Source organism: Pseudomonas sp. GW821-FHT01A09 (genome assembly GCF_058986725.1).
The window spans coordinates 57672-115342 of record NZ_JBYSWB010000018.1; the positions used below are offsets into that span (position 1 = coordinate 57672).

46 protein-coding genes and 5 pseudogenes (2 of these 51 cut by a window edge) are annotated in these 57671 nt (G+C 62.7%); 26 read left to right on the plus strand and 25 right to left on the minus strand.

Going from position 1 to position 57671, the window contains the following annotated elements; all coding sequences use genetic code 11:
* The 7 genes from cpdA to AC3WJP_RS19640 all read left to right on the plus strand — a co-directional run.
* Positions 1-101 carry the 3' end of a 3',5'-cyclic-AMP phosphodiesterase gene (gene cpdA, locus AC3WJP_RS19610; protein WP_493720857.1) on the plus strand. 712 nt of this gene lie to the left of the window's left edge, so only the last 101 of its 813 coding nucleotides appear in the window; its start codon lies beyond the left edge, outside the window; its stop codon occupies positions 99-101.
* 169 nt (positions 102-270) lie between these two features.
* Positions 271-882, plus strand: a complete 612-nt coding sequence (locus AC3WJP_RS19615) for a YqiA/YcfP family alpha/beta fold hydrolase (protein WP_493720858.1) — start codon at positions 271-273, stop codon at positions 880-882.
* A 77-nt stretch (positions 883-959) separates the two neighbouring features.
* On the plus strand, positions 960-2864 hold the full coding sequence (gene parE, locus AC3WJP_RS19620) for a DNA topoisomerase IV subunit B (RefSeq protein ID WP_493720859.1): 1905 nt from the start codon (positions 960-962) through the stop codon (positions 2862-2864).
* The gene (locus tag AC3WJP_RS19625; RefSeq protein ID WP_493720860.1) at positions 2864-3865 is read left to right on the plus strand and encodes an esterase-like activity of phytase family protein; all 1002 of its coding nucleotides are present in this window, start codon (positions 2864-2866) and stop codon (positions 3863-3865) included. Before parE ends, AC3WJP_RS19625 begins: the two co-directional genes overlap by 1 nt.
* Entirely contained in the window at positions 3862-4386 is a 525-nt protein-coding gene (locus AC3WJP_RS19630; protein ID WP_493720861.1) for a retropepsin-like aspartic protease family protein, read from the plus strand. Before AC3WJP_RS19625 ends, AC3WJP_RS19630 begins: the two co-directional genes overlap by 4 nt.
* 7 nt (positions 4387-4393) lie before the next feature.
* Positions 4394-6658, plus strand: a complete 2265-nt coding sequence (gene parC / locus AC3WJP_RS19635) for a DNA topoisomerase IV subunit A (RefSeq protein ID WP_493720862.1) — start codon at positions 4394-4396, stop codon at positions 6656-6658.
* 175 nt (positions 6659-6833) lie between these two features.
* The gene (locus tag AC3WJP_RS19640) at positions 6834-7535 is read left to right on the plus strand and encodes a PqiC family protein (protein WP_493720863.1); all 702 of its coding nucleotides are present in this window, start codon (positions 6834-6836) and stop codon (positions 7533-7535) included.
* 132 nt (positions 7536-7667) lie between these two features.
* On the opposite strand, the gene AC3WJP_RS19645 is transcribed toward AC3WJP_RS19640, so the two are convergent.
* The gene (locus AC3WJP_RS19645) at positions 7668-9212 is read right to left on the minus strand and encodes an AhpA/YtjB family protein (RefSeq protein ID WP_493720864.1); all 1545 of its coding nucleotides are present in this window, start codon (positions 9210-9212) and stop codon (positions 7668-7670) included.
* A 285-nt stretch (positions 9213-9497) separates the two neighbouring features.
* Here AC3WJP_RS19645 and serB point away from each other — a divergent pair.
* Positions 9498-10268: pseudogene (serB, locus tag AC3WJP_RS19650) on the plus strand (phosphoserine phosphatase SerB); the annotation flags it as partial.
* A 125-nt stretch (positions 10269-10393) separates the two neighbouring features.
* Here serB and betA read toward each other — a convergent pair.
* The 6 genes from betA to AC3WJP_RS19680 form a co-directional block, all read right to left on the minus strand.
* Positions 10394-12106: a choline dehydrogenase gene (betA, locus tag AC3WJP_RS19655; RefSeq protein WP_493720865.1), complete on the minus strand. Its 1713-nt coding sequence runs from the start codon at positions 12104-12106 to the stop codon at positions 10394-10396.
* A gap of 166 nt (positions 12107-12272) precedes the next feature.
* Positions 12273-13745 carry a betaine-aldehyde dehydrogenase gene (betB, locus tag AC3WJP_RS19660; RefSeq protein WP_493720866.1) on the minus strand — a complete coding sequence of 491 codons (1473 nt, stop codon included), beginning with the start codon at positions 13743-13745 and terminating at the stop codon, positions 12273-12275.
* A gap of 95 nt (positions 13746-13840) precedes the next feature.
* Positions 13841-14443: a transcriptional regulator BetI gene (betI, locus tag AC3WJP_RS19665; protein WP_493720867.1), complete on the minus strand. Its 603-nt coding sequence runs from the start codon at positions 14441-14443 to the stop codon at positions 13841-13843.
* Between the two features lie 283 nt (positions 14444-14726).
* The gene (choV, locus tag AC3WJP_RS19670) at positions 14727-15908 is read right to left on the minus strand and encodes a choline ABC transporter ATP-binding protein (protein ID WP_493720868.1); all 1182 of its coding nucleotides are present in this window, start codon (positions 15906-15908) and stop codon (positions 14727-14729) included.
* Positions 15905-16750: a choline ABC transporter permease subunit gene (gene choW, locus AC3WJP_RS19675; RefSeq protein WP_493720869.1), complete on the minus strand. Its 846-nt coding sequence runs from the start codon at positions 16748-16750 to the stop codon at positions 15905-15907. The genes choV and choW overlap by 4 nt, the downstream gene beginning before the upstream one ends.
* A 68-nt stretch (positions 16751-16818) precedes the next feature.
* Complete coding sequence (locus tag AC3WJP_RS19680; RefSeq protein ID WP_493720870.1) at positions 16819-17766, minus strand: choline ABC transporter substrate-binding protein; 948 nt, start codon at positions 17764-17766, stop codon at positions 16819-16821.
* 443 nt (positions 17767-18209) lie between these two features.
* Here AC3WJP_RS19680 and AC3WJP_RS19685 point away from each other — a divergent pair, with 443 nt between their 5' ends.
* Together AC3WJP_RS19685 and gbdR are read left to right on the plus strand one after the other, a co-directional pair.
* Positions 18210-19586 carry an L-serine ammonia-lyase gene (locus tag AC3WJP_RS19685; protein ID WP_493720871.1) on the plus strand — a complete coding sequence of 459 codons (1377 nt, stop codon included), beginning with the start codon at positions 18210-18212 and terminating at the stop codon, positions 19584-19586.
* A 582-nt stretch (positions 19587-20168) separates the two neighbouring features.
* Positions 20169-21272, plus strand: a complete 1104-nt coding sequence (gene gbdR / locus AC3WJP_RS19690; RefSeq protein ID WP_493720872.1) for a choline metabolism transcriptional regulator GbdR — start codon at positions 20169-20171, stop codon at positions 21270-21272.
* 311 nt (positions 21273-21583) lie between these two features.
* Here the strand turns inward: gbdR and AC3WJP_RS19695 are convergent, their stop codons facing one another.
* The 7 genes and pseudogenes from AC3WJP_RS19695 to AC3WJP_RS19725 form a co-directional block, all read right to left on the minus strand.
* A complete protein-coding gene (locus AC3WJP_RS19695; RefSeq protein WP_493724036.1) occupies positions 21584-22459 on the minus strand; it encodes an RHS repeat-associated core domain-containing protein in 876 nt (291 codons plus the stop codon).
* A gap of 116 nt (positions 22460-22575) precedes the next feature.
* On the minus strand, positions 22576-22836 hold the full coding sequence (locus AC3WJP_RS19700) for a hypothetical protein (RefSeq protein ID WP_493724037.1): 261 nt from the start codon (positions 22834-22836) through the stop codon (positions 22576-22578).
* Between the two features lie 278 nt (positions 22837-23114).
* Positions 23115-23357: a hypothetical protein gene (locus AC3WJP_RS19705; RefSeq protein WP_493724038.1), complete on the minus strand. Its 243-nt coding sequence runs from the start codon at positions 23355-23357 to the stop codon at positions 23115-23117.
* Positions 23358-23758: 401 nt separating this feature from the next.
* A complete protein-coding gene (locus AC3WJP_RS19710; protein ID WP_493724039.1) occupies positions 23759-25192 on the minus strand; it encodes an efflux transporter outer membrane subunit in 1434 nt (477 codons plus the stop codon).
* Positions 25176-26342 carry an efflux RND transporter periplasmic adaptor subunit gene (locus tag AC3WJP_RS19715; RefSeq protein WP_493724040.1) on the minus strand — a complete coding sequence of 389 codons (1167 nt, stop codon included), beginning with the start codon at positions 26340-26342 and terminating at the stop codon, positions 25176-25178. The genes AC3WJP_RS19710 and AC3WJP_RS19715 overlap by 17 nt, the downstream gene beginning before the upstream one ends.
* A pseudogene (locus AC3WJP_RS19720) lies at positions 26332-28002 on the minus strand (efflux RND transporter permease subunit); the annotation flags it as partial. The pseudogene AC3WJP_RS19720 and the gene AC3WJP_RS19715, both read right to left, overlap by 11 nt.
* A gap of 126 nt (positions 28003-28128) precedes the next feature.
* Positions 28129-29679 (minus strand): annotated as a pseudogene (locus tag AC3WJP_RS19725) (efflux RND transporter permease subunit); the annotation flags it as partial.
* A gap of 188 nt (positions 29680-29867) precedes the next feature.
* Here AC3WJP_RS19725 and AC3WJP_RS19730 point away from each other — a divergent pair.
* Positions 29868-30278 carry a PA0061/PA0062 family lipoprotein gene (locus tag AC3WJP_RS19730; protein WP_493724041.1) on the plus strand — a complete coding sequence of 137 codons (411 nt, stop codon included), beginning with the start codon at positions 29868-29870 and terminating at the stop codon, positions 30276-30278.
* Between the two features lie 123 nt (positions 30279-30401).
* Here AC3WJP_RS19730 and AC3WJP_RS19735 read toward each other — a convergent pair whose 3' ends face one another.
* The 4 genes from AC3WJP_RS19735 to choX all read right to left on the minus strand — a co-directional run bounded on the left by AC3WJP_RS19735 (position 30402) and on the right by choX (position 33978).
* Positions 30402-30860, minus strand: a complete 459-nt coding sequence (locus tag AC3WJP_RS19735) for a thioesterase family protein (RefSeq protein WP_493724042.1) — start codon at positions 30858-30860, stop codon at positions 30402-30404.
* The gene (locus AC3WJP_RS19740) at positions 30857-31822 is read right to left on the minus strand and encodes an L-carnitine dehydrogenase (protein ID WP_493724043.1); all 966 of its coding nucleotides are present in this window, start codon (positions 31820-31822) and stop codon (positions 30857-30859) included. Before AC3WJP_RS19740 ends, AC3WJP_RS19735 begins: the two co-directional genes overlap by 4 nt.
* Positions 31823-31973: 151 nt before the next feature.
* Complete coding sequence (gene cdhC, locus AC3WJP_RS19745) at positions 31974-32858, minus strand: 3-dehydrocarnitine:acetyl-CoA trimethylamine transferase CdhC (protein WP_493724044.1); 885 nt, start codon at positions 32856-32858, stop codon at positions 31974-31976.
* Positions 32859-33030: 172 nt separating this feature from the next.
* Positions 33031-33978: a choline ABC transporter substrate-binding protein gene (choX, locus tag AC3WJP_RS19750; RefSeq protein WP_493724045.1), complete on the minus strand. Its 948-nt coding sequence runs from the start codon at positions 33976-33978 to the stop codon at positions 33031-33033.
* Positions 33979-34266: 288 nt separating this feature from the next.
* Between choX and AC3WJP_RS19755 the strand changes: the two genes are divergently transcribed.
* The gene (locus AC3WJP_RS19755; protein ID WP_493724046.1) at positions 34267-35247 is read left to right on the plus strand and encodes a GlxA family transcriptional regulator; all 981 of its coding nucleotides are present in this window, start codon (positions 34267-34269) and stop codon (positions 35245-35247) included.
* A gap of 11 nt (positions 35248-35258) precedes the next feature.
* On the opposite strand, the gene AC3WJP_RS19760 is transcribed toward AC3WJP_RS19755, so the two are convergent.
* Positions 35259-36074, minus strand: coding sequence for an RHS repeat-associated core domain-containing protein (locus tag AC3WJP_RS19760; protein ID WP_493724047.1), 816 nt, complete (start codon positions 36072-36074; stop codon positions 35259-35261).
* Positions 36075-36214: 140 nt separating this feature from the next.
* Here AC3WJP_RS19760 and AC3WJP_RS19765 point away from each other — a divergent pair.
* Positions 36215-36446 (plus strand): annotated as a pseudogene (locus AC3WJP_RS19765) (helix-turn-helix domain-containing protein); the annotation flags it as partial.
* A 91-nt stretch (positions 36447-36537) separates the two neighbouring features.
* Here AC3WJP_RS19765 and AC3WJP_RS19770 read toward each other — a convergent pair.
* Positions 36538-36954, minus strand: a complete 417-nt coding sequence (locus tag AC3WJP_RS19770; protein ID WP_493724048.1) for a DUF3010 family protein — start codon at positions 36952-36954, stop codon at positions 36538-36540.
* Complete coding sequence (locus tag AC3WJP_RS19775) at positions 36951-37385, minus strand: lysozyme inhibitor LprI family protein (RefSeq protein ID WP_493724049.1); 435 nt, start codon at positions 37383-37385, stop codon at positions 36951-36953. Before AC3WJP_RS19775 ends, AC3WJP_RS19770 begins: the two co-directional genes overlap by 4 nt.
* A 347-nt stretch (positions 37386-37732) precedes the next feature.
* On the opposite strand from AC3WJP_RS19775, the gene AC3WJP_RS19780 reads away from it, so the two are divergent.
* From AC3WJP_RS19780 to AC3WJP_RS19820, 9 genes and pseudogenes are all read left to right on the plus strand, one after another.
* A complete protein-coding gene (locus AC3WJP_RS19780; protein ID WP_493724050.1) occupies positions 37733-38710 on the plus strand; it encodes a dipeptidase in 978 nt (325 codons plus the stop codon).
* Between the two features lie 212 nt (positions 38711-38922).
* Positions 38923-39453, plus strand: a complete 531-nt coding sequence (locus tag AC3WJP_RS19785) for a DUF5943 domain-containing protein (RefSeq protein WP_493724051.1) — start codon at positions 38923-38925, stop codon at positions 39451-39453.
* Between the two features lie 15 nt (positions 39454-39468).
* Positions 39469-41529, plus strand: coding sequence for a dimethylglycine demethylation protein DgcA (gene dgcA / locus AC3WJP_RS19790; protein WP_493724052.1), 2061 nt, complete (start codon positions 39469-39471; stop codon positions 41527-41529).
* A gap of 148 nt (positions 41530-41677) precedes the next feature.
* Positions 41678-43624, plus strand: coding sequence for a dimethylglycine demethylation protein DgcB (gene dgcB / locus AC3WJP_RS19795; protein WP_493724053.1), 1947 nt, complete (start codon positions 41678-41680; stop codon positions 43622-43624).
* Entirely contained in the window at positions 43624-44844 is a 1221-nt protein-coding gene (etfA, locus tag AC3WJP_RS19800; protein ID WP_493724054.1) for an electron transfer flavoprotein subunit alpha, read from the plus strand. The genes dgcB and etfA overlap by 1 nt, the downstream gene beginning before the upstream one ends.
* Before the next feature lie 10 nt (positions 44845-44854).
* Positions 44855-45640: an electron transfer flavoprotein subunit beta gene (gene etfB / locus AC3WJP_RS19805; RefSeq protein ID WP_493724055.1), complete on the plus strand. Its 786-nt coding sequence runs from the start codon at positions 44855-44857 to the stop codon at positions 45638-45640.
* 312 nt (positions 45641-45952) lie between these two features.
* Positions 45953-46756 carry an RHS repeat-associated core domain-containing protein gene (locus AC3WJP_RS19810; RefSeq protein WP_493724056.1) on the plus strand — a complete coding sequence of 268 codons (804 nt, stop codon included), beginning with the start codon at positions 45953-45955 and terminating at the stop codon, positions 46754-46756.
* Positions 46757-46924: 168 nt separating this feature from the next.
* Positions 46925-47026: pseudogene (locus AC3WJP_RS19815) on the plus strand (electron transfer flavoprotein subunit beta); the annotation flags it as partial.
* Positions 47027-47144: 118 nt separating this feature from the next.
* Positions 47145-48017, plus strand: coding sequence for an RHS repeat-associated core domain-containing protein (locus AC3WJP_RS19820; protein WP_493724057.1), 873 nt, complete (start codon positions 47145-47147; stop codon positions 48015-48017).
* Here AC3WJP_RS19820 and AC3WJP_RS19825 read toward each other — a convergent pair.
* Both AC3WJP_RS19825 and AC3WJP_RS19830 read right to left on the minus strand, forming a co-directional pair.
* Positions 48007-50034, minus strand: coding sequence for an acyltransferase family protein (locus AC3WJP_RS19825; protein ID WP_493724058.1), 2028 nt, complete (start codon positions 50032-50034; stop codon positions 48007-48009). The genes AC3WJP_RS19820 and AC3WJP_RS19825 overlap by 11 nt on opposite strands.
* Before the next feature lie 314 nt (positions 50035-50348).
* Positions 50349-50639, minus strand: a complete 291-nt coding sequence (locus tag AC3WJP_RS19830) for a DUF3077 domain-containing protein (RefSeq protein ID WP_493724059.1) — start codon at positions 50637-50639, stop codon at positions 50349-50351.
* 791 nt (positions 50640-51430) lie between these two features.
* On the opposite strand from AC3WJP_RS19830, the gene AC3WJP_RS19835 reads away from it, so the two are divergent.
* The 3 genes from AC3WJP_RS19835 to AC3WJP_RS19845 all read left to right on the plus strand — a co-directional run bounded on the left by AC3WJP_RS19835 (position 51431) and on the right by AC3WJP_RS19845 (position 54108).
* Positions 51431-52213, plus strand: coding sequence for an RHS repeat-associated core domain-containing protein (locus AC3WJP_RS19835; RefSeq protein WP_493724060.1), 783 nt, complete (start codon positions 51431-51433; stop codon positions 52211-52213).
* 294 nt (positions 52214-52507) lie between these two features.
* Positions 52508-53302 (plus strand): RHS repeat-associated core domain-containing protein, encoded by a 795-nt coding sequence (locus AC3WJP_RS19840; RefSeq protein ID WP_493724061.1) that lies wholly within the window; start codon positions 52508-52510, stop codon positions 53300-53302.
* Positions 53299-54108: an RHS repeat-associated core domain-containing protein gene (locus AC3WJP_RS19845; protein WP_493724062.1), complete on the plus strand. Its 810-nt coding sequence runs from the start codon at positions 53299-53301 to the stop codon at positions 54106-54108. The genes AC3WJP_RS19840 and AC3WJP_RS19845 overlap by 4 nt, the downstream gene beginning before the upstream one ends.
* 132 nt (positions 54109-54240) lie before the next feature.
* Here the strand turns inward: AC3WJP_RS19845 and gbca are convergent, their stop codons facing one another.
* Positions 54241-55536 carry a glycine betaine monooxygenase oxygenase subunit gene (gene gbca, locus AC3WJP_RS19850; RefSeq protein ID WP_493724063.1) on the minus strand — a complete coding sequence of 432 codons (1296 nt, stop codon included), beginning with the start codon at positions 55534-55536 and terminating at the stop codon, positions 54241-54243.
* A gap of 285 nt (positions 55537-55821) precedes the next feature.
* On the opposite strand from gbca, the gene gbcB reads away from it, so the two are divergent.
* Positions 55822-56922, plus strand: a complete 1101-nt coding sequence (gene gbcB, locus AC3WJP_RS19855) for a glycine betaine monooxygenase reductase subunit (protein ID WP_493724064.1) — start codon at positions 55822-55824, stop codon at positions 56920-56922.
* Positions 56923-57183: 261 nt separating this feature from the next.
* Here gbcB and AC3WJP_RS19860 read toward each other — a convergent pair whose 3' ends face one another.
* A protein-coding gene (locus AC3WJP_RS19860; RefSeq protein ID WP_493724073.1) for a methyl-accepting chemotaxis protein crosses the window boundary here: on the minus strand, positions 57184-57671 show its 3' portion. The gene runs 385 nt beyond the window's last position; the window shows 488 of its 873 coding nt (coding positions 386-873); its start codon lies beyond the right edge, outside the window — the gene reads right to left on this strand; it ends in the stop codon at positions 57184-57186.

Sequence of the window (57671 nt, forward strand, 5' to 3'; positions counted from 1 at the left end):
ATCGCTGGCTGCGCTTGCAGCCTGATGGCACGATCGATACCGGTGTATCGCGCGTCGGCGGCTACGCCTTCAAACCGGACTTTTCCAGCGAAGGGTATTGATCACACCGGTCCCCTGTAGCGAGGGGGCTTGCCCCCGATCACGGTGGCTCAAGCATGGACATGTCCCGGGTCGCGCTCATCGGGGGCAAGCCCCCTCGCTACAGTGCTCCGGCGGCTTTTCGATTGCTGTAGACTGCCCACCTTTGCCACATGACCCAGGGGGCCTCGGGTGTCCGCTTCCATCCTTTATATCCATGGCCTCAACAGCTCGCCGGCATCGCTCAAGGCGCGTCAGCTGTCCGTCGCCCTGCAGCGCATGGGGCTGGCCGATCAGTTGCGGGTGCCGGAATTGCACCACCATCCGCGTCAGGCCATTGCCCAGTTGCAGGCCGACATCGATGCCCTCGGCGGCGCGCCACTACTGGTCGGCAGCTCCCTCGGCGGCTACTATGCAACCCACCTGGCCGAGCACCTGGGCCTCAGGGCCCTGCTGATCAACCCGGCGGTCAATCCCCACAAGCTGTTCAAAGGTGTTCTGGGCCCCCAGACCAACTACTACAACGGCCAGACCTGGGACCTGACCCTGGACCACATCGAGGCGCTCAAGGCACTGGAAGTCCCGCCGCCCCACAGCGCCGAGCGCTATCAGGTGTGGCTGCAAACGGGCGACGAGACCCTCGACTACCGCCACGCCGAGCGCTTCTATCAAGGCTGTGACCTGCGCATCGAAGCTGGTGGCGATCACGGCTTCCAGGGCTTCGCCGAGCACCTGCCCCAGCTGTTCGCGTACGCGGGCATTGCTGCAAAGGCCTGGGAAGGGATAGATTTCGCTGCGCCATGAGCCTTTGCACGGGCGCCAGGCGCACACCCAGGCATCCGGTTCCACTATTGTTCACCCCACTTTGACGACGAGACCCCATGGCCAATCCCAGCGCTAGCTCTTATAACGCAGACGCCATCGAAGTCCTCTCGGGCCTCGACCCGGTGCGCAAACGCCCGGGCATGTACACCGATACCAGCCGGCCGAACCACCTCGCCCAGGAGGTCATCGACAACAGCGTCGACGAAGCCATGGCCGGTCACGCCAAGAGCATCCAGGTCATCCTCCACGCCGACCACTCGCTGGAAGTCAGCGACGACGGCCGCGGCATGCCGGTGGACATCCACCCCGAAGAGGGCGTGTCCGGGGTCGAGCTGATCCTTACCAAGCTGCATGCGGGCGGCAAGTTCTCCAACAAGAACTACCAGTTCTCCGGTGGCCTGCACGGTGTGGGTATCTCGGTGGTCAACGCCCTGTCCAATCAGGTGCGGGTCAAGGTCAAACGCGACGGCAACGAATACCAGATGACCTTCGCCGACGGCTTCAAGGCCAGCGAGCTCGAGATCATCGGCACCGTCGGCAAGCGCAACACCGGCACCAGCGTGTATTTCGCCCCGGACCCGAAGTACTTCGACTCGCCCAAGTTCTCCATCAGCCGCCTCAAGCATGTGCTCAAGGCCAAGGCCGTGTTGTGCCCGGGGCTGCTGGTGAGCTTCGAGGACAAGAGCACCGGCGAGAAGGTCGAATGGCATTATGAAGACGGCCTGCGCTCGTACCTGATCGACGCCGTCAGCGACTTCATCCGCCTGCCCGAGGAGCCGTTCTGCGGCAGTCTGGCCGGCAACAAGGAAGCCGTCGACTGGGCACTGCTGTGGCTGCCCGAAGGCGGCGACGCGGTGCAGGAAAGCTACGTCAACCTGATCCCCACCGCCCAGGGCGGCACCCACGTCAATGGCCTGCGCCAGGGCCTGCTGGACGCCATGCGCGAGTTTTGCGAATACCGCAACCTGCTGCCGCGCGGCCTCAAGCTGGCCCCGGAAGACGTCTGGGAGCGCATCGCCTTCGTGCTCTCGACCAAGATGCAGGACGCGCAGTTCTCCGGGCAGACCAAGGAGCGCCTGTCGTCCCGCGAGGCCGCGGCCTTCGTCTCCGGCGTGGTCAAGGATGCCTTCAGCCTGTGGCTCAACGAGCACCCCGAGCTGGGCCTGCAACTGGCCGAACTGGCCATCAGCAATGCCGGTCGTCGCCTCAAGGCCAGCAAGAAGGTCGAGCGCAAGCGCATTACCCAAGGGCCGGCGCTACCCGGCAAGCTGGCCGATTGCGCTGGTCAGGATCCGGCCCGCTCCGAGCTGTTTCTGGTGGAAGGTGACTCCGCCGGCGGCTCCGCCAAGCAGGCGCGGGACAAGGAATTCCAGGCGATCCTGCCGCTGCGCGGGAAAATCCTCAATACCTGGGAGGTCGACGGCAGCGAAGTGCTGGCGAGCCAGGAAGTGCACAACATCGCCGTGGCCATCGGCGTCGACCCCGGCGCCGCGGACATCAGCCAGCTGCGCTACGGCAAGATCTGCATCCTCGCCGACGCCGACTCCGACGGTCTGCACATCGCCACCTTGCTGTGCGCGTTGTTCGTCCAGCACTTCCGTCCGCTGGTGGATGCCGGCCACGTCTACGTCGCCATGCCGCCGCTGTACCGCATCGACCTCGGCAAGGAGATCTACTACGCCCTCGACGAAGCCGAGCGCGATGGCATCCTCGATCGCCTGGTGGCCGAGAAAAAGCGCGGCAAGCCGCAGGTCACCCGCTTCAAAGGTCTCGGCGAAATGAACCCGCCGCAGCTGCGGGAAACCACCATGGACCCGAACACCCGGCGCCTGGTGCAGTTGACCCTGGAGGACTTCCCCAGGGCGTCCGAGATGATGGACATGCTGCTGGCGAAAAAACGCGCGGGCGACCGCAAGACCTGGCTGGAGACCAAGGGCAACCTGGCCGAGGTGCTGACCTGATGCGTGCGGCGTTGGCAGCCTGGTTGCTGATGACGCTGTGCTGGCTGGCGCCGAAGCTGGCAACCGCTGCCCCGGTGGAGGAATTGCGGCTGCTTGCCGAACACCCGGTCGAAGGCATGCGCGACGGCAATCTTTCGGGCCTGGCGATCTGTGGCGGCGAGCTTTATACCGAGTCGGATCGCGACGACGATCGTATCTACCGGCTCGATATCCGCCAGCCCGTATGGCAGGCCGAGGCGCAAGTGTTCGACGCGCCGACGCCACCGCCCAGCGGCCTGAGCTGGGGCATGAACGTGCGCACCTGGGCCGCTGGCCTGGTGCGTGGCGGCACCTATGATTTCGAGGGCATCAGCTGCGACGCCGCCGGTAACCGCTATCTGGTCAGCGAGGCGCGCGCGCAAGTGCTCAAGATCAGCCCCGTGGGCCAGGCCCAGTGGTTGAGCATAAGCCCGACGCTGGTGCGTGAAGCCCGCGCGGCGGGGCTGCTGGCGCATTTCAACGCGATATTCGAAGGCTTGGCGATCAATCCGGCGGGCGATCAGCTGTGGCTGGCGGCCGAACGGTCACGCCGCGGGCTGCTCAAGGCCAATTTGCACGGTGACGAGTGGACCTGCGACGGCGCCTGCGTGTTGCTCAGCGAAGACGGCGAGCAGGCCCGGCCGGCCGCCGCGATGCCCAGCGAGATGCCGCTGGTGATCGATTTCTCCGACCTGGCCTGGTTCCACGGCAAGCTCTACACCCTGGAGCGCAACGCCTATCGGATCTGCCGACGTGATCCACATACCGTGGCGGTGGAACGTTGCTGGTCGTTCGCCGACGCGGCCTTGACCCCGGCCCGGCGCTACGCCAAACCTTACGGGGTGGCCGAGGCGCTGGTGGTCGATGCCCAAGGCGCCTGGATCGGCAACGACAACAACAACTGGGCCCGTGGCGATGGCGATGTCCGGCCGATCGTCTGGCGCTTCGCCGCCCCGGCCGACGGCTGGGAGGCGAGCCCTTGAGTTCGGCGCCACCGGGGCGACGGGCCGGCCGCATTCTGCTGATGGTCGCCTGGATTGCCGGGTTGTTTCTGGCCACCCGCTACTTTGCCGGGCGCGAAGAGCACGAAGCCAATCCCAATACGCAGGTCAACTCGCAGCACGGCCAGGGTTATATCGAGGTGCAACTGGCGGGCAATCGCCAGGGGCATTTCGTCGCCAGCGGCCTGATCAACCAGGTGCCGGTGCAGTTCATGCTCGACACCGGCGCCACCGATGTGGCGATCCCTGCCAGCGTTGCCAGCCGCCTGACCTTGCAGCGCGGCATGCCGGTGCAGATCCACACCGCCAACGGCCGCAGCGAGGGCTATCGCACGCAACTCGATCAGGTGAAACTGGGCGATATCGTCCTGCGCGACGTGCGCGCGGTGGTCACCCCAGGCCTGGACGGCGACCAGGTGCTACTGGGCATGAGCGCCCTGAGACAACTTGAATTCACCCAGCGCGGTGGCAACATGCTGCTGCGCCAGACCACACAACGATGAGGCCCGCATGAGCGACTCCCTTGATCTCAGCCTGGACGGTGTAGAACGCCGGTCGCTGGCTGACTTCACCGAACAGGCCTACCTCAACTACTCCATGTACGTGATCATGGACCGCGCCCTGCCGCATATCGGCGATGGCCTCAAGCCGGTGCAAAGGCGCATCGTCTACGCCATGAGCGAGTTGGGGCTGGATGCCGATTCCAAGCACAAGAAATCCGCCCGTACCGTGGGTGACGTGCTCGGCAAGTTCCACCCCCACGGCGACTCGGCCTGCTACGAAGCCATGGTGTTGATGGCGCAGCCGTTCAGCTATCGCTACACCCTGGTCGACGGCCAGGGCAACTGGGGTGCGCCGGACGATCCCAAGTCGTTTGCCGCCATGCGCTACACCGAGGCGCGCTTGTCGCGTTACTCCGAAGTGCTGCTCAGCGAGCTGGGTCAGGGCACTGCCACCTGGGGCCCGAACTTTGACGGCACCCTGCAGGAACCACTGGTGTTGCCGGCGCGCCTGCCCAACATTCTGCTCAACGGCACCACCGGTATCGCCGTGGGCATGGCCACCGACGTGCCGCCGCACAACCTGCGCGAAGTCGCCGCCGCCTGCGTGCGCCTGCTCGATGAGCCCAAGGCTACAGTCGAGCAGCTGTGCGAGCACATCCAGGGCCCGGATTACCCGACCGAAGCGGAAATCATCACGCCGCGCGCCGACCTGCTGAAAATCTACGAGACCGGCCGTGGCTCGGTGCGCATGCGCGCCGTGTATCACGTCGAGGATGGCGACATCATCGTCACCGCGCTGCCGCATCAAGTCTCCGGCGCCAAGGTGCTCGAGCAGATCGCCGCGCTGATGCAGGCCAAGCCGTCCAAGCTGCCGCAAGTGGCCGACCTGCGCGACGAGTCCGACCACGAGAACCCGTGCCGCATCGTCATCATTCCGGTCAACAGCCGGGTCGACCACGAAGTGCTGATGCAGCACCTGTTCGCCAGCACCGATCTGGAGTCCAGCTACCGGGTCAACGTCAACATCATCGGCCTCGACGGCAAGCCGCAGCTCAAGAACCTGCGCGCGCTGCTGCTGGAGTGGCTGGAGTTCCGCGTCGAGACCGTGCGCCGGCGCTTGCGTTTCCGCCTCGACAAGGTCGAGAAGCGCCTGCACCTGTTGGACGGTTTGCTGATCGCTTACCTCAACCTCGACGAAGTGATTCACATCATTCGCACCGAGGAGCACCCGCGCGCCAAGCTCATCGAGCGCTTTGCCCTGAGCGAAGTGCAGGCCGACTACATCCTCGATACCCGCCTGCGGCAGTTGGCGCGTCTCGAAGAGATGAAGCTGCGCGCCGAGCAGGATGAACTGCGCAAGGAACAAGCCAAGTTGCAGGCCTTGCTGGGCAGCGAGGCCAAGCTCAAGAAGCTGGTGCGCACCGAGATCATCAAGGATGCCGAAACCTACGGCGACGATCGCCGTTCGCCGATCGTCGAGCGAGCCGAAGCCAAGGCGCTGTCGGAAAACGAACTGTTGCCCAACGAGAAAGTCACCGTGGTGCTTTCGGAAAAAGGTTGGGTGCGCTCGGCCAAGGGGCATGATATCGACGCCACTGGCCTGTCGTACAAGGCCGGCGATGGCTTCAAGGTCGCCGCTGCGGGGCGCTCCAACCAGTTTGCGGTGTTCATCGACACCACCGGGCGCAGCTATTCGGTGCCGGCGCACACCTTGCCGTCGGCCCGTGGCCAGGGCGAACCGCTGACGGGGCGCCTGACGCCGCCGCCGGGGGCGAGCTTCGAGTGCGTGCTGATGCCGGACGACGATGCACTGTATGTGGTGGCCTCCGACGCCGGTTATGGCTTTGTGGTCAAGGGTGAAGACCTGCAGGCCAAGAACAAGGCCGGCAAGGCGCTGCTGAGCCTGCCCAATGGGGCCAAGGTGATGGCACCGCGACCGGTGGTCGACCGCGAACAGGATTATCTGGCCGCTGTGACGACGGAAGGTCGCCTGCTGGTGTTCAAGGTCAGCGACCTGCCACAACTCGGTAAAGGCAAGGGCAATAAAATCATCGGCGTGCCGGGTGAGCGGGTAGCCAGTCGTGAAGAATACGTCACCGATCTGGCGGTGCTCGGCGCGGGCGCGACCCTTGTATTGCAGGCCGGCAAGCGTACTCTATCGCTCAAGGCTGACGATCTGGAACATTACAAGGGCGAACGTGGGCGGCGCGGCAACAAGCTGCCGCGCGGCTTTCAGCGGGTCGATGCACTGCTGGTCGAAACGGCCGACTGAGGCGAGGCGCTTGCGCCGATCGGCTCGGTTACCGTCCGATTGGCTGGAAGCGCTGGAGTCATGGCGCATATTCGCGGATGATATGGCCCCTTGAGGTGTCGGCGTGGCCGCGCACCCTGACGAATTTCGACAGTATCACTGCGGCAAGCCGTGTGGCGGCCGCCTGGATGGGATGATGAATTTTCTGCGCCTTCCACTCGCTTTACTGCTGGCCGGCATGCTTGGCCTGGCCGGTTGCAGCGTGCATCAGCCGGTGGCGTTGTATCAACTCGATAGCGGCAACCCGGGTCAGCCCAAGGCGACCAGCGGTATGTCGGTGCTGCTCGGGCCGGTGTCGGTGGCCGATTACCTGCAACGCGAGACTCTGCTTCAGCGTCACAAGGACGGTAGTCTGACGGCGGCCACCGACGGTCGCTGGGCGGGCAGTCTGGCTGCGGATATCGATCAGCTGCTGGTGCGCCAGCTGGCCTGGCGGCTCGACAGCCCCAAGGTGATGCTGGCGCCGAAGCCGGCCAATTTCAGTCCGGATGTGCAGGTGTTGCTGTCGATCACCCGTCTGGATTCGGGTGATGGTCAGCCGGCGGTGCTGGACGCGCAATGGCGGCTGCTCGATCGCCGTGGCCAGGTGCGTGACAGCCGTATCGTCCACCTCGAAGAGAAGCATGCCGACGACACGCCGGCGCAAGTGCGGGCCCAAGGTGTGCTGTTGCAGCGCCTGGCCGAGCAGTTGACCGCGGCGGTCAAGCCGTTGGCCAACCAGCCGGCACTGGCGCAGGAGCCGCGTAAAGCGGCGGTGGAGCCGGCCGCCAAGGAAGACAAGCCGAAGATGCCGCTGGCGGCGCCGATTCGTACCGATATGGAAATCTATCGGTTCTGAGCATGACGGTTGCCCATAAAAAACCCGCATTGAAGAATGCGGGTTTTTTTGTGGCCCTGAAAGTTTCGCGGGCCTTGTTCCTACAGCGCCGTACCACTGTGGGAGCAAGGCTTGCCCGCGAAGCTTTTGATGTCAGCTCTTGACCCGACGATCACTCATGCGCGCCAACTGCCGTTCAAGCATCGACGGATAGGGCTCCAGCAACCGCTCCACGCAAGACGCGCCTTCAGGGCTGGCGATCGGGCGAATCCGCGCGCGTTGCTTGATCAGGCTGTTGTCGTTGATGCTGCGCTCCACCAGCAGCAGGTTGCGGCTGTGCTGGGACAGCGCCAGGGCATCCTGGGCGGTGTCGGTCAGCAGCAGATCGATCTGGCTGATACCGAACAGGCCTTCACCCAGCACCAGGCCCAACTGCAATTGCAGGGTGATGCCGCTGTCCGCCACTTCGATCTGCAACTGGTGCCCCAGGGCGCGCAGCAGCTCACCGCAGCAGATGGCGTTGGTCAGGTAATCGTCACCGCTGTCGTCGCTGTGGAACAGCAGTAACGAACTACCATCGCTCAAGGTGTGCAGTTGCGCCTGATACAGCGACGCGGCCTGATCCAGGCAGTCGCGGTAGCGGTCCAGCAATTCAAGCAAGCGCGTGCGCGGCAGGCGCCGCAGTTGTTCCTGCGAGCCCAGTTGCACCGCCAGCACCGCACTGTGAGATGGCTGCGCGGATGTCACCGGCGCCGCTACGGTCTTGATTGCCGGCAGCGGAGGGTGGCCTTCAGTGAAGGACGGCTCGTGCAGATCGGCGAAGGCGTCGTCATCCTCGTCGTCCTCCACTGCGCTGATGCGCCGTGGTGCGGCCTTGGCGGCAGCGGGCACGGCGGCCATTTCGTCGAAACGCGGATCGCGCAGGTTGCGCAGTTGATAGGCGTCCTGCGGCTCGTCGTCTTCGTCCTCGTCAACGACTTCTTCTACATATTCTGGCTCGGCCGGCTCCGGAGCGTACTGCGCGTGCAGTTGCCGGGCGAGGTCGCCGATCTCGTCCTGGCGGGTGATGGCCGGGGTGTGCTCGTCGATATGGCGCAGCCACACGCGCAACTGCAGCAGCGGCGTCGACAGATTGCGCCCCAGGCGCAGGCTGAACGCCAAGGCCAGCGCCAGCAGGATGCCGGCGAGAATGCCCATGCTCTGCAAGCTGATCAGCATCGGCTGCATGAACTGCGACATGTCGAGGCTGACCCGCAAGGTGCCTTCGTTGACGTTCTGGAAGGTGATCTTGGTTTCGTACAGGCCGCCGGAGGCGTCCAGCAGGCCGGTTTTCGGGCGTTGCCCGGACTCCGCCACCAGCCGGTTGTCGGCGCTGAAGATGGCGGCATGGGCCACCAGCGGGTTTTTCGCCAGGTTGCTGAGCAGCACGTTGAGGCTGAGGATGTCGTTGGACACCAACAGCTCGGTGGCCGAGACCGCCGTCTGCTGCACCAGGCTGTTGCCCAGCGCGTCAGCCTGCTCGTGCATGGCCTGCTTGAACTGCAACCCCATCACGCAGGCATAGATGATCAGGGCCACGGCGACCAGGAAAACGTTATGGCTGGCGATGCGCAGGGCGATCGGTGCGCGGCGGTGACGCAGGGCCCGAAAGATCAGCAGGAAGAAGTTATCGTTTTTGACTGGCGTGGGCCGGTTCACTGAGCGCGGCTCTTTTGGCTGAGAAGTTGTTGCGCAGTATAACGAGCGACCCTTGGGCGGCAAAGCGCTGCCTGCACCCGATGGTCACTGAAAGTCGGTAGAATGCGATTTTTTACTCTCTGGGGGTGCGCCTTGAGCGAAAAGCAACAGATCATTACCCTGATGGGTCGCGAATTGCCATCGGCGGTAGTCGATCCTGTGGTCGAGTTGGCGCGGCAGGCAGGCTTGCGACTGCTGAATTCCCGGACGCTGTCGGCGCCCTTGCAGCAGGCGTCGGCATCGAGCAAGGCGTGCATCGAGCTGACGCTTGTCGGGGAGTTGGCCGATGAGGCCGCTTTGCGCGCGGCGTACCTGGCGTTGGCCGATGAGCTGAGCGTGGACATCGCCCTGCAGGAAGAGTCGGCCTATCGCTGCAAGCGCCGCCTGGCGGTGTTCGACATGGACTCGACGCTGATCGAGGCCGAGGTCATCGATGAACTGGCCAAGGCCCACGGCATCGGTGATCGCGTTTCGGAGATCACCGAGCGGGCGATGCGCGGCGAGCTGGATTTCAAGGCCAGCTTCCGCGAGCGTCTGGCGCTGCTCAAGGGTCTGGATATCAGCGTGCTGGACGCCATCGGCGCGCAACTGCGCCTGACCGAAGGCACCGAGCTGCTGTTCGCCGAGCTCAAGCGCCTGGGTTACAAGACTGCGATTCTGTCGGGCGGCTTCACCTATTTCGCCAAGCAGCTGCAGGCGAAGCTGGGCATCGATTATGTGTTTGCCAACGAGCTGGAAGTGGTGGACGGGCAATGTACCGGCGTGGCCGTGGAGCCGATCGTCGATGCGCAGCGCAAGGCGGATCTCTTGCAGGAACTGGCGGCGAAGGAGGGTTTGACCCTCGAGCAGACCGTGGCCGTGGGCGACGGTGCCAACGATCTGCCGATGCTGGCCCTGGCGGGCTTGGGCGTAGCGTTCCGCGCCAAACCGCTGGTGCGCCAGTCGGCCAGGCACGCCATCTCGACCCTGGGCCTGGATGGCTTACTCTACCTGCTAGGCCAGGCCGACCGCGGCTAACCTGTAGCGAGGGGGCTTGCCCCCGATCAGGTAAGCCAGTCATACAGATGTCGCCGACGGGTTTTTCGGGGGCAAGCCCCCTCGCTACAGGGTCCGTCGCAGGCCTTTTCGCCCCCCGATGACTTTCAAGCACTGGCCTGGGTAATCACCGCCACATCCCGCAGCGGCTTGCCGCGCACCGGTGCATCGCCGGCCACGTAGTAGGCCGCCGTACTGCGCGGCAGCGGCGCGCGGCCGCGGATCCGGTCGGCGATCTTCTCGGCGATCATGATGGTCGGGGCATTCAGGTTGCCAGTGGTGATGATCGGCATGATCGACGCATCCACCACGCGCAGCCCCTGCATCCCGTGCACACGCCCCTGATGATCGACCACCGCCATCTCGTCGGTGCCCATCTTGCACGAGCACGATGGATGGAAAGCCGTCTCGGCATGCTCGCGAATGAACTGGTCCAGCTGCTCATCCGTCTGCACTTCGACGCCCGGGCTGATCTCGCGACCGCGGTAGGCGTCCAGCGCTGGCTGCTGCATGATCTCGCGGGTCAGGCGGATGCCGTCACGGAATTCCTGCCAGTCCTGCTCGGTGGCCATGTAGTTGAAAAGAATGCTCGGGTATTCCCGCGGATTCTTTGATTTCACCTGCACGCGACCGCGGCTCGGCGAGCGCATCGAGCCCACGTGCGCCTGGAAGCCATGCTCCTTGACGCCGTTGCTGCCGTTGTAATTGATCGCCACCGGGAGGAAGTGATACTGGATATTCGGCCATTCGAACTCCGGCCGCGAACGGATGAAACCGCCGGCCTCGAACTGGTTGCTGGCGCCGATGCCGGTGCCGTTGAACATCCACTCGGCGCCGATGGCCGGCTGGTTGTGCAGCAGCAACGAGGGGTACAGCGACACCGGCTGCGTGCAGGCGTATTGCAGGTACATCTCGAGGTGATCCTGCAGGTTCTGGCCGACGCCGGGCAGGTCGTGCACCACCGGGATGTCCAGGGCTTCGAGCACGGCCGCCGGGCCGACGCCGGAGCGCTGCAGGATCTGCGGCGAGGCGATGGCGCCGCTGCACAGCAGCACTTCCTTGCGAGCACGGGCTTCGATGCGCTTGTCGCTGTCGCCTTCCAGATAAGCGACGCCCACGGCGCGCTTGCCTTCGAACAGAATACGGTCGGTCAGGGCATGGGTGACGATGGTCAGCGTCGAACGCTGCTTGGCGATGTCCAGATAACCGCGGGCAGTGCTGGCGCGACGGCCGTTGGGCGTCACGGTGCGGTCCATCGGCCCGAAGCCTTCCTGCTGGTAGCCGTTGAGGTCTTCGGTGCGCGGATAACCGGCCTGCACGCCGGCCTCGACCATGGCGTGGAACAGCGGGTTGTTGCCGGCCTTGGGCGTGGTCACGCTGACCGGGCCATCGCCGCCGTGGTAATCGTTGGGGCCGATGTCGCGGGTTTCGGCCTTCTTGAAGTACGGCAGGCAGTCCGGGTACGACCAGTCTTCGAGGCCTGGCAGTTTTGCCCAGCCGTCGTAGTCCATGGCGTTGCCGCGGATGTAGCACATGCCGTTGATCAAGGATGAGCCGCCCAGGCCCTTGCCGCGCCCGCACTCCATGCGACGGTTGTCCATGTGTGGCTCGGGGTCGGTTTCGTAGGCCCAGTTGTAGCGGCGGCCCTGCAGCGGGAAGGCGAGGGCGGCGGGCATCTGGGTGCGAAAGTCGAGGCGGTAGTCGGGGCCGCCGGCTTCGAGCAGCAGCACGGTGACGCCGGCGTCTTCGGTCAGGCGCGCGGCCAGGGTGTTACCGGCCGAGCCGGCGCCGATGATGATGTAATCGAATTCCTGGGACATGGGATGTTCCCTCTTGAAAAGTGTGCGAGTCGTGGCGAGGCAGGGGCTCGGCGCGGACCGTGTGGTGAGGGGGCTTGCTCCCGAGGGGCCGGCACAAACACACCGCGTACGGCAGGTCAGGCCTGTCGAGGGCAAGCCCCCTCGCTACACTGGTTGGTTACGGCGCTCAGAACACCGACGCGTAATCGCCCAGCTCAACCTGCACGGATTTGATTCGGGTGTACTGCGCCAGCGAGCTGATGCCATTCTCGCGGCCCACACCGGATTGCTTGTAGCCGCCCACCGGCATCTTCGCGTCGGACTCGCCCCAGGCGTTGATCCAGCAGATACCGGCTTCAAGCTGATGAATCACGCGGTGTGCGCGGTTCAGGTCCTTGGTCACCAGGCCGGCGGCCAGGCCGAACTCGGTGTCATTCGCGCGGCGGATCACTTCTTCCTCGCTCTCATAGCTGAGGATGCTCATCACCGGGCCGAAGATCTCCTCGCGCACGATGGTCATGTCGTCAGTGCAGTCAGTGAACACGGTCGGAGCCACGTAGGCGCCCTGAGCGAAGGCGCCGTCAGTCAAGCGATCGCCGCCATGCAGCAACCGCGCGCCTTGTTCCTTGCCCTTGGCGATGTAGCCGAGCACGCTTTCCATGTGGGCGAAGCTGACCAGCGGGCCGAAATTGGTGTTCTCGTCCTGCGGATCACCGATGCGAATGCGTTTGACGCGCTCGACGATCTTGGCTTCAAAGGCCGCTTGCAGGGCCTTGGGCACGAACACGCGGGTGCCGTTGGTGCACACCTGACCGGAGCTGTAGAAGTTGGCCATCATGGCGATGTCGGCGGCGCGGTCCAGGTCAGCGTCGTCGAAAACGATCAGCGGGCTCTTGCCGCCCAGCTCCATGGTCACTTCCTTGAGCGAGCTGCTCGAGGCGCTGGCCATGACCTTCTTGCCGGTGTCGGTGCCGCCGGTGAAGGAGATTTTCTCGATGCGCGGGTGCTCGGTCAGCCAGCCGCCGACTTCGCGGCCGCTGCCGGTCAACACGTTGAACACGCCGTCGGGCACGCCAGCGGCGGTGTAGATTTCCGCCAGCTTGAGGGTGGTCAGGGAGGTGACTTCGCTGGGCTTGAAGATCATCGCGTTGCCGGCGGCCAGGGCCGGAGCGGACTTCCACAGGGCGATCTGGATCGGGTAGTTCCAGGCGCCGATGCCGACGGTCACACCCAACGGCTCGCGGCGGGTATAGACGAACGAACTGTCGCGCAGCGGGATCTGCTCGCCTTCGATGGCGGGCACCAGGCCGGCGTAATACTCCAGCACGTCGGCACCGGTGACGATGTCGACATAGCGCGTTTCGGAGTACGCCTTGCCGGTGTCGAGGGTTTCTAGCTGGGCGAGTTCGTCGTTGCGTTCGCGGAGGATATCGACGGCGCGGCGCAGGATGCGCGAGCGCTCCATGGCGGTCATGGCGGCCCAGATTTTCTGGCCCTTTTCGGCGCTGACCACGGCGCGTTCGACGTCGGCCTGGGTGGCGCGCTGGACCTTGGCGAGGACTTCCCCGGTGGCCGGGTTGATGGCGTCGAAAGTGTCGCTGCCGCTGGCGTCGACGTAACCACCATCGATGTAGAGTTTTTGCAGTTCGAAACGGGCCATAAAATCCTCGCTAAAGCTGAGTGAGTGGCGCTATCCCCCCGGGCCGCGGCCCATTCCGGCAGCCAGGCTGCCGGGAGGTCCAGGAGGCAGGGTCGTCATGCGCCCGTGCCCACCTGTTTCGCCAATTGCGTATCCATGTATTCGAAGGCGATCTGCTGCGCCTGCTCGGTGTCGAAGGCATCCCCCGACAGCGCGCCGCGCAACCACAGACCGTCGATCAAAGCGGCCAGCCCGCGGGCGGCGCTGCGTGCGTCTTCAAGCACGAGCACGCGGCGGAACTGGCAGCACAGGTTGGAATACAGGCGGTGGTCGTTGATCCGCTGCAACCTGTGCAATGACGGTTGGTGCATGCTGGCGGCCCAGAAGGCCAGCCAGGTTTTCATTGCCGGGCCGTTGACCTGGCTGGCGTCGAAGTTGCCTTCGATGATCAGCTGCAGGTGCGCCCTGGGCGAGTCGTCGGCCAGCGCCTGACGGCGGGCGGCGACGTTTTCGATCAGTGCATTCATCAGGTACCGCATGGTCGCGGCGATCAGGCCGTTCTTGTCCTGAAAGTAGTGACTGATGATCCCGTTCGAGACCCCCGCAAGGCGGGCGATCAAGGCAATGCTGGCATCGGCCATGCCGACCTGATCGACGGCCTGAAGCGTGGCTTCGATCAATTGCTGGCGGCGTATGGGCTGCATACCGACCTTTGGCATCTGTAACTCTCCTTAAGCCTTGGGTCTTGCCGCAGACGTGATACGGCCGTCGAAACCAAGACCAGTGTATTTTATTTAGATTGAACGTTCAATCAATAAAAAATCGGGCGAAAAATCGAGGTGCTTTATATCACCTCGTCGCCGGGCTGGTCTGTGTTGCTGATGTGTTTCGATCCCTGTAGCGGGGGGGCTTGCCCCCGAAAAATAGTGCCAGCAACCCATGTGTGGCTGACGTATTGCAATCGGGGGCAAGCCCCCTCGCTACAGTGGGGCGGTGCCGCGTTCAACCGTGATTCTTGCCCAGCAACGCGTGATACAGCTCGCTGTCGCCGAGGATCCCGACCACCTGGTTATTGTCCTGCAGCACCAGCTTGTGGCCGGTCTGGTAACGGATCTGCAGCGCGTCGCGCATGCTGATGTCGGCGCTGACCACGGTGGGGCGGCGGTCCAGGCCGTCGAAACCCTGTCCGGTGGCCCAGTTCTGCGAATCCATGCTCGCGCCGCCCTGGCTGATGCCGGCGAAGCTGTTGTCAGTGCCCAGATTGATCCATGAGTCGCTGCCCGGATCGAGGCACACCTTGGCGCCGTTGATGCGGTTGCACTGGTCCAGCGTGCGCATCAGGCTGCGCCCGCACAGCACATTGAGCGGGTTGGTGTGGGCGACGAACGTGCGCACGTATTCGTCGGCGGGGTTGAGGACGATCTCTTCCGGCACGCTGTACTGCACGATGCGCCCGTCTTTCATGATGGCGATGCGCGAACCCAGCTTGAGGGCTTCATCGAGGTCGTGGCTGACGAACACGATGGTCTTTTGCAGCTTGTTCTGCAGTTCCAGCAGTTCGTCCTGCAGGCCCTGACGGATCAGCGGGTCGAGGGCCGAGAAGGGTTCGTCCATCAGCAGGATGTCGGCGTCCATGGCCAGCGCACGGGCCAGGCCGACGCGCTGCTGCATGCCGCCGGACAGTTCGTCGGGCTTCTTGTTGCGCCACTGCGCCAGGCCCACCAGCTCGAGTTTTTCATCGACCAGCTTGTTGCGTTCCTTCTCGGGGCGGCCCTGCATCTCGAGGCCGAAGCTGATGTTCTCGCGCACCGTCAGCCAAGGCATCAGGGCGAACTTCTGGAACACCATGGCGATGCGCTTGGTACGCATCAGCTTGAGTTCGGCGGGGGTGCAGTTGGCGATATTGATCTGCGAGCCTTCGTGCTCGACGAACAGCGAACCACGGCTCACGGTGTTGAGACCGTTGATGCAGCGCAGCAGGCTCGACTTGCCCGAGCCGGACAAGCCCATCAGCACGCAGATTTCGCCTTTTTCGATTTCGAGGCTGGCCTTCTCGACACCGACGATCTGGCCGGTCTTTTTCAGGATCTGGTCACGGGTCATGCCCTGATCGAGCAGCTTCAGGGCTTCGCGCGGGTCCTTGGAGAAGATGACGTCTACGTTGTCGAATTTGATGATGCTCATTGGTCGGCCCTCACCTTGGCGTCAGGTTGCTTGCAGATGCGGTCGAGCATGATCGCCAGTAATACGATCGCCAGACCAGCTTCGAAGCCCAGGGCGATATCAGCGGTGTTCAGAGCGTTGACCACGGGTTTGCCCAAGCCGTCGGCGCCGACGAGGGCGGCGACCACCACCATCGACAGCGACAGCATGATGCATTGAGTGATGCCGGCCGCGATGCTCGGCATGGCGTGGGGCAGTTCGATACGCGACAGCAACTGGCGGCGCGAGCAGCCGAAGGCCTTGCCGGCGTCGAGCAGTTCATGGGGCACGTCGAGGATGCCCAGGTAGGTCAAGCGGATCGGTGCGGCGATGGCGAACACCACCGTCGAAATCAGCCCCGGCACTACGCCCAGGCCGAACAGCGTCAGGGTAGGGATCAGGTACACGAAGGTCGGTACGGTCTGCATCAGATCGAGCACCGGCCGCATCACGGTGTAGAACATCGGTTTGTGCGCGGCGATGATGCCCAGCGGCACGCCGATGATGACGCACACGAGCGTGGCGAATACCACTTGAGACAAGGTCTCCATGGTCTCTTGCCAGTAGCCCAGGTTGAGAATCAGCAGGAAGGACGCGACCACGAAAACCGTCAGGCCCCATTTGCGCTGGATGAAATGCGCCAGTGCCGCGATCAATGCCGTGAGGACCAGCGGGTTGAACCACGTGAGGCCGTTGGTGAGGCCGTGGATCATGCCTTCGAGGGTGGAGGAAATGGCGTCGAAGGTGCTAGCGCCGTGGCGGGTCAACCAGTCGACGAAGGCCGCGATGTACTCGCCGAGTGGAAGTTTATGATCTGTCAGCATGGTAGTGAGTGTCCGCATGCAGGGGAATCGGAGCAGGATCGGGCGGGCGTGCCGCCCGATCGTTGCGATTACTTCGTGAGCTGGGCCTTGGCGGCCTCCAGGCCTGGTTTGCCATCAACGGTGGTCACGCCGGCAAGCCAGGTGTCGAGCACTTGCGGGTTGTTCTTCAGCCAGGCCTTGGCGGCCACGTCAGGCTTCATCTTGTCGTCGAGCACATTGCCCATCAGCGAGCTTTCCATGTTCAGGGTGAAGCTGAGGTTCTTCAGCAACTGCCCAACGTTGCTGCACTCCTGGGTGTAACCCTTGCGCACGTTGGTGTAGATGGTGGCCTGGCCGAAATTCGGACCGAAGTAGTCGTCGCCACCGGTCAGGTACTTCATCTTGAAGCGGGTGTTCATCGGGTGCGGTTCCCAGCCCAGGAACACCACTGCGGTATCGCGACGCTGGGCGCGTTCCACCTGGGAGAGCATCCCGGCTTCGCTCGACTCGACTACCTTGAACCCTGCATCTTTGAGGCCAAAAGCGTTTTTATCGATCATGCTCTGGATCAGGCGGTTGCCGTCGTTGCCAGGCTCGATGCCGTAGATCTTGCCGTCGAGCTCTTTCTTGAATTTGACGATGTCGGCGAAGTCATGCAGACCCTTGTCATACAGCGACTGCGGCACGGCCAGGGTGTACTTGGCGTTTTCGAGGTTGGCGCGCACGGTTTCGACGGTGCCGGCGTCACGATAAGGCTTGATGTCGTTTTCCATGGTCGGCATCCAGTTGCCCAAAAACACGTCCATGTTCTTGCCATCGGCCAGCGACTTGTAGGTCACGGGCACGGAAATCATGGTGGTCTTGGTCTTGTAGCCCAGGGACTGCAGCACGGCGCTGGTAACGGCGGTGGTGACGGTGATGTCGGTCCAGCCGACGTCCGAGAAATTGACCGTGGCGCATTGAGCAGGCTCTGCGGCTTGGGCCAGGACGGGTAGACACAGCATGGCGGCCAACAACAGCGATGGTGAACCTTTCATGGGTGAGCTCCTGAGGTGTTTTCTCGTCGACCCCTTTGGCGAGGGTCGCTTGTAGGTGATGCAGCTGACGGGCGTCGCCAGCGGTTTGCAAACGCTCTGGCCGGGTGCCTGGCAATCGGGTCTGGATGGATCATGCCCCCGTCGATAATCAAACGCCTACAGGGGGAGTCGTATCCAGTACAGAGCGAGTCGTATCCAGTATCGATGACGTCGCTTACAGATTTTCGGGCCCCGAAAATCAACCCAATGTGTCGGTTGGGGCCCTGAAAACGGCCTCTTGCGGGCACTGACGTTGATGGGCAAGCGTTTGTCGGTTGCAGACGCTGCGCCCCGTCGCAAAAGGCTGATGATGCCAGGCAATCGGCGGATTGCTTCTCCATCCTAGCAGCTCCGCCCCCCGGCACCCGGAGTTTGACGGGGCCCAGGCCCAGGAGTTCGCGGCAATGGCTATCAGTGTGTTCGACTTGTTCAAGATCGGTATCGGGCCTTCCAGCTCGCACACCGTCGGCCCCATGCGGGCCGCTGCCCTGTTCGTTCAGGGGCTGCGTGAGCGCGACGAGCTCAGCCAGGTGCGGCGCGTCGAGGTGCGCCTGTACGGGTCGCTGTCGGCCACCGGCATCGGTCATGGCAGCGACAACGCCGTGATGATGGGGCTGATGGGCGAGTGGCCGGATGCGATCGACCCGTCTTGCATCGGGTTGCGCATCGCCAGCCTGCGCGAGACCGACACGCTGATGCTCAACGGCCAGGTGCCGATCCCGTTCGTGTGGCAGCGCGACATGCGCCTGCTGGATGAAAACCTCCCATATCACCCCAACGCCATGACCCTGATCGCCGAAGGCGAGCTGGGCGAACTGCACCGCGACACTTACTATTCGGTGGGCGGCGGCTTTGTGGTGGATGCGGCGCAGGCGGCCAGCGGCGTGCTGGATGCCGACAACACCGTGCTGCCGTATGACTTCAACAGCGCCGTGGAGCTGCTGGAATTGTGCGAGCGCCATCAACTGCGGATTTCCGAATTGATGATGGCCAACGAGAAGGTCTGGCGCCACGAGGAGGAGATTCGCGCCGGGTTGATGAAGCTCTGGCACGCCATGCAGGATTGCGTCGAGCAGGGCCTGTTGCACGAGGGCATTCTGCCTGGAGGCCTGCATGTGCGGCGGCGTGCGGCCAAGCTGCACCGCAGCCTGCTGGAGCTGAACAAGCCCAACGTGATCGGCTCGACCCTGAGCGCCATGGAGTGGGTCAACCTGTTCGCCCTGGCGGTCAACGAAGAGAACGCCGCCGGCGGGCGCATGGTCACCGCGCCCACCAACGGCGCGGCGGGGATCATCCCGGCGGTGCTGCACTACTACATGAAGTTCAGCGACGAAGTCAGCGAGGCCAACGTGGTGGACTTCTTCCTCGGCGCGGCGGCGGTGGGCATCCTGTGCAAGAAGAACGCGTCCATCTCCGGCGCCGAAGTGGACTGCCAGGGCGAGGTCGGCTCGGCCTGCGCCATGGCCGCGGCCGGACTGGCGGAGATACTCGGCGCGACCCCGGCGCAGGTCGAGAACGCGGCGGAAATCGGCCTGGAACACAACCTCGGCCTGACCTGCGATCCCGTGGGCGGGCTGGTGCAGGTGCCGTGCATCGAGCGCAACGCCATTGCCGCGGTCAAGGCCATCAATGCCGCGCAGATGGCGCTGCGCGGGGATGGCCAGCACTTCATTTCGTTGGATCGAGTGATCCGCACCATGCGCGATACCGGCGCGGACATGCATGACAAGTACAAGGAGACCTCGCGCGGTGGTTTGGCGGTCAATACCATCGAGTGCTAAGTCACCCCTGTCCCTGTAGGGAGGGGGCTTGCCCCCGAAAAATGGCTCTGATACCGCGCCGTGCCTGTTTCACCGAATCGGGGGCAAGCCCCCTCGCTACAGGAGGCCGGTCGTGCCTAGCCGCCACACCAACTCTGTGGGAGCAGGGCTTGCCCGCGAAGAGGCCGGTCCTGCCTATCGACTTGCCAGCCGCCACATTAATGCCCACTTCGCCCCCCAAGCGCCACGTTTTGGCGCGCCCCGCCTGATGGCCTGGTGATGCCAGCGACACCGGCATGCTCGCTACCGGCGTAGCGTGCCTGCGGAAACACTTCTTTTATCTTCGGGCCTGCGTCTTGCAATGCAGATGCTACCGAAGTGCCCAGAGACCGCGACCGGCCACGTCCTCGCCCATCCTCCCACGCCACTTCCCAAGACCGACCTAGACGCATTGCGACGTCGTTTTCAGGTTTTGTTGAATAGCCATTCAATTTCCGGCATGGCATTTGCGTTGTGTTCGTCACGCCCATCAGCCGTCGACGATGGCAAAGAACAAGAGCCCGCGCCTGGGGCCACCCTATAGCTACGTGAGGAGATACCGCGATGACGTCTTTTACTTCAGGGGTCCAACCCCAGACCCGCACGCCTCAATCCATCGGCTTCCTGCTGCTGGATAATTTCACGCTGATTTCCCTGGCCTCCGCAGTCGAACCGCTGCGCATGGCCAACCAGCTGTCGGGTCGCGAGCTGTATCGTTGGACTACCCTGAGCGTCGACGGTAACCAGGTATGGGCCAGCGATGGCCTGCAGATCACCCCCGATGCGGCCATGCACAAGGCCCCGGCCCTGGACACCGTGATCGTCTGCGGCGGCGTCGGCATCCAGCGCACCGTCACCCGCGAACACGTGTCGTGGCTGCAGAGCCAGGCCCGCCAGTCGCGCCGCCTCGGTGCGGTGTGCACCGGCAGCTGGGCACTGGCCTGCGCGGGCCTGCTCGACGGCTTCGATTGCAGCGTGCACTGGGAATGCCTGGCCTCGATGCAGGAAGCCTTCCCGCGCGTGGCCATGAGCACCCGCCTGTTCACCCTAGACCGCAACCGCTTCACCAGCTCCGGCGGCACCGCGCCGCTGGACATGATGCTGCACCTGATCAGCCGCGACCACGGTCGGGAGCTGTCGGCGGCCATCTCCGAGATGTTCGTCTACGAGCGCATCCGCAACGAGCAGGATCACCAGCGCGTACCGCTCAAGCACATGCTCGGTACCAACCAGCCCAAACTGCAGGAAATCGTCGCGCTGATGGAGGCCAACCTCGAAGAGCCCATCGACCTCGACGAACTGGCGGTCTATGTCGCCGTGTCCCGGCGGCAGTTGGAGCGGTTGTTCCAGAAATACCTGCACTGCTCGCCGTCGCGTTACTACCTCAAGCTGCGCTTGATTCGCGCACGGCAACTGCTCAAGCAGACGCCAATGTCGATCATCGAAGTGGCCTCGGTGTGCGGCTTCGTCTCCACGCCGCACTTCTCCAAGTGCTACCGCGAGTACTTCGGCATTCCGCCGCGTGACGAGCGCGTGGGGTCGAACAACTCCCAGCAAGTGGCGATGATCCCGATTCCGCAAGCGATGGTGCTGTCGCCGTTGTCCGGCCCGCTGTCTGCGCTCAGCCAGGCGCGTAACGAATCGACCTTTGCCAGCGTACGCCTCTGACCCGCCATCCAACCTGTAGCGAGGGGGCTTGCCCCCGAAAAATAGTGCCAGCAACCCATGTGTGGCTGACGTATTGCAATCGGGGGCAAGCCCCCTCGCTACAGGATGACGTATTGTCAGGCAGTGGCTTTCTTGAACTGCGCCAACGCCGGCAGCAACTGCTTGTCGATCGCCTCGCGGACCGCCGGCAAGATCGTCGCGCTGCCGGTCAGGATCACCTCTATCGTCCCGCACAGTGTCCTTGAAGATACAAATAGGGAAACAGGCAAGAATTGCACTCCAGTAGTGCTGTGTTGGCAATAACTTTTAAGTTATGTGAGTCTGAGCTTTTCATTAAGCTTTGCAGCGTTTGTCACTCGCGTGGTTTTAGTTACCCCTCCGTCCAGTTGAATTTTCTTCGTATGTGTTTGCATCAGTCTTTGAACCCTACGAAGAACGACATCATCTACAAGCGATTTGTCCACTCCCAATGTACGTGCAATCAGTTTCAGGCCAGCCTTTGCACGGATCGTGGGGTCTGCTCCGTCAGCTATATCGATAAATGACTGTAAATATAGCTTTTCAGACGGTTGCGCCTGTACGTAATGCAAGACTTTCAGCGATTCTTCGTGCCGTCGCCTCATTCGGAACCAATCAACTGGGACCGTAAAGTCGCTCATCGCCGCTAACGCCATGGCTCGATAGCTGGGATCTGATTGTTCCAGCACTATCTCCATTCGATAGTTCGCACTCTTTGTTAATTCTCTTCTGATTTCATCGCTGCTTTCGCGGCCTGTCAAATGGAAAATAGGGCCGTGTTTTGGGACGATTTCAAATAGAGGAAGGTTTTTCCCGGCAGCGAGTACGGCTTTCAAACTTGAAGCCGAACCAGCCCGTCCTGAGGGGTCACTGAGGTTCACTGCATCACCGCTGCAATAAACATAGCTATTGAGACCGCCCCTGCCAAACGGACTGAGGCTATCGGAACTATTGAATCTTTTAAGGACGGGGTTATAGGCGCGATAACCGTGCCCCAATAGATAATGGCCCGTGAAGGGGTCTCGATACTTGCCATTGAAACCGCTGGCATGCTGCTGACTGGCAACGAAACCGAAAGCCTCATGGCTTATGGGTTGTCGTTGGGCGCCCAGGACGGCAAGTGCCGTCTGTTTCTGATCTGAAACAAGCAATATCGTGGGATAGGGCACGGGCGGCACTCCTGGAGAGCCTGGAGTCTGAAGCTCCCCTCTCACCTTGTGTAGCTGACAGATCTGATAGGTACGAGCCTCCGTCGAATCGATCTGCGGTTTACGTTTCTATCCCATCACGCCGTCGTCTTCTTGAACGCCGCCAACGCCGGCAGCAACTGCTTGTCGATCGCCTCGCGGACCGCCGGCAAGATCGTCGCGCTGCCGGTCAGGAGCTCCTCCACCATCTTGCGCAATGCCTTGAACCGCGCCTCATCCAGCCCCCGCACCGCACACTGACACGCCTGCTCGGCAGTGGCCCCGGCCGGCGTCTCGAAACCCAGCGCCCTGAGGTGGCTGAGCAGGTCTTCCTGGTCAATCAAATCCGCGTGCATCATGGCGCTTGTCCTTTATGGCAGGAGAGAGGATTGATCGGATTCTGGTTGCAGGCGCGCACCGGAGCAAGGGTCGAGTGACGGCTTGGCAGGGATAGCTAACCGCGTGTCGTTTTTGGACGTGAGGGGCATTGGCTGAATCGGCACACTGCATCCAGCCAGGATGGCGCCCGGGGTTTGGTCACCTTCGAGGCAAATGGTTGGCCGACAATGAAAACCCCGGTCTTGCGCACGGCTTGCCGGGGTTTTTTCTGTTGCAAGCGGACTCATGCGAACGCCCGCTACGCCAAGGCGTTCAGATTAGCCGCCCCCTGTCCGATCTCAGCATTCAAGACGCTGCATTGCTCCTCGGCCAGATACTGCACGACTGCCGCCAAGTCCTTCGCAATATGTCCTCTTCCGGTAGATAGATCATCCTGAATAGCCCGTCCCAGAGCAGACAGCCATTGCAGACATTCGTGGCTGGCCCGCATCGTATCGAGGGACTCACAGGCTATTTTTTGCACAGTGACTGGCGTATTCATTGGTGAGCCTCCCGCACTGCAGCATCGGCTGGATCACTCTGGTACAGGACACCAGGCGCCAAACGGCAACTGAGGGGAATACGGATTTCAAGCGGATTGGTACGGATCATGTGTAGCTCCCATTGTTGAGGAACCGCCACGCATCGTCGCCAAACGAAAGGGGTGGCAGCTGTACGCAGGTTGGCGAACCGGGACAATAGGAACCCGGCAGATCCGAGGATCTCCCGCGCACAGCCGCCATAACGCAGTGCTGCAGGCAAAAACAAAGCGCCTGCAATCGGAAATGGGGGCGCCTGTGCGCCTATTGTGTCTCGGGTCGCCAAACCCGTTCGCTGATGTGCAGCGACATCGGCACGATACCGGGCATCATCGGCGCTCGCAACAGCAATACCAGGGTCCGGCTAGCCCTTGGGCACCTGCCACCCCCCACCCAAAGCAACCACGAGCCCCACACTGGCCTCGACCTGCCGCGTATTCAGACTCTGTAACTGCCGCTGCGCCACCAGCGCCGCCGTCTGTGCGGTCACCACCTCCAGATAACTCGCCGCCCCCGCCTGATAGCTGCTCATGGCGATCTGTTCCGCAGCGTTGGCCGCATCCACCGCGGCCTTCTCATCTACCGCCTCGCGCTGCAGATCACGCAGTTGCCCGAGGTTGTCCTCGACCTCGCGCACGGCATGCAGGACCTTGCTGTGATACTGCGCGGCGGCTTCGTCGAACTCGGCCCTGGCTTGACGATCCGCGGCACTGCGGCGGCCGCCATCGAACAGCGGCAGATTCAGCACCGGCCCGATCGCCCAGTAACGGTTGGCGGCGCTGAGCAGGTTGCCGACGCCCTGGGTTTGCCCGCCGATCAATCCGCTCAGGCTGAAGTCCGGATACCAGGCCGCCCGCGTCACGCCGATATTGGCGTTGGCGGCGAACACCCGGCGCTCGGCCGCCGCCACATCAGGGCGGCGTTGCAGCAGGCGGCTCGGCAATTGCGCCGGCAACTCGGGTATGGCCATCAACGGCTGGTCGGCCGCCAGGGAGAACTCGCTCGGCAACTTTCCGACCAGCTCGGCAATCGCATGCTCGGCCAGATTGCGCTGGGCACGCACATCGTCCAGCTGCGATCGCGCTTCGGCCAGTTGGCTCTGGGCGCGGGTCAGGTCCAGCTCCGAGGAAATCTTGCCTTCGTAGCGATCCTTGGTCAGTTGCAGCGCCTGGGTGTAATCGTTGAGCGAGTTGGCCAGCGTGCCGGCTTGCGCGTCCAGGCCGCGGACCTGCACATAGAGTGTGGCCAGCTGCTGTTGCAGGCTCAATTGCGCCGCAGCCAGGTCGTCGCCGCTGGCTTGCGCCTGGGCGTCACCCGCGGCCACCTGGTTGCGGAGGCGGCCCCAGAGGTCGAGGTCGAAATTCAGGCTCAGCGTGGCCGTGTCGCTGTTGTACACCGATGGCTGGGTATCACCGCGCAACGGTCGGCTGTCCGATTGGCGCTGGCGCACGGGGGAGGCCGACGCGCCGATCTGCGGCCACAGCCCGCCATGCAAACCGCTGGCATAGGCGCTGGCGGCATCGAAGTGCGCCACGGCTGCGGCCAGGTCCGGGTTGGCCTTGAGCAGTTGCTCTTGCAGGCTGTTCAAGCGCTCGTCGTGGTACAGCTGCCACCACTGAGTCGGCAGTTGATCGTTGGCCGCGACCGAATGCCAGGGCCCGACCTGTTCGCCGTAATGCTCGGGCAGCGCCACGGTTGGCGCCTTGTACCTCGGCGCCAGCGAGCAGCCCTGCAGGGCCAGGGTCAACAGCAGGGCGGCGAAGGGGGCGCAGGATGCTCGATCAAGCCTTGGGCGCATGGGCGGCTCCTGTTTCGGCCAGTTTCACCGGATCGTTCTCGCGCAGGGCATCGGGCGGGTTGTCGACCACCCGGTCCTGGGCGGCCAGGCCCTGGTCGATCACCAACCGCGCGCCGAGGTCGAGGCCGATATGGATGTCGCGCATATGCACATGATTGTTGGCGTCCAGCACCGCGACCTGAGTGCCCTGGGCGCGGAAGATCAGCGCGCTGGAGGGGATGCTCACCGCATGCACGTCGGCCGCTAGCTTGAGCGTAGTGTCGGCATAGTCGCCGGGCATCAGCGCGCCGTCCGAGTTGTCGGCGACGAACTGCGCCAGCAGTGTGCCCGAGCGCGGGTCCACCGAAGTGGAGTCACCCAGCAGGGTGGCGCTGTAGGTCTTGCCGGGGTGCTCGGGCACCGTCAGCTGCACCTGCAAGCCGGGATGCACGGCGCTGGCGTAGTTCTGCGGCACCGGGATGTAGAGGCGCAGGCGGCGGGTGTCGGCAATGCTGAACAGCGACGTGGCACCGCCGTCGTCGGCCTTGATCAACTGGCCGATGTCGGTATTGCGCGCGGTGATGGTGCCGGCGAACGGCGCCCGGATGGTCTTGTACGCCTCGAGGTCCTTGAGCCGCGCGTAGTCGGCCTCGGCGGCCTGCACGTCGGCCTTGGCCACGGCGGCACTGGAGACCTTCTCGTCCACCTCTTGTTGCGACACCGAATGGGTATCGAGCAGATGCTGCCAACGCTGCGCGGTGCTGGCGGCCAGTTGCGCGCTGGCCTTCTGTTGCAGCAGGTGCGCATAAGCCTGGGCCATCTGCTGGTCGAGCTCGGGGCTGTCGATATCGGCGAGCACCTGGCCGGCCTGCACTTGGGTGCCGATGTCGGCTTTCCAGTCCTTCAGGTAGCCGCTCACGCGGGCGTTGATCGGCGCCATGTTCCAGGCCTGCAAGTGCGCGGGCAGGTTCAGGGTGTCGCCTTGGGCATTGACGCTGGGGGCGAAGGTGCTGACCACCGGGATCGCCTGGCTCTCGGTCCAGACCTGCACGGCGTGGGCCTCGCGGCTGCGTGCCGAGAGGCCCACGCCGACCAGCACGGCCGCCAGCGTCAGGCCGCTGAGACCGGCCACCATCAAGCGTTTGCGCGAAGGGGTAGGGTTAGATGACATGAGCGGTTTCTCCAACGACAGCGCGAGGGGTTGAGCGACGGTGCGCCAGGCTGAACACCACGGGCACGAACAACAAAGTAGCGGTAGTGGCGAGGATCAGACCGCCGATCACGGCGCGCCCCAGCGGTGCGTTCTGCTCCTGGGAAAGGGCCAGGGGCAACATGCCGATGATCATCGCCAGGGCGGTCATGCACACCGGGCGGAACCGCGTGTAGCCCGCCTCCATGGCGGCCTTGAGGGCATCGCCATGTTCGGCCAGGCGCTCGCGGCAGAAACTCACCACCAGGATCGAGTTCGCCGTGGCCACCCCCATGCACAGGATGGCCCCGGTCAGCGCCGGCACCGACAGCGAGGTGCCGCTGAGGAACAGCATCCACACGATTCCGGCCAGCGCCGCCGGCAGGGCGGTGATGATCACGAACGGGTCGACCCAGGACTGGAAGTTGATCACGATCAGCAGGTAGATCAGCACCACCGCGCCCAGCAGGCCGACGCTCAGGCCACTGAAGGCTTCGTGCAGAGCGTCGATCTGGCCATGCAGGCTGATGGTCGCGCCTTTGGGCCGCAGGCTCGCGGTGTCGTCGATGACCTTTTGAATGTCCTTGGCCACGCCGCCCAGATCACGGCCTTGCACGTTGGCGTAGAGGTCCAGTGTTGGCGTCACGTTGTAGTGGGTGATCACGTCGGCGGTGTTGACCCGCTTCAAGGTGGCGATGCCGCCGAGCACTGCGCTCTGGCCATTGCTGCCGGTGATCGGCAACGACTCCAGCTCCGGCAGGGTGTCCATGCGGTACTGCGGCGTCGCGCCGACCACCGAGTACGACACGCCGTTGGCCGGGTTCAGCCAGTAGGTCGGGGCGGTCTGCGAGGTGCCGGCCAGGGAGGCGCCGAGGCTGTTGGTCACGTCACGCTCGGTAATGCCCAACTGGTTGGCGCGCTGACGGTCGACGTTGACCTGCAGTGACGGGTAGCCCAGCGATTGCTGCAGCCGCAAGTCGGCGATCCCGGAAACATGCTCCAGCCGGCGCTGCAACTCGGCAGCATAGGCGCGGTTGGCGGCATCGTTGGGGCCGGAGATTTTCACGTCCAGCGGCGCCGGGGCGCCGAAGTTGAGGATCTGGCTGCTGATATCCGCTGGCATGAAGGCGAAGCCGGTACCGGGGAAACTCTGGGGCAGCACTTCGCGCAGGCGTTTGACGTAGTCGGCGGTGGGCGCGTGGCCTGGCTTGAGTGCCACCTGGATGTCGCCGTCCTGTGGGCCGACGGTGCCGCTGGCGCTGTAGGCCATGTCGATACCGCTGAGCGGGATGCCGATGTTGTCGATGATGGTGTCCAACTGATCAGGCGGCACGACCTCGCGGATTTTCGACTCGATGCGATCGAAGGCCGCGGCGCTTTCCTCGATGCGGGTGCCCAGCGGCAGCCGCACGTGCATGGCCATGGCGCCGGCATCGGTGTTGGGGAAGAAGTCTTCGCCCAGGCTCGGCAGCATCAGGAAGCTGGCCAGTACGCAAGCCAGGAAGCCGATCAGAAAGCGCTTGCGGCTGCCCAGCGCCAGCAGGAGCAGGCCGTGGTAGGCATCACGCAGCGCCGAGAAGCCGCGCTCGAAACCGGCCTGGAAGCGGATCAGGCCACCGACCAGCGCGTTGTGACGAGGGGCTGCGGTGGCAGTCGGATCGCTGTCGCGAGCAAGCTTTGCTCCCACAGCGTCCTGCGCCTGGGATTCGTGCGCCTGTGGGAGCAGGGCTTGCCCGCGAAGGGGCCCGTCCGGCTGACCATAATCCCCATGCTGATCCCCTTCATGATGATTGATATAGGCATTTTCCGGATGATGCCCTTCACCGCCCTCGACCTTGTGGGGCTTGAGCAGGTACATCGCCAGGGTCGGCACCAGCGTGCGCGACAGCACGAACGAGCTGCCCATGGCGAAGATCACCGCCAGCGCCATCGGCCGGAACAGATAACCGGCGATACCCTGGAGCATGAACATCGGCACGAACACGATGCAGATACACAGCAGGGACACGAACGCCGGCCCGACGATCTGCTTGGCGCCGTCGAGAATCGCCTGCTTGACCGCCTTGCCTTGTTCCAGGTGCCAGTTGATGTTCTCGATGGTCACCGTGGCGTCATCCACCAGGATCCCGACGGCCAGCGCCAGCCCCCCGAGGGTCATGACGTTGAGGGTCTGGCCGGACACCGACAGCAGGGCGATGGCCGACATCACCGCCAGCGGAATCGAAGCGGCGATGATCAACGTCGAGCGCCAGCTGCCGAGGAACAGCAGGATCATCACGCTGGTCAGCAAGGCGGCGATGATGCCTTCACGGGCCACGCTGCCGACCGACTCCTTGACGAACACCGAGGCATCGCCCAGCAGCGAAGTCTTCAACTCCGGCGGCAGGGTTTCGTTGATGCGCGGGAGCATGCCGCGGATGCTGTCGACGATCGACAGGGTCGAGATGTTGCCGTTCTTGAGGGCTGGCATCAGCACCGCGCGGCGACCGTCGACGCGCACGATGTTGGTTTGCGGCGGCGAGCCGTCCCGCACGTGGGCGACCATGCCGAGGGTGATCTCGGCGCCGTCGACGGTCTTGATCGGCAGGTCGTTGAGGGCGTCGATGGCGGTCGGGCTGTTGTTCAGCAGGATGGTGTATTCGTCACCGCCCAGCTTGGCCGTGCCCACCGGGATGATCTGGTTCTGCGCGGCCAGGGCGTTGGCCACGTCTTGTGCCGACAGGCCCTTGGCGGCCAGCGCCTGCGGGTCGAGGTCGAGGGTGATCTGGCGCTGCTTGCCGCCCATCGGCGTCGGCATGGCCAGGCCCGGCACCGAGGTCAGTGGCAGGCGGATGCTGTTCTGCACCAGGTCGCGGATCCGCGCTTCCGACAGCGTCGGGCTGGAGAACGCCATCTGCAGGATCGGCACCGTGGAAGCGCTATAGTTGAGGATCAGCGGCGGCGTGATACCGGCCGGCATCTGCTTGAGCACGGTTTGCGACACCGCCGTCACCTGGGCGTTGGCGGTGCGGATATCGACGCCGGGCTGAAAGAAGATCTTGACGATCCCCATGCCCGGCAGCGACTGCGACTCGATGTGCTCGATGTCGTTGACCGTGGTGCTGAGCGAGCGTTCGTAGGTGTAGATCACCCGTCCAGCCATGGCATCCGGCGCTAAACCTGCGTATTGCCAAACCACGGCGACCACCGGAATGCCGATGTCGGGGAACACATCGGTGGGCGTGCGCACTGCGGCGAGCGGCCCCACGATGCAGATGAAAATCGCCATCACGAGAAACGTATATGGCTTGGAAAGTGCGGTCTTGACCAGCCCGAGCATGCGAAGCCCCCCAATGTTGAATCGGCGCAGTCTTCCATGGAACGGTCAGTGCATTTCCTTAACTCGCATGAAGATTGCGTTAGTGCCTTGTTCATGGGGATTCATTTGTTCAGAGCGGTGGCGCTGCCCAAGCTTGTCGGCAAACAACACTGACTTCCTTTTCTCGACGACGAATACAGGTACTGCTCATGAGCGCAAAATGGCGTGTGTTGATCCCTCTGCTGGGTATGGTCGGGCTGTTGGCCGGCTGTGCCGGACCGGTGCCCAAGCCCGACCCTACCGAAGCCTGGGTCGGCCTGCACGAAGAACCCGATGCGGTGCTGATGGCCGCTGACCTGGACGGCAAGCGCCTGAACGACGGCCGTTATTTCGAAGTGCCACCGGGCAAGCACCGCCTGGACATGACCTTGATCGTCGACGGTGTGGGCGATAACGACGAGCAGAACTGCTCGGCCCGAGTGGATTTTGGCCAGTTCAAGGCAGGCGGGCATTACAGCCTGGTAGAGACCAGCCTGGGTGAGGATTACAGGGTCAAGCTCGAAGACAGCAAGGGCAAGCAGATCGGCCATGCGTCGGATGTGACCTGCATGCCGGGGTGAGGATTTGCACCGTATGCCCCCTTGCACCTGTAGCGAGGGGGCTTGCCCCCGATAGCGGTAGGTCAGCCATACGAGTACCGCTGAATCCATTTTTCGGGGGCAAGCCCCCCCGCTACAGGGTTGTCAGATGAGGCCGATCTTGCGTCCCGCATACTCGGGCGCAGGCCAGTCTTGCTGGGCACCCATGATTCGCTCCAGCGCCGCTTTCGTTTGCTCGGTAAAAGCCGCCGACTTCGGCCCCTCCAGATTCACCTGCAACAACATCTGCTCACTCGCCGCCATCACCTGCGCTTCCCCCTCGGGGTGCAGCGTCAGGTACAGCTGCAAGCGCTTGCGGTCCATCGCCATGATCTGGATCCGCGCCTCCATCACCGCGTCCAGCTTCACTTCATGCAGATAGTTGATGTGCGCCTCCAGGGTGAACAGCGTCAGCCCGGTGCGCTCGCGGCTCTGCGCATCCAGGCCGATCTCGTCCATCAGCCCATCCACGGCATAGCTGAAAATCAGCAGATAGAAGGCATCGCGCAGATGCCCGTTGTAGTCCACCCAGTCCTGCGGGATCGCCCCGCGCCAACCGATCATTCGCCGAACGCCATGCCATGCTTGGCCTTGGTCGCCCGCACTGCGTCGAGCACCGCCAGCAGGCAATCGTCGCGATAGCGTTCCAGTGCGCTGATGCTGCGTTCGCCCAGTTGCTCGGTGGTGCCGTCGACTACGTCATCGATCAGCTTGTCGGTCAGCTCCGGTGCCGGCAGGTAGGTCCAGGGCAATTGCAGCGCCGGGCCGAACTGGTTCATGAAATGGCGCATGCCAGCGTCGCCGCCCGCCAGGGTGTAGGTCAAAAAGGTGCCCATGAACGACCAGCGCAGGCCGGCGCCGAAGCGGATCGCATCGTCGATTTCGCCGGTGGTGGCGACGCCGTCGTTGACCAGATGCAAGGCCTCGCGCCACAGCGCTTCAAGGAGGCGATCGGCGATGAACCCAGGGACTTCCTTGCGCACGTGCAGCGGGCGCATGCCCAGCGATTCGTAGACCTTGATCGCTGCCTGCACGGCCTCGGGGGCGGTCTGCTTGCCGCCGACCACTTCCACCAGCGGCAGCAGGTACACCGGGTTGAACGGATGGCCGACCACGCAGCGCTCGGGGTGGGTGGCGCCTTCGTAGAACTCGCTGGGCAGCAGGCCCGAAGTGCTGGAGCCGATCAGGGCATTGGGTTTGGCCGCGGCGCTGATCTGGCTGTGCAGTTGCAGCTTGAGATCGAGGCGCTCGGGGGCGCTTTCCTGGATGAAGTCGGCGTCGCGCACGCATTCTTCGATGGTCGCCACGAAGCGCAGGCGCTGCGGGGATGCATTGGCGCTGATGCCTTGCTTGACCAGTGCCGGCCAGGCGTTGGCGACCCGTTGGCGCAGGGCGGCTTCGGCGCCGGGCGCTGGGTCCCAGGCGACTACGTCGAGGCCGTGGGCGAGGGCACGGGCGACCCAGCCACTGCCGATGACGCCGCTGCCCAGGGCGGCGAAGGTCTTGATGTCGGTGATGTAAGTCATGTGCGGTCCTTGTGCGAAGCAGTGTATTTGGCGTCTCTACCGCTGTAGCGAGGGGGCTTGCCCCCGATTCGGTGTCTCAGCCACAGCGATGGCGCTGATGTATCTTTCGGGGGCAAGCCCCCTCGCTACAGTGATTGGCGTGCGGCGGGCATCAACGCCGGGTGAGATTCATTTTTGCTCGCCCCTCGGCCGGCGTGAGGATGCGCGCGCCGAGACGCGTGAGGATTTCGCCCACGCGCTCGACCAGTTGACCGTTGGTGGCCAGCACGCCTTTTTCGAGCCACAGGTTGTCTTCCAACCCGACCCGCACATTGCCGCCCAGCAGCACCGCCTGCGCCGCCATGGGCATCTGCATGCGGCCGATGCCGAAGCCGGACCACACCGCATCGGTCGGCAGGTTGTCGACCATGGCCTTCATGGTGGTGGTGTCTGCCGGCGCGCCCCAGGGGATGCCCAGGCACAGCTGGAACAACGGATCGACCAGCAGGCCTTCCTTGATCATCTGTTTGGAGAACCACAGGTGGCCGGTGTCGAAAATCTCCAGCTCGGCCTTCACGCCCAGTTCGGTGATGCGCTTGGCGCCAGCGCGCAACTGTTGCGGCGTGGAGACGTAGATGGTGTTGCCGTCGCCGAAGTTGAGGGTGCCGCAATCCAAGGTGCAGATTTCCGGCAGCAGCTCTTCGACATGGGCCAGGCGCGTCAGCGGGCCGACCAGGTCGGTGCCGGGGCCGAAGTCGGTGGACGATTCGCCCGGGCCGATCTCCAGGTCGCCGCCCATGCCGGCGGTGAGGTTGACGATGATGTCGATGTCCGCCTCGCGGATGCGCTCCATCACCTCGCGGTACAGCGCGACGTCGCGGCTGAACTGCCCGGTCTGCGGATCGCGCACATGGCAATGGACCACGGTGGCCCCGGCCTTGGCGGCTTCGACGGCTGCCGCGGCGATCTGCTTGGGGGTGATGGGCACGAGGTGGCTCTTGCCGGTGGTGTCGCCAGCGCCGGTGAGGGCGCAGGTAATGATGACGTCGTGGTTCATGGTCGAGTCCTGAAGGCTGTGTATTGACCTGTAGCGAGGGGGCTTGCCCCCGATAGATCGTGTCAGCGATACCTCTTTGACTGACACTCAGCGGTCGGGGGCAAGCCCCCTCGCTACAGGGTGTTCGCTGCGACGATGGGTGCTTGATGTCGGCCCGGGCAGCGCAAGATGATCAAGGATTACCAGACAGCTTGAGATTCCCGCTGGCCGGCTTGCCATCGAAGGTGGTCACCCCTTCAAGCCAGCGCTGCTGATCCGCCGGGTGCGCCTTGAGCCAGGCCTTGGCCGACTCCAGTGGGTCCTTGTGATCGAGCAGCGGTTGCATCATCCGGCTCTCGTCCTCGGCGCTGAAGGTCAGGTTGCTGACCAGCCGCTCGACGTTGGGGCAGCGGGTGGCGTAGTCCGGCGCGGTGACGGTCCACACCGTGGCCTTGCCTTCATCCGGGCCCAGGGCACCGTCGCTGCCGGTGAGATAGGTCATCTTGACGTTGACGTTCATGGGGTGCGGCGCCCAGCCGAAGAACACTACGGCCTCGTTGCGGTTCACCGCGCGGGTCACCGCTGCGAGCATGCCGGCCTCGCTGGACTCCACCAGCTGGAAGCCGCCCAGGCCGAACTGGTTCTTGGCGATCATCGCCTTGATCTGGGTGTTGGCTCCCGAGCCTGGCTCGATGCCGTAGATCTTGCCGCCCAGTTCGGGCTTGAATTTGGCGATGTCGGCGAAGCTTTTCAGGCCCTTGTCGGCCAGATAGGTCGGCACCGCCAGGGTGGCACGGGCGTCTTCCAGGCTGGGTTTGTCCAGCACGCGCACCTGTTTGGCGTCGACGAAGGGCGTGATGGTCTGGGTCATCAGCGGGTTCCAGTAGCCGAGGAACAGGTCCAGGCGCTGATCGCGGATGCCGGAGAAAATGATCTGCTGCGAGGCGCTGGTCTGCTTGGTTTGGTACCCGAGGCCATCGAGCAGCACCTGGGTCATGGCGCTGGTGGCGATGACGTCGGTCCAGTTGACCACGCCCAGGCGCACGTTCTTGCAGCTGGGGGCTTCGGCGGCGTTGGCGCCGGCGGTGAACAGCACGCTGGCGGTCAGGCTCAGCAAACAGCGACTCATCGATTTGTTCATGACGGCTCCTCGGGCTGGCGGCAGTTTCTCGTTGTTATGGCGCCCGGCATCTGCGCGCCGTGGCCCTGCCTAAGTTACGCAGCTGCCCGAGGGGAAAATCGCACTGCGGCGACGGGGACTTGCACGCTGGCGACCTGCGGGGTATTAACCCTGTCGCCTACAGCATGTAGCGAGGGGGCTTGCCCCCGATTGCGGTGTGTCAGCCATGAAGAGGGCGCTGGCTTGCTTATCGGGGGCAAGCCCCCTCGCTACAGCTGGTGCAGGGTTTGCCTGTGATGAGAATTTTCCATGCCTCAATGCTTCCACTTCCTGCTGTTACCCGGCTTTTCCGCGATGGGCTTTATTTCCGCCATCGAGCCGCTGCGCGTGGCCAACCGCTTCAAGGGCGAGCTGTATCGCTGGCAGGTATTGAGCCTGGACGGCGGCCCGGTGAGCGCCAGCAACGGCATGTCGGTGAACGCCGATGACGGCTTGATCGCCCTGAGCAAGGGCGCAACCTTGATGGTGGTGGCGGGGTTCGATCCTCTGCGGGATTTTTCGGCGCCAATGCAGCACTGGTTGCGCCGCCAGGATAGCGAAGGGGTGACGCTGGGCGGCATCGACACCGGCAGCGTCGTGCTGGCCGAGGCCGGCCTGTTGAGCGGCCATCGCGTGGCCTTGCACTGGGAGGCACTGGACGCCTTTCGCGAATCCTACCCCGCGCTCGAGGCCAGTCAGGAACTCTTCGAAGTCGATGGCCGGCGTATCACCTGCGCTGGCGGCACGGCGAGCATCGACCTGATGCTAGACCTGATCGCCCAGGCCCACGGCAGCGAACTGGCCATTCAGGTTTCGGAGCAGTTCGTGCTCAGCCGCATCCGCCCGCGCAAGGACCACCAGCGCATGCAGATCGCCACGCGCTATGGCATCAACAACAAGAAGCTGGTGCAGGTGATCGGGGAAATGGAGCAGCACATGGAGCCGCCCCTCAGCACCCTGGAACTGGCCGAGCTGGCCAGGATCACCCGCCGCCAGCTGGAACGGCTGTTCAAGCTGCACCTCAACGACACGCCGAGCAACTTCTACCTGCGCTTGCGATTGGAGAAGGGCCGGCAGTTGCTGCGCCAGACGGACATGAGCGTGCTGGAGGTGAGCATTGCCTGCGGGTTCGAGTCGGCGTCCTATTTCACCCGCAGCTACCGGGTGAAGTTCGGCAAAAGCCCGCGCGAGGATCGGCGGTCCGGCAAGGGACTGGTTGAAGACCGAAGAATAAACCAAACGTTGGGGTAGGTGACGCCTTCCTACTCAATCCTTATCCGCATATTGTCTTGTGCAACCATTTTCAAGTAGTTGAGTTTTGTTTTTGAAATGCTCTCCAGAGACAATTCGCTTATGGTGTTCAGCGCGGTAATTGCTTGGTTTTTCGTTATGCGTCGAGGCGCTTCGGACTCGTTAAGCAGTGCCAAAAAATACGAATCAACTGATGGCTTTGGTGCCTTTAGCTTAATATTGATTCCTTTGGGTAATACGAGATTTGATTTTTGAATTTGTGCTGATGCCATGTTTTGCAGTGAAAACTCGTCGAAGGCGTGAGGCAAGTGCAGCTCTACATAATCACGAGCCTTTTTTTCGATTGTTTTTATAAGGCTTACGTCGTTTTTCAATGTGGTCGCCACCTCTGTGTCAAGGGGTAGTCCCTCTACTGATCGCCGTCGAATATTGGCAACGGGCGGGGCTACACGTCGACGCCCGTGGAGCGTGGCCATCATTTTGCTCGAGAGACTTTGTGCCGACTGTCCGGAAAGATCGATGTGATTGATCGGATCGCCAAGCGTATAAACATACGCATTGATTCCGCCCTTGCCAAATGGGCTCGCTAGGTCCGGATTGTCGAACCTCATCAGCGATGGGTTGTATGTCCTATAGCCATTACCAAAGATATAGGTTCCTGTTTCGTTTTCGCGCAGTGTGCCGCAGAAGCCTGTTTTTGTGACGCGCAAAAGACAGGCGCAGTCGACACCAAAGGGGCCATAGCTGATTATTTTTGAGTTTGTCGAGCTGCTTATAATCGAGCCCGCCCGGTCGGTCATCATGAGCTTAGTGTTTTGTCGGTGCATATAGGCCTCCACGTAACTCATCCTAGACTGGGTAAGTAGTCAATGCACCTAGCAGATCTAATAGGTAAACCGCCGCATGGAGCGCTTTCGCGGGCAACCCGCTCTCACAGCTATGTACCCGTGGGCAAAACGGCCGTCGGGACCCGCCCCTGAGCACTTTAGAAATGGCCGACCTGGTCAGTCGCACGAGTCGGTCGCTGGCGGTTATTCAAGATGTTCCTCAATGACACGCGCGCAAGAAGCTCCGGCCAGTTACTGCGCCAGACGGACATGAGCGTGCTGGAGGTGAGCATTGCCTGCGGGTTCGAGTCGGCGTCGTATTTCACCCGCAGCTACCGCGCGAGGATCGGCGGGCCTAGGCCAACCCTGTAGTGAGGGGGCTTGCCCCCGACTGCGGTGTGTCAGTCAACCAGGTATCGCTGACACGATTTATCGGGGGCAAGCCCCCCTCGCCACAGGGTGATCAGCGTTTGAGCAAAACGGCGCTGGCGGCCTTGAAGGCTTCGTGCTGATACTTGTTGAGACTGGCAGGCAACTCGCCGCCGAGCTTTTTCGCCTGGGCGCTGATGGTTTGCGGGGAGACGAGGACGGTTTCGCAGCCGTCGAGCAGCTGCAGAATGCCCTCGATCTTGAACGTCGTCGGCCCACCGGCAAACTCGCCTTTTTTGCCGCGCTTCTTGATCGCCAACCGCTGAATGCCATTTTCGGCGACGAAGGCTGCAGCTTGTGCCGAAAATGCCCGCACGTTCGCCGCCAGGTCGTCATCCTCCAGCGCCAGCTTCTTGAGCGTCAACGGCACGTGAGTCACCGCGCCGCCCTCTACCGCGGCCAGGGCGAAGATCGCCTCACTGGCCTTGATTTCCACACCGCAGGTCTTCATTCGTCAGGCGCGTCCGACTCGCCGCCTTGGGTTGCCAAGGTCTGCAGGTATTCCGACCGCTCGTCGCTGCGTTGAGCCAGGCAGTTGTTCTTGGTGGTGTCGGCGTCGCTGTCGTCGCTGCTGGACTCGAGAATTTCCACGGCGCAATCGGCGTCGCGCAGTTTTATCCACAGGTCGTTGGCGGCCTTGACCTTTTCCTGGTAGGTCTTGAGCACGTCTTTCTGGTCGCTGAACTGCGCCGAGATGCGCGCCATCAGCTGGTTATAGGCTTCATCCAGGCCGGTTTGCGCGGTTTCCTTGTTGTAGACCGAGCACTTCAGGCTCTGGGCGCTGGTTTCGACCTTGTCGCAGGGCGTCGGCCCGTCTTCGTCCTTGTCCGCGGCATGTGCGCCGACGGCCAGTACGGCCAACACCCAAAGCATTGATCTCATCGATGACGCCCTCAACCTGTAATGAAACATTTCTCGGATTTTGGCCCAGCGGCAGCATAAATAATAGGGGGCGGCGGGTTTTCGACGTGTCACGGTGCCGTTTACACCCCGCACCCTGTTGCGAGGAGGCTTGCCTGCGATTGGTCATTACCGACACAGCTATGTGTCCCCGCTAGCGCCGATCCGGGGCAAGCCCCCTCGCTACAGGTTTGGGCGATTGTCGTGGATTGACGCTTTCGGCAATTCCCTTGTCGTTTTTGCATCCGGGCCGTCTGGCGCCTAGGCATATGCTGGCTCCAAAGCGCCGGCAGACGATTCGGCGTACCACGCCTATAGGGGACAGCCTGATGAGCCCAGCCGAATTGCACGCCGACAGCATCGTTATCGATGGCCTGATCATCGCCAAGTGGAACCGTGAACTGTTCGAAGACATGCGCAAAGGCGGCCTGACCATGGCCAACTGCACCGTGTCGGTGTGGGAAGGTTTCCAGGCGACCGTCAACAGCATCTGCACTAGCCAGAAGCTGATGCGCGAGAACAGCGACCTGGTGATGCCGGTGCGCACCACCGCCGACATCCGCAAGGCCAAGGAGCTGGGCAAGACCGGCATACTCTTCGGCTTCCAGAACGCCCACGCCTATGAAGACCAGATCGGCTATGTCGAGGTCTTCAAGCAGCTGGGCGTCGGCATCGTGCAGATGTGCTACAACACCCAGAACCTGGTCGGCACCGGCTGCTACGAGCGTGACGGCGGCCTGTCGGGCTTCGGTCGCGAGATCGTCGCCGAAATGAACCGCGTCGGCGTGATGTGCGACCTGTCCCACGTGGGTTCGAAAACCAGCGAAGAAGTCATTCTCGAATCGAAAAAACCGGTGTGCTACTCCCACTGCCTGCCGTCGGGCCTCAAGGAGCACCCGCGCAACAAGTCCGATGAAGAGCTGAAGTTCATCGCCGATCACGGCGGTTTCGTCGGCGTGACCATGTTCGCGCCGTTCCTGGCCAAGGGCATCGAGTCGACCATCGACGACTACGCCGAAGCCATCGAATACACCATGAACATCGTCGGTGAAGACGCCATCGGTATCGGTACCGACTTCACCCAGGGCCACGGCCAGGACTTCTTCGAATACCTGACCCACGACAAGGGCTACGCCCGCCGCCTGACCAGCTTCGGCAAGATCATCAACCCGCTGGGCATCCGCACCGTGGGCGAGTTCCCCAACCTGACCGAAACGCTGATCAAGCGCGGTCACAGCGAGCGCACCGTGCGCAAGATCATGGGCGAAAACTGGGTCAACGTCCTGAAAGACGTCTGGGGCGAATGAGTATCTCTGGAGCCTGCTGCGCCCGCCGATAGCTGCGTCAGGTCCTCGCTCAACGCTTGCCGTATCGGGGTACGACGCGCATTTCGCTGCGCTCCTTCCTTGCTCTCGACGTGCTCGCCACGGCTCCAGAGGCACTCATGCTGCTGTTTATTTAAAAGCAAAGCGGTTCGCCTTTGCTTCAACGAATTGTGAATTTCCGGAGTTTAGAACCCATGGCCAAAATCGCCCCGCAACTGCCCATCGAAGTCGACAGCGAAACCGGCGTCTGGACCTCCGACGCCCTGCCGATGCTCTACGTGCCGCGGCACTTTTTCGTCAACAATCACATGGGCATCGAAGAAGTGCTGGGCGCCGACGCCTACGCCGAAATCCTCTACAAGGCCGGCTACAAGTCCGCCTGGCACTGGTGCGAAAAAGAAGCCGAATGCCACGGCATCGAAGGCGTCGCGGTGTTCGAGCACTACATGAAGCGTCTGTCGCAACGCGGCTGGGGCCTGTTCAAGATCCAGGACATCGACCTCGACAAAGGCACCGCCAGCGTCAAGCTCGAGCACTCCTGCTTCGTCTACGTGTACGGCAAGGTCGGGCGCAAGGTCGACTACATGTTCACCGGCTGGTTCGCGGGCGCCATGGACCAGATCCTCGCCGCCAAGGGCAGCAGCGTGCGTACCGTCGCCGAGCAAGTGTATGGCGGTTCCGAAGAAGGCCACGACGATGGCCTGTTCACCGTCAAACCGTTGTAAGCCGAGGACCGTGCCATGGCTTTCGAAGCGATGTTCCAGCCGATCCAGATCGGCAAGCTGACGATCCGCAACCGCGTGCTCAGTACTGCGCACGCCGAGGTCTACGCCACCGATGGCGGCATGACCACCGATCGTTACGTCAAGTATTACGAGGAGAAAGCCAAGGGCGGTATCGGGCTGGCGATTTGCGGCGGTTCGTCCAGCGTGGCCATCGACAGCCCGCAGGGCTGGTGGAAATCGGTCAACCTGGCCACCGACAAGATCATCCCGCACTTCCAGAATCTTGCCGACGCCATGCACAAGCACGGCGCCAAGATCATGATCCAGATTACCCACATGGGCCGTCGCTCGCGGTGGGACGGCGACCACTGGCCGACCCTGATGTCGCCCTCGGGCATCCGCGAGCCAGTGCATCGCGCCACGTGCAAGACCATCGAGCCCGAAGAAATCTGGCGCGTGATCGGCAACTACGCCAGCGCTGCGGCGCGGGCCAAGGCCGGTGGCCTGGACGGCGTCGAGCTGTCGGCCGTGCACCAGCACATGATCGACCAGTTCTGGAGCCCGCGGGTCAACAAGCGTACCGACGAATGGGGCGGCAGCTTCGAGAACCGCATGCGCTTCGGCATGGAGGTGATCAAGGCCGTGCGCAAGGAAGTCGGCGACGACTTCTGCGTGGGCCTGCGGATCTGCGGCGACGAATTCCACCCCGACGGCCTCAGCCACGAAGACATGAAGGAGATCGCCAAGTACTACGCCGACACCGGCATGATCGACTTCCTCGGCGTGGTCGGCTCGGGTTGCGACACCCACAACACCCTGGCCAACGTCATCCCCAACATGAGCTATCCGCCGGAGCCGTTCCTGCATCTGGCGGCCGGCATCAAGGAAGTGGTCAGTGTCCCGGTGCTGCACGCGCAGAACATCAAGGACCCGAACCAGGCCACTCGCATTCTGGAAGGCGGCTACGTCGACATGGTCGGCATGACCCGCGCGCACATCGCCGACCCGCACCTGATCGCCAAGATCAAGATGGGCCAGATCGACCAGATCAAGCAATGCGTGGGCGCCAACTACTGCATCGACCGCCAGTACCAGGGGCTCGACGTGCTGTGCATCCAGAACGCCGCCACTTCCCGTGAATACATGGGCGTGCCGCATATCATCGACAAGACCACCGGCATCAAGCGCAAGGTGGTGATCGTCGGTGCCGGCCCGGCGGGGATGGAAGCCGCTCGCGTGTCCGCCGAACGCGGCCACGACGTGACCCTGTTCGAGAAGAAGGAATTCATCGGCGGGCAGATCACCACGGCGTCCAAGGCGCCGCAGCGTGACCAGATCGCCGGTATCACCCGCTGGTTCCAGCTGGAGTTGGCGCGCTTGAAAGTCGACCTGCGCCTGGGCACCGCCGCGGATATCGCGACCATCATGGACCTGCGTCCGGACGTGATCGTGCTGGCGGTGGGCGGGCATCCGTTCCTCGAGCAGAACGAGCACTGGGGCGCCGCCGAAGGGCTGGTGGTCAGCAGTTGGGACGTGCTCGACGGTAAGGTCGCGCCGGGCAAGAACGTGCTGGTGTACGACACCATCTGCGAGTTCACCGGCATGTCGGTGGCGGACTTTCTCGCCGACAAGGGCAGCCAGGTGGAGATCGTCACCGACGACATCAAGCCGGGCGTGGCCATCGGCGGTACGTCGTTCCCGACCTACTACCGCAGCATGTACCCCAAAGAAGTGATCATGACCGGCGACCTGATGCTGGAAAAGGTCTACCGCGAGGGCGACAAGCTGGTGGCGGTGCTGGAGAACGAATACACCGGCGCCAAAGAGGAGCGGGTGGTGGATCAGGTGGTGGTCGAGAACGGCGTGCGGCCTGACGAAGTCCTCTATTACGGGCTCAAGGAAGGTTCGCGCAACAAGGGCCAGATCGACATCGATGCCTTGTTCGCGATCCAGCCGCAGCCGTCGCTGAGCACCACGGGTGACGGCTATCTGCTGTTCCGTATCGGCGACTGCGTGGCCCAGCGCAATACTCACGCGGCTATCTATGACGCGCTGCGGCTGTGCAAGGATTTCTGACGGGGTGACGTCCGTCGGGGGCAAGCCCCCTCGCTACACGTGACCCTGTAGCGAGGGGGCTTGCCCCCGATAAGGCCGCACCACGATCCCAAGCCAAGCGTCTTTGTTCACCCCATCCAGGACACCTGAGTCTTTGGGAGCCCGCATCATGTTGAATACCCTTCTCCCGATCCTGCTGTTCGCCGCCTTGGGCCTTGCCGCTCTCGGCGCCGTACGGCGGGTACGCCTGTGGCGCCGGGGCCGTGCCGCGCCGGTCGACCTGCTCGGCGGCCTGCTGGCCATGCCCAAGCGCTACATGGTCGATCTGCACCATGTGGTGGCCCGTGACAAATACATCGCCAACACTCACGTGGCCACGGCCGGCGGCGCGGTGCTGGCGGTCGTGCTGGCGATCCTGGTGCACGGCTTCGGCCTGCACAGCCGCATCCTCGGCTACGCGCTGCTGTTCGCCACCGCCTTGATGTTCGTTGGCGCCTGCTTCGTCTATGCGCGCCGCCGCAACCCGCCGGCACGGCTGTCCAAGGGCCCATGGATGCGCCTGCCGAAAAGCCTGCTGATGTTTTCGGCGAGCTTCTTCATCGCCACCTTGCCGGTCGCTGGCATCCTGCCGGAGAACTTCGGTGGCTGGATCGTCGCCGTGATCCTCGGCATCGGCGTGCTCTGGGGCGTATCGGAACTGTTTTTCGGCATGACCTGGGGCGGGCCGATGAAGCACGCCTTCGCCGGGGCTTTGCACCTGGCCTGGCACCGCCGCGCCGAGCGCTTCAACGGCGGCCGCTCCACCGGCCTCAAACCGCTGGATTTCGCCGACAAGAGCGCGCCGCTGGGGGTGGAAAAACCCAAGGATTTCACCTGGAACCAACTGCTCGGTTTCGACGCCTGCGTGCAGTGCGGCAAGTGCGAAGCCGCCTGCCCGGCATTCGCCGCCGGCCAGCCGCTGAACCCGAAAAAACTGATTCAGGACATGGTCGTCGGCCTTGCGGGCGGCACCGATGCTCGCTTCGCCGGCAGCCCCTATCCGGGCAAGCCTGTTGGTGAACACGCCGGCAACCCGCACCAGCCGATCGTCAACGGCCTGGTCGACGCCGATACGCTGTGGTCGTGCACCACCTGCCGCGCCTGCGTCGAGGAATGCCCGATGATGATCGAGCACGTCGATGCCATCGTCGACATGCGCCGCCACCTCACCCTCGAGAAGGGCGCCACGCCGAACAAGGGCGCCGAAGTGCTCGACAACCTGATCGCCACCGACAACCCCGGCGGTTTCAACCCCGGCGGTCGGATGAACTGGGCGGCGGACCTCAATCTCAACCTGATGGCCGACAAGCCCGATGCGCAAGTGCTGTTCTGGGTCGGCGACGGTGCCTTCGACATGCGCAACCAGCGCACCCTGCGCGCCTTCGTCAAGGTGCTCAAGGCCGCCAAGGTCGACTTCGCCGTGCTCGGCCTGGAGGAGCGCGACAGCGGTGACGTGGCCCGGCGTCTGGGCGATGAAGCCACTTTTCAGCTGTTGGCCAAACGCAATATCAAGACCCTCGACCAGTACCGCTTCACGCGCATCGTCACCTGCGACCCGCACAGCTTCCACGTGCTGAAAAACGAATACGGCGCCCTCGGTGGCCACTACGAAGTGCTGCATCACAGCACCTTCATGGCCGAGCTGGTCACCCGTGGTCAGCTCAACCTCGGCCAGCACAAAGGCGCCAGCGTCACCTATCACGACCCGTGCTACCTGGGCCGCTACAACGGCGAATACCAGGCGCCGCGCGACGTGCTCAAGGCGCTGGGCATCGAGGTCAAGGAGATGCAGCGCTCTGGCTTTCGTTCCCGTTGCTGCGGCGGCGGCGGCGGCGCGCCGATCACCGACATCCCCGGCAAGCAGCGCATCCCGGACATGCGCATGGACGACATTCGCGAAACCCAGGCCGAGCTGGTGGCCGTCGGTTGCCCGCAGTGCACCGCCATGCTTGAAGGGGTGGTCGAACCACGGCCGCTGATCAAGGACATCGCCGAGCTGGTCGCTGACGCCCTGATCGAAGAAGCGCCGGTCGCCAAGCCGGTGGTGGTCAAACGTGAACCCGCGGAGGTCAACTGATGAGTGACATCATCCGCCGCGATCCCCGTGCCGAGTGGATCGCCCGTAATCGCCTGCACCCCTTGCACGCCGCCATGCAACCGGCGCAAGGCAGCTGGATGGGCCCCCACGGCGTCATCCGCAAGAATCCCCATGTGGGCGCTTTTATCGGCCCCAATGGCGTCAAGCGTATCGACCGCAGCGGTGCCCAGCAGGGTGGCGGCAGCAAGCGTGGTGCGGCAGCCGAGGTGCAGCTGCCGCTGCATCGCGTGGCCGAGCCGGCGTTTTATATCAGCGTGGTGCCGGACATGGTCGGTGGCCGCCTGAGCAGCCACGACCGCGACGTGCTGGGCCTGGCCCATCGCCTGGCCGGCAACGACGGCGCTGTGCTGGCGATCGTGTTTGGCGAGCATAAAGAGAGTGCCTTCGACACCGCCGGCGTCGACCGCTTGCTGGTGCTCGACGGCAGCGAGTTCGACGGTTATGCACCGGAGCAACGGGTGCAGGGCCTGCGCGCTGTGGATAACCAGTTCCGCCCGCGGCACTGGTTGCTGCCCGACAGCCGCAGCGGCGGTGGCGAACTGGGCCGGCGCTTTGCCGCCAGCCTGGGCGAACGCCCGGCCACGCGGGTGTGGCAGATCAAGGAGCAACAGTGCATCGGCCGTGCGGGCGCGGGCTTGCAGGACATCGCCCGGGACGTGCCACGGCTGATTCTGGCGGCCGCCGAATGCGCCGAGCCTGTGGATGAAACCCGTCACGAAGCCTTGCCGGTGGAGTTATCCACAGTGCCCGCACGCAGCCTGCCGCGCATCGAGGACCTGGGCGCGGTGGCGGTTGACCCGGCGGCGATTCCGATGGCCGAAGCGGAGTTCATCTTCTCCGGCGGCAACGGCGTCAAGGACTGGGAGCTGTTCCACCGTACCGCCGCCGCCCTGGGCGCAACCGAAGGCGCCTCGCGGGTAGCGGTGGACGATGGCTTCATGGGCCGCGATCGGCAGGTGGGCGCCAGTGGTACCTGGGTCACGGCGCGGGTCTACGTGGCCGTCGGGATCAGCGGGGCGATTCAGCATCTGCAAGGCATCGGCGCCTGCGACAAGGTCATCGCCATCAACCTCGATGCCGGGTGCGACATGATCAAGCGCGCGGACCTGTCGGTGATCGGCGAGAGCGGCGCGATCCTCCAGGCACTGATCGCCGCCATGGCCACTTACCGTAACCAAGCCAAGCGCGATGCAGCCTGAGGAGAGCGTTTTGAACAGTGCACTTGATACCAAGGTCATCAGCCTGGTCTCCATCGGCGCCCACCCGACCTCGGGCCGCGCGAGGCGTGCCGAGCAGGATGCTCGCGCGGTGGAGATGGGCCTGCAGCTAGCGGGCGCCAACCTGCGCGTACTGCACGCCGGCGACGCCAACGAGCCCGCCCTGCGCGCCTACATGGGCATGGGCCTGGAGCGTTTGCACGTACTGGAAAATCCGCCCGGCAGCGACGCCTTGCCAGCACTGGCGGACTACCTGCGCAACGCCGGCGCCCAGCTGGTGCTCACAGGCACTCAGGCAGAAACCGGCGAAGGCTCGGGCATGTTGCCGTTTCTGCTGGCCGAGCAATTGGGCTGGCCGGTGATCGTCGGGCTGGCCGAGGTCGAGTCCATCGACAACGGCGTGGCCCTGGTGCTGCAAGCCTTGCCTCGCGGGCAACGGCGGCGCCTGAAGGTGCGCTTGCCGATGCTGGCCACGGTCGACAACGCGGCGCCCAAGCCACGGCAAAGCGCTTACGGCCCGGCCCAGCGCGGGACCTTTGCCGTGGATGACGTGGAAATCGTCGACGACGAACTGCTCGCCAGCGCCGAGCTGCAACCGGCCAAACCGCGGCCCAAGCGCTTGAAGGTTATCAAGGCCAAGAGCGGCGCGGACCGCATGAAAGCCGCCACGGCCAAAGCCAGCGGTGGCGGCGGGCAGGTGCTCAAGGGGGTAAGCGCCGAGGAGGGCGCGGCGGCGATTCTCAAGTTGCTGGTGGAGGAGGGGGTGGTGCGCCAGTAATGACCTGCGATGGTATCCGGCGCGGCGCTGCGGCCTAGGGGGACGGGGCTGAAGAGCGACGCGGTGCACCTCCAGAGGCATGAATCTGGCCGGCGAGTTAAGGCGGTGTCGGGACCAAGCTGAATTTCCCGGCGCGAGAACGCCTATGTACCCATCAGCCCATTCTCCGGCGGGAGCTGGGGTGTCCAAGCGGGTAGTCTCTTGGTGTTCGTACGGTGCCCGGAGTCGCGTTGTCTACTCTCATATCTGATAGGTGCGGGGGGCGCCGGAATTACCCTAATCTAAAAAGAATGAGTACTGAGGAGGTCGGCCATGGTAATTCGATCCCACACGCTTTGGATCTGCGATGCCCGTAACACCTTGCTGCAAAGCTCGGACGAATCAGTGCGCCGTGGCGTTGCCTATACCTGCCATGGTTGGCGCAAACCGACTGCGGTTGCCCCTGCGCTTGGCTTCAACGGCCAACGCGCCGAGCCATTCACACAGTGGTATTACTTGGGGCATGGCCATCGAGTCTACAACCCGGCTCTTATGAGATTTCATGGTCCCGACCGGTTGAGTCCCTTCGAAGAAGGCGGGTTGAACACCTATGTTTATTGTTTGGGAGATCCCGTTAATCATGGCGATCCCACGGGCCGGTCTATTGCGAGATTTGCTGATTTTATCGATATTGCAGGTAACCTCGCGAGTCATGCAGAAAATCTTAGTGAAAGCTTGCTCCGTTCACGACCGAGGGGCGTGTTGGGCTATGCTGCCCTGGCGTCTGACATTGGATATGCTGGCACAACTTCGGGGGCAGCCTTGGGATATGCAGGTTACTCTGCCGCCAGTGAAGTAGTGTTGACCGCTGGCATGGCATTGGTCGGCCTTGGGAATGGTATCAGGGCGGCACATGGGGCGTTACAGGCTGTGAAAGGGAGTCGATTAACGCATATTGTTCGCCAGCGTATGCGAATTCCGAGTGTGTCGGACGACCTGTTGAACAATGTCGTAGTAGTTCCCTCTCAAAGAGTTTCAATCTCCATTCCAGAATCCCGTGAGTTACCACATGTTCGCTTGTCCAGTCTGCCAGCGAAGGCTTCTACCGGTAGCAAGGTCATAAGATTCGCCACTTAATATAGTTTGCCAACTCGTCATTCATCTTGTTGAAGGCAAATTATATGTCTCGCCAGATACTCATCAGCGCCTTGGTGAAGTTGCGCTCCATAGCCCGATTGCCGTGCTCACTCTACCGGGTACATTTTATCGGACCAGTCGGAGCCGCGATTGGGATGAGCCTACCCTGCGCGCACGGCCAAAACCTGCAGTGGCGGCGGGCAGGTCCTAAAGGGGGTGAGCGCCGAGGAGGGCGCGGCGGCGCTTCTCGGGTTTCTGGTGGAGGAGTGAGGGGAGCGTCGAGCGGCGCACACCCTGCCGCAAAATCCAGTGTCTGGCTAGCTGCAAGAACTGTCAGTTTCGCCACCGGCGCATGGGCTCTAGAGTGGGGCTTTTGGAGATGCAGACAATGACCCTTCGCTCGACCCATTTGCAGGTCACCAACGCCCAGCACTCGGTGCTGCAGGCCATAGGCCCAGGCGCTTCGCCGTTGCCGGCCCATGATTGTTTCGGATGGCGCCAGGCCGGTGGCTCGGCGCTGGGGTTCAATGGACAGCGGGTCGAGCCGCTGACCGGTCGTTATCATCTGGGGCACGGGCGGCGGGTATATAACCCGTTGCTGCGGCGCTTTCATGAGCCTGACAACCTCTCGCCCTTCGGTGCCGGCGGGTTCAACGCATATAGTTATTGCCAGGGCGACCCGCTCAACTACCGCGACCCTAGCGGTGCGCAGATAGAGTGGATGGACAACACGCTTACGGAGTACGTCGTGCCAGCGCTGGCGCTGCTCTATGATATTTTTTCAGTCATGGCGGCGGTGTTGACCGTCGCAACCACGACGCCCGGTACAGTGACGCGCGTTGAAAAGCTGGCATTGATCGGCACCATGGGGTTTGGCGTGATGTCGATCGGCGAGACGACTGCCGGGCTGATCGCCAAGAATGACGAGTTGAAGTTTGCCGGGACTGTCACCGCAGGAGGCAGTGTGCTGATCAGCGGGATGGGCTTCGGTGCTCGTCTACGCCGCTTTATGAAACAGTCGGGGCGCTGGAAGACCTTCGTCGCAGGCTTCAAGGAGACGTTCGATTTCTCTCGTTCGCGCAGAGGCAGTGATGTAATTGCGTCTGATCGGAATTCGATACCGATGGTGAGCTTCGGCTTAGCGCAGACCCCAAGCAGTTCGTTTGCTGTGCGCATACCCTCGAGCAGTACTCCCTCCCGCTCACCCTCTCCATCGCGCGCGTCCACCGCGTCTGCGCAAGTTCGGGGTACTACGGTTTGATCCTGGGCGCCACCCCGTGCCAGATATCCAGCAACGCCTGGCTGATACTGCTCTCCAGCACCCGGTTGCCCTGCCCACTCAAGTGGTCCGCATCGTTGTACAGCGGTTTGCCGTCTCTGGCGTACGCCGAGCAGGCCGAGTAGGGGCACAGCAGTGGCAGCGGGTCCCACACGTGGAGGCTCGGGTATTCAATTTGCAAGGCCGCCAGCAGCTGCATCTGCGGCGCACGCAGCCGTTCGAGCTGGGTGCGCTCCACCGTCAGGCCGGGGGCGCAGATCGGGTTCATGTGGTTGAACCAGTCGCTGCATCGATTGGGCGGCGCCTTGAACAGCGGTTTGGGTGCGTCGATCAGAATATGTACCTGGGTCGCTTGCAAGCGGGTCAGCATGGCATGGGCTGCGCGGCTGGCTTGCTCGGTATCGATCTCGGCCAGCGCTTGCGACCAGGCCGCTTGCTCTCCCGCCGCCCAGTCACGCCCGGCCAGCTCGGGCATGCGCAGAGAGGCCAGCCATACGATGTCCCCCGGATTGGCCCGCGCCTCGATATCGGCCAGTGCGGCCTCGCGCTCGTCGGCGCAGTCCTGCGGATCGGCACCGATCAGGCTCACCACCGCGCAGCCGCCTTGCTCGTATTCACGCACCTGCACGCCAAGGCGCAGCTCCACGAGCTTGAGCAGGGTGCGATAGGCCGCGGTATGGGAGTCACCTAGCACGAACAGCTGGCGGCCTTCGATTTCGGGGTCTTCCAGCGGCTCGACGGGCTCGCGGGGGTAGTGTTTGTAAGCGTGCCAGAGATAGCTGTCACGGGTTTGCGTGAGCGAGAGCTGTTCGGTGTTATGGGTTATCCACAGGGCCGAGAGCCAGCCAGCGCCGACGGCTGCGAGGCTGGCAGTGATGGTAAGCCAGGCGTTGCGCTGCAGGATCGAGCGGCCGGTGCGGATCGGGGTTTCGATCCAGTGATAAGAAGCCGCCGCCAGCGTCAGTACAATAAAGGGATAGACCACTTGCACCTCCAGCGATTCCAGGCCCGTCGTCCAGCGCAGGAACACCGCCACCGGCCAGTGCCACAGATACAGCGAGTAGGACAGCCGGCCGAGGTAGGTCATGGGCGGCGATTGCAGCAAGGTGTGCAGTGGTGATGGGCTGGCGGCGGGCTTGAGTACCACGGCGGCGATCAGCAACAGCGTGCCGGTGACGGTCACCAGCGCCCACGGGAAGGGGAACCACCTGCGTTCGGCGAGCATGAAGCCGCTGATCACCAGTGCGAGCCCTACCACCAGCAACACCTGCGCCAGCCAGCCGCCGCGCGCGGTCAGCGTCTTGCTGCCCAGCGCTTGAAACAGCAGGGCGCCTGCGGCCAGCTCCCAGAATCGACTGGGCAGCAGGTAGAACGCCGACAGCGGATCGTTACTCGTTTGCACGCCACTGACGATCAGCGACGCCAGCGCAAGGGTCGGCAGCACGGCCCAGGCCAATTTCAGATGCGTCCTACAACGGCGGTATAAAAAATAAATCGCCGGGAACAGCAGATAGAACTGCTCCTCGACCCCCAGCGACCAGGTGTGCAGAAACGGGTTGAGCTCGGCCCGGGGCGAGAAGTAGGGGTTGGTGTTGCTCGCCAGGGTGAAATTGCTCAAGCCGACGATGGCCGCCAGGCCGGTCTGGTCGTTCTGGTTGCTCAGCCACACCTGTGGCACGAACAGCGCCGAGACCACGAAGCTCACCAGCAGCACCACCAGCAACGCCGGCAGCAGGCGCAGCAAACGACGACGGTAGAAGTCCAGCAAATAGGCGCCTAAACCCAGGTGCGTACGCTCGGCCAGCGCGCGGCTGATCACGTAGCCGGAGATGACGAAGAACATGTCGACCCCGGTAAAGCCTCCCGGCAGCAGCTGCAAAAAGTCGAGATGGAAGACGATCACGCTCAACACCGCGATGGCGCGCAGGCCGTCGATGCCGGGCAGATAGCCGTGGGCGCCTGGCTGGGACGATGAGATCGAGGGAGAGGGGGAATACATGGGTGGCCCTTCGCTGGTTCTTGGAGGGGCGACCTTAGGGCAATGGACGAGAGAGCGGCAGGGGGATTGGGTTGCGGGATATTTCAGTTTCTTGGCGAGGATGAAAGATAAGCAGCAGAAGCGGCGACCCCCTCTCTAGGAGGGGGTCTCAGCCATCGCATTGGCGAACAATGCGACAGGGCAGGACGTTGTTACCTCGCGCTCGGCGAACGGGGAGACCCGTAACGGGGTGCGATCCGAAGATCCCTGAAACCACCCTGGGTACGGCGCAAAGCGCGGTCGATGTTCTGCTATTTACGGCGCTGAATCAACGGCTATTGCGGCATAGACTTATGTGCGCTGGGCTGCATCCCCAGCGCCACATCATCAATGATCGCCTTGGCCATGTCGCCGAGGTAGTGGGCGGCCCAGGCCAGGGTGCTGCTGTCGTGTTCCAGCCCGCTGAGGCGCGTGAGGGTGTTGGCGCAGCCCATCAGAACCGAGGCGTGTTCGAGGGCGTCCTCGGTGCAGAGGCCAGGGTTGAGGCGGAACAGACGCTGGTTTTGCAGGTTGCAGCTGCCGAAGGTGGCGGCGCCGGGGGTGGTGCTTGGCGTAGGTGCAGTCATGTGGAACTCCAGTTGTTTTCAGGAGCTGCCACAGTTCGCGGTCAATCGAATCAGGTGGCAGCTGTACGCGGGTTGACCGACCGGGACAACGGAGCAAACCCGGCACACCCGAAGGTGTCCCGCGCACAGCCGCCATAAAGCGGAATGCCGGGCATGGGGACGCCGAGCAATCGTGGGGGCAGTTGCTGAGTTGTTGGTCGGACGGTCAAATCCGGCCGCTGAATTGGCAGCGGCTGGCGAACGATACCTACGCCCCGTTCGGCATGCAACCGCAGGCAAAACGCAACCTGCAAGAACTGCCAGGTTCGCGTTGTACGCGGACGTTTCACAATAACAAGATAGGGAGGATGCCCCATGACCAACCGATCGACTTAATTGCTGATGACCGATGCCCGACGCAGCGTGCTTGGAATACCGCGTTGCCCCTCGATCGCCTACAGCCCCACGCGGTGCGCGGCACCTTAGGCGCAGTGCTGGCACTTAGCAATGTATGCGGGCCAGTGATATTTGCACTGGCACTCGATTATAAATAACACCCAGGTAGTGGCCGCCTCGAGCCCCCCTCTCTGCGGCAGTATTGTAAGGCGTAGCTTTCAGGAGTCAGGAGTTTGGAAGCTATTGGGGCTCCTTATGGCGAGCAGAAGATTAATCAAGTTCCCGCTCAGCACAAATTAAGTTTTGCAGCCGTAATCCCACCGTGCGCCGTTGATATTTATTTGTCAACCTGCAAGATCTACTAGGTTCGGTATCCTCAGCAAACTGCTACGTTGACGTTTTGCGGGAGAGTGATCATGCCAACTCATTTAAACTCAGTGTTGCTTTGCGAGCGCCGTAATTCAGTTATTAAAAGTTTTGGGCAAGGAGGGTCCGTCATCTCTGTTGCCTACAGTGCTTATGGAGGGAGGCCGCCGCGAGCAATGGCCCCCGTTATCGGCTTTAACGGTCAACGCGCCGAGTCGCTGACCGGCTGGTACCTTTTGGGACATGGCCATCGAGTGTATAACCCGATGCTACAGCGCTTCCATAGCCCGGATCACCTGAGCCCATTCGGTAAGGGCGGATTGAATGCGTATGCCTATTGCCTTGGAGACCCGGTTAACTATGAGGATCCAACAGGGCAATTTGTCAGGCAAATAGTGGCTGGGGTGGTCAGTAAGGTGAGAGAAACGGTGGGGACTATCGATGCCTATCTTCACCGCTACAACAGATGGCTTCTAAGCCTGAACGATGCAAATTTTTTAGATCATCTAGATGACTTAGCAGCAGTATTTGAATTTAACAGAAATGCAGCGGTCGGAGGCTTTCTCTTGACGGCGTCCCCCCCATTTGCATTCATTGGCATTACTATGGAAACGGTCGCTTTGAGCTTGCGGTCTATTTCGGCGTTCACCAGGAATGCTCCTGTGCTTTTTTATAACGCATTGAATATTCAAGAGACCATTCAGGCAGGGGTGTCGAGAGTATCACGAGGATTGGACGTTTTGAATCAAACGCGAGCGAACTATTGGGGTTTGCGGGATCCGTCAAGTACATCGAGGCACTCACTTAATGCCCTTGCTATTCGCCAGGTATGATCGCGGATTTACTTATCAATTCCGTCGCTCGGCATAAACGTGCAGAGGCGTTGGAAGTCGTTATGAAATACCGCAGGCAGACCTGCCCCTCATCTGCCTGTGATACATCCAGCCTACTCGTGCACCGTCACCCTTTTCAAATACGGCACCCGCTCAGCGCCGGCCAGTTCGCGCGCAATCGAATCGGGTGGCAGCTGTACGTGGGTTGACCCCAGGCAAAACGCAACCTGCAAGAACTGCTAGGTTCGCGTTGTGTGCGGACGTCTCACAATGAGGAGATAGGGAGGATGCCTCATGACCAACCGATCGACTCAATTGCTGATGACCGATGCCCGACGCAGCGTGTTTGGGATACCCGGTTGCCCATCGATCGCCTACAGCCCCCACGGGGTGCGCCGCAGGGCTTGCGCGATGCCCGCGTTGGGGTTTACCGGCCAGCGCGTCGAGCCGATCCTGGGCGTTTACCTCTTGGGCCACGGGTATCGGGTTTACAGCCCGGTGCTGATGCGCTTCCACAAACCCGACGTCTTTTCCCCTTTCGCCGAGGGCGGCTTGAACACGTACGCCTATTGCCAGGGCGACCCCGTGAATTTCACCGACGCCAGCGGCCGGTTTCTGGACCTGCTGTTTCCTCAACTGGACCCGAAAGTCGTGGCGTTACTGTCGATTATGACCGGCGCGATAGTAGGGACCGCCAACGTAGTGGGCGGCGTGAAGACATTTCACCCCAACGCCTCGGTTGCGCTGACGCCACTGGCCAAGCGAGGGTTGAACACCGCGTTGGTTGGCAGCTTGGCCATGGTGATAGGGGGGAGCCTTCAGCTCGCGGGCGAACCGGAGGGGCGATACGTGTCGGCCTTTGGCTCGTTGATGACCTTTGCAGGGAGCGCTATGGCAGTGACGGCAGGTGTACGCTTCATCAAGAAACAGCCTGATCCATGGGGCTACGTGTGGAAAGGGGTGAAGGCGCGTGTCGGGTTCAAGGTGAATTGGCATCTTGATAGGCTAAATTTTTCATTCTTGGGCCAAATGCCTCGGGCACCGTTTTCCAGTTCGGTGTCTGAAATCAGAAAGGGCCAATTTGCATGAACCATTTCAGGAGTGCAGCCATGCCAGTTAATTCGAACTTCATGTTGCTTTGTGATCGGCGAAACTCGGTGGTAAAAACGTTTCGGCGAGAAGGCGCCGTCTCCTCTGCTACGTACGGACCTTATGGGTGGAGAAGGCTGCACACGATTGCCTCTGCGGTCGGTTTTAATGGTCAGCGCGTCGAACCGCTTACTGAGTGGTATGACCTCGGGCACGGCCATCGAGTATATAACCCGATGCTACAGCGCTTCCACACCCCGGATCGGCTGAGCCCATTTGGTAAGGGCGGCTTGAACGCGTATGCCTATTGCCTGGGCGACCCGGTCAATTATGAGGATCCGACGGGGCAGTTTGTCAGGGAGATCATAGGCGGGTTGGTCAACGGAGTGAGAAAAGTGGCAAGGGACGTTTCAGACTATGTTCAAAACTTTGTTAGACCGGTGCAATACGGTTCCCTTGAAGAAGCTATAGAAGGACTCGATGAGGTAATTGCCGTATCAACCTTCAGCACGAGCGTGTTGTTTGGGGCTGCGATAGCGAATCCGGGCCTATACACCGCAGTGATGTTAGTGGCTGGTCCTCCAACTGGCGTCGCTTTGGGCTCGAACGTCGCACAAGTAGTGAACAGGGCTCGTGCCGCGCTTGGCTATGGCCTGCCGATTATTTACGAAGTCGCTGGGGCTGGGCTTTCCAGGCTATCAAGAGGGCTGAACGTCCTGGAACAAGCGCGTGGCAACTATTGGGGCTTCCCTCGTGCGGGAAGTCTGAGTGATGCACAGATCAGCTCAATTCAGATTCGTGGCTGATGACTTAGCAACATAAGCACTCCAGCAGATACAGGTTCAGCGAGCACGCTTGAATAAGCGTGCAGGCACAACAGACAGCATCATTAAGCACCACAGGCAGACCTAACTCCCATCTGCCTGTGGCACTCCCCGTTACTCGTGCACCGCCACCCCTTTCAGATACGGCGCCGGTTCAGCCCCCAGATTCGCCAGCACCCGCTCGCTGTACCAGTCGATGAAATTCACCACCCCGAACTCATACGTCTTGGAGTAAGGCCCGGGCTGGTACGCGGTGGAGTTGATGCCCTGCTGGTTCTCTTCGGCCAAACGACGGTCCTGGTCATTGGTGGCGTCCCACACCTGACGCATGCGCTCGACGTCGTAGTCCACGCCTTCGACGGCGTCCTTGTGCACCAGCCATTTGGTGGTGACGATGGTTTCCTGCGCGCTGATCGGCCACACCGTGAAGACGATGATGTGGTCGCCCATGCAGTGGTTCCAGGAGTGCGGCAGGTGCAGGATGCGCATTGAGCCCAGGTCCGGGTTCTTGATGCGGCCCATGAGTTTCTTGCAGCCAACCTGGCCGTCCATGGTCATCGACACGGTGCCCTTGAGCAGCGGCATGCGCACGATACGGTTGCGCAGGCCGAAGCTGGCGTGGGCGTAAGGGATCTTCTCGGCTTCCCAGGCGGCGGCGGAGGCAGCCACGTGGTCCTTGAACGCCTGGTCGGCGCGCGGGTCGGTGACGTCGTCCCATTCGAGCAGGGTTTTCAGCAACTCAGGGTGCGAGCCGCCGCAGTGGTAGCACTCGCGGTTGTTTTCGAGCACAAGCTTCCAGTTGGCTTTTTCCACCAGGGTGGTTTGCACCGCCACCTTGGTGTTTTCCATCTCGTACGGTTCCATGTAGTGGTCGAGCGTACTGAGGAAGTTGTCGATGGCCGGCGGGTTCTCGGCCAGGCTGATGAAGATGTAGCCGCCGGAGGTCTTCACGTGCACGGGCTTGAGGCCGTATTGCTTCATGTCGAAGTCGGCGCCCATTTCGGTGCCAGCGAACAGCAGGCGGCCGTCGAGCTCGTAGGTCCACTGGTGGTAACCGCACACCAGCTTGGCGACCTTGCCCTTGGCGGCGGTGCACAGGCGCGAGCCGCGGTGGCGGCAGACGTTGTGGAACGCATGGACTTTGCCTTCGGCGCCGCGCACCACGATGATCGGGTTCTTGCCGATCTGCAGGGTGATGAAGTTACCCTTGGTCGGGATTTCGCTGGTCATCCCGGCGATCAGCCACTCCTTGTGGAAGATCTCCTGCATGTCGATCTCGAACACCCGTTCGTCGTTATAGAAAGGCTGCGGCAGCGAAAAAGTCCGCTCGCGGGTCTGCAGCATTTCGGCGGTAGCCTTGCGTGCGGGTTCCAGCGGATCGCCCAGGCTGATTTTTGCGGTGACGTCCATCGATCGATCCTCATGGCCATGCGGTGTGGCCGTCGAAAAAGTGGCTATTACGGTGTGCTGCGCAAGGCTGATGAAAGCAGATTCGGTTGCCGTGGAGTGTGCGACTGAGCGCATGATGATCCTTATCCATGGGCGACATGGCCAAATCTGTTCCCGACGCCCTAGCCCTTGCCCGATGGGGCTGGTCGCCATAAGCATGTGAATGTCGCAGATAGAAAAGTCATTCGTCGGCGGCGCCTCCATTATCGCTCCCATGAAGGCCGACAGTCGGCCGTGGAGATCAGCATGTCCAACAGCTTCCTGAACCCGGTAACCACCCAGACCTGGGCCAATGGTCGACATATTGTCCGTTGCGTCAAAGTCATCCAGGAAACCTGGGACGTGCGCACCTTCTGTTTCATGGCCGACCAGCCGATCATGTTCTTCTTCAAGCCCGGGCAGTTCGTCACCCTGGAGCTGGAAATCGAAGGCCAGCCGATCATGCGCTCGTACACCATCTCCAGCGCGCCGTCGGTGCCTTACAGTTTTTCGGTGACCATCAAGCGCGTGCCGGGGGGCAAGGTGTCCAACTGGCTGCACGACAACCTGCACGAGGGCCAGGAGCTGGCGGTGCACGGGCCGGTGGGGCTGTTCAACGCCATCGACTTCCCCAGCCCCAAGGTGCTGTACCTCAGCGGCGGCGTGGGGATCACGCCGGTGATGTCCATGGCGCGGTGGTTCTACGACACCAACGCCAATGTCGACATGGTGTTCGTGCATAGCGCCCGCTCGCCGAAGGACATCATCTATCACCGCGAGCTGGAGCACATGGCGTCGCGGATCGACAACTTCAGCCTGCACCTGATTTGCGAAAAACACGGCCTGGGCGAGCCGTGGGCCGGCTATCGCGGGTACCTGAACCACAAGCTGCTGGAGTTGATCGCGTCGGACTTCATGGAGCGCGAGATCTACTGCTGCGGGCCGACGCCCTATATGAATGCGGTGAAGAACCTGCTGCAGAACTGCGGCTACGACATGACTCGCTACCACGAGGAGTCCTTCGGGGCGACGCCGCCCGAGGCCCGTGCCGATGCGGTGGAGCAAGCGGAGCAGGCCGCCGATGCGCCGGAAGTGGCGCAAGGCGAGCTGCATCAGGTGGAGTTCACCAGTTCCGGCAAGAGCATCCGCGTGGCACCGGGCGAGACCGTGCATGCGGCGGCGGCCAAGCTCGGCATGATGATCCCCAAGGCCTGCGGCATGGGGATCTGCGGGACCTGCAAGGTGCTGAAGCTGGGTGGCGAAGTGGAGATGGACCACAACGGCGGCATTACCGAGGAAGACGAAGCCGAGGGCTACATCCTGTCGTGCTGCAGCGTGCCGAAGGGGGATGTGCGGATCGAGTATTGATCCGGGTCCGTGGTGGCCCCTTCGCGAGCAAGCTTTGCTCCCACAGGGCCAGCCGCGCCGAGGGTGTACAGCCAGCGAGCCTTGCAGCTGTGGGCGCTTGCTGGGGATTGACGCACTGATTTTCGTGTCGGCAGCACCGGCCCCTTCGCGGGCAAGCCTTGCTCCCACAGGCGTACGGCTATCCATTGTGGGAGCCGGGCTTGCCCGCGAAGAGGCCCGCAAGCACGGCGATGATCCTCGAGGCTCACCGCCAACTCTCGATCACACCTTGAACCGCGCCACCATCCCGTTCAAATCCACCGCCAAGCGCGCCAGCTCGTTGCTGGCGGCGGTGGTCTGATTGGCACCGGCGGCCGATTGCACCGACAAGTCCCGAATGTTCACCAGATTACGGTCCACTTCACGAGCGACCTGCGCCTGCTCTTCTGCCGCGCTGGCGATCACCAGGTTACGCTCGTTGATCTGCTGCACCGCGCCGTTGATGGTGTCTAGCGCCAGCCCCGCGCCCTTGGCGATGTTGAGGGTCGATTCGGCCCGCTCGGTGCTGTTGCGCATCGAGCCGACGGCCTTCTCGGTGCCGCCCTGGATGCTGCCGATCATGCGTTCGATCTCGCTGGTCGACTGCTGAGTGCGATGGGCCAGGGCCCGCACTTCATCGGCGACCACGGCGAAACCACGACCGGCCTCACCGGCTCGGGCGGCTTCGATGGCGGCGTTGAGGGCCAGCAGGTTGGTCTGGTCGGCCAGGC

Coding starts and splice junctions, on each gene's coding strand:
- dgcA (WP_493724052.1), top strand. CDS start 39,469: ATGGCTTTCGAAGCGATGTTCCAGCCGATCCAGATCGGCAAGCTGACG.
- AC3WJP_RS19830 (WP_493724059.1), bottom strand. CDS start 50,639: ATGACTGCACCTACGCCAAGCACCACCCCCGGCGCCGCCACCTTCGGC.
- AC3WJP_RS19640 (WP_493720863.1), top strand. CDS start 6,834: ATGAATTTTCTGCGCCTTCCACTCGCTTTACTGCTGGCCGGCATGCTT.
- etfA (WP_493724054.1), top strand. CDS start 43,624: ATGAGTGACATCATCCGCCGCGATCCCCGTGCCGAGTGGATCGCCCGT.
- gbdR (WP_493720872.1), top strand. CDS start 20,169: ATGACGTCTTTTACTTCAGGGGTCCAACCCCAGACCCGCACGCCTCAA.
- dgcB (WP_493724053.1), top strand. CDS start 41,678: ATGTTGAATACCCTTCTCCCGATCCTGCTGTTCGCCGCCTTGGGCCTT.
- gbca (WP_493724063.1), bottom strand. CDS start 55,536: ATGGACGTCACCGCAAAAATCAGCCTGGGCGATCCGCTGGAACCCGCA.
- AC3WJP_RS19845 (WP_493724062.1), top strand. CDS start 53,299: ATGAACCATTTCAGGAGTGCAGCCATGCCAGTTAATTCGAACTTCATG.
- AC3WJP_RS19775 (WP_493724049.1), bottom strand. CDS start 37,385: ATGAGATCAATGCTTTGGGTGTTGGCCGTACTGGCCGTCGGCGCACAT.
- AC3WJP_RS19755 (WP_493724046.1), top strand. CDS start 34,267: ATGCCTCAATGCTTCCACTTCCTGCTGTTACCCGGCTTTTCCGCGATG.
- choV (WP_493720868.1), bottom strand. CDS start 15,908: ATGAGCATCATCAAATTCGACAACGTAGACGTCATCTTCTCCAAGGAC.
- choW (WP_493720869.1), bottom strand. CDS start 16,750: ATGCTGACAGATCATAAACTTCCACTCGGCGAGTACATCGCGGCCTTC.
- AC3WJP_RS19740 (WP_493724043.1), bottom strand. CDS start 31,822: ATGACTTACATCACCGACATCAAGACCTTCGCCGCCCTGGGCAGCGGC.
- AC3WJP_RS19705 (WP_493724038.1), bottom strand. CDS start 23,357: ATGAATACGCCAGTCACTGTGCAAAAAATAGCCTGTGAGTCCCTCGAT.
- AC3WJP_RS19770 (WP_493724048.1), bottom strand. CDS start 36,954: ATGAAGACCTGCGGTGTGGAAATCAAGGCCAGTGAGGCGATCTTCGCC.
- AC3WJP_RS19625 (WP_493720860.1), top strand. CDS start 2,864: ATGCGTGCGGCGTTGGCAGCCTGGTTGCTGATGACGCTGTGCTGGCTG.
- AC3WJP_RS19825 (WP_493724058.1), bottom strand. CDS start 50,034: ATGTATTCCCCCTCTCCCTCGATCTCATCGTCCCAGCCAGGCGCCCAC.
- gbcB (WP_493724064.1), top strand. CDS start 55,822: ATGTCCAACAGCTTCCTGAACCCGGTAACCACCCAGACCTGGGCCAAT.
- betB (WP_493720866.1), bottom strand. CDS start 13,745: ATGGCCCGTTTCGAACTGCAAAAACTCTACATCGATGGTGGTTACGTC.
- betI (WP_493720867.1), bottom strand. CDS start 14,443: ATGCCAAAGGTCGGTATGCAGCCCATACGCCGCCAGCAATTGATCGAA.
- parC (WP_493720862.1), top strand. CDS start 4,394: ATGAGCGACTCCCTTGATCTCAGCCTGGACGGTGTAGAACGCCGGTCG.
- cdhC (WP_493724044.1), bottom strand. CDS start 32,858: ATGAACCACGACGTCATCATTACCTGCGCCCTCACCGGCGCTGGCGAC.
- AC3WJP_RS19780 (WP_493724050.1), top strand. CDS start 37,733: ATGAGCCCAGCCGAATTGCACGCCGACAGCATCGTTATCGATGGCCTG.
- AC3WJP_RS19685 (WP_493720871.1), top strand. CDS start 18,210: ATGGCTATCAGTGTGTTCGACTTGTTCAAGATCGGTATCGGGCCTTCC.
- AC3WJP_RS19710 (WP_493724039.1), bottom strand. CDS start 25,192: ATGCGCCCAAGGCTTGATCGAGCATCCTGCGCCCCCTTCGCCGCCCTG.
- AC3WJP_RS19735 (WP_493724042.1), bottom strand. CDS start 30,860: ATGATCGGTTGGCGCGGGGCGATCCCGCAGGACTGGGTGGACTACAAC.
- AC3WJP_RS19820 (WP_493724057.1), top strand. CDS start 47,145: ATGACCCTTCGCTCGACCCATTTGCAGGTCACCAACGCCCAGCACTCG.
- AC3WJP_RS19810 (WP_493724056.1), top strand. CDS start 45,953: ATGGTAATTCGATCCCACACGCTTTGGATCTGCGATGCCCGTAACACC.
- betA (WP_493720865.1), bottom strand. CDS start 12,106: ATGTCCCAGGAATTCGATTACATCATCATCGGCGCCGGCTCGGCCGGT.
- choX (WP_493724045.1), bottom strand. CDS start 33,978: ATGAACAAATCGATGAGTCGCTGTTTGCTGAGCCTGACCGCCAGCGTG.
- AC3WJP_RS19730 (WP_493724041.1), top strand. CDS start 29,868: ATGAGCGCAAAATGGCGTGTGTTGATCCCTCTGCTGGGTATGGTCGGG.
- AC3WJP_RS19715 (WP_493724040.1), bottom strand. CDS start 26,342: ATGTCATCTAACCCTACCCCTTCGCGCAAACGCTTGATGGTGGCCGGT.
- AC3WJP_RS19785 (WP_493724051.1), top strand. CDS start 38,923: ATGGCCAAAATCGCCCCGCAACTGCCCATCGAAGTCGACAGCGAAACC.
- parE (WP_493720859.1), top strand. CDS start 960: ATGGCCAATCCCAGCGCTAGCTCTTATAACGCAGACGCCATCGAAGTC.
- AC3WJP_RS19835 (WP_493724060.1), top strand. CDS start 51,431: ATGCCAACTCATTTAAACTCAGTGTTGCTTTGCGAGCGCCGTAATTCA.
- AC3WJP_RS19760 (WP_493724047.1), bottom strand. CDS start 36,074: ATGCACCGACAAAACACTAAGCTCATGATGACCGACCGGGCGGGCTCG.
- AC3WJP_RS19680 (WP_493720870.1), bottom strand. CDS start 17,766: ATGAAAGGTTCACCATCGCTGTTGTTGGCCGCCATGCTGTGTCTACCC.
- AC3WJP_RS19840 (WP_493724061.1), top strand. CDS start 52,508: ATGACCAACCGATCGACTCAATTGCTGATGACCGATGCCCGACGCAGC.
- AC3WJP_RS19700 (WP_493724037.1), bottom strand. CDS start 22,836: ATGATGCACGCGGATTTGATTGACCAGGAAGACCTGCTCAGCCACCTC.